At 42.2% G+C, this 57,671-nt stretch carries 40 protein-coding genes and 6 tRNA genes (1 of these 46 running past the window's edge); 20 read left to right on the forward strand and 26 right to left on the reverse strand.

Annotated elements, in window-relative coordinates:
- The 13 genes from nth to H5123_RS05360 form a co-directional block, all read right to left on the reverse strand.
- Positions 1-510: endonuclease III (nth, locus tag H5123_RS05300; RefSeq protein ID WP_182697257.1), on the reverse strand; the 510-nt coding region annotated here is incomplete at its 3' end.
- A gap of 59 nt (positions 511-569) precedes the next feature.
- A complete protein-coding gene (locus H5123_RS05305) occupies positions 570-1,265 on the reverse strand; it encodes an electron transport complex subunit E (RefSeq protein ID WP_182697258.1) in 696 nt (231 codons plus the stop codon).
- Positions 1,258-1,881, reverse strand: coding sequence for an electron transport complex subunit RsxG (gene rsxG, locus H5123_RS05310; RefSeq protein WP_182697431.1), 624 nt, complete (start codon positions 1,879-1,881; stop codon positions 1,258-1,260). The genes H5123_RS05305 and rsxG overlap by 8 nt, the downstream gene beginning before the upstream one ends.
- Positions 1,882-1,907: 26 nt before the next feature.
- On the reverse strand, positions 1,908-2,960 hold the full coding sequence (gene rsxD / locus H5123_RS05315) for an electron transport complex subunit RsxD (RefSeq protein ID WP_182697259.1): 1,053 nt from the start codon (positions 2,958-2,960) through the stop codon (positions 1,908-1,910).
- A 5-nt stretch (positions 2,961-2,965) separates the two neighbouring features.
- Positions 2,966-5,491, reverse strand: a complete 2,526-nt coding sequence (gene rsxC / locus H5123_RS05320) for an electron transport complex subunit RsxC (RefSeq protein WP_182697260.1) — start codon at positions 5,489-5,491, stop codon at positions 2,966-2,968.
- Positions 5,485-6,063 (reverse strand): electron transport complex subunit RsxB, encoded by a 579-nt coding sequence (gene rsxB, locus H5123_RS05325; protein ID WP_124015021.1) that lies wholly within the window; start codon positions 6,061-6,063, stop codon positions 5,485-5,487. The genes rsxC and rsxB overlap by 7 nt, the downstream gene beginning before the upstream one ends.
- Positions 6,064-6,065: 2 nt before the next feature.
- Positions 6,066-6,644, reverse strand: coding sequence for an electron transport complex subunit RsxA (gene rsxA, locus H5123_RS05330; RefSeq protein WP_124014721.1), 579 nt, complete (start codon positions 6,642-6,644; stop codon positions 6,066-6,068).
- 140 nt (positions 6,645-6,784) lie between these two features.
- A complete protein-coding gene (locus H5123_RS05335) occupies positions 6,785-8,683 on the reverse strand; it encodes an EAL domain-containing protein (protein ID WP_182697261.1) in 1,899 nt (632 codons plus the stop codon).
- A gap of 325 nt (positions 8,684-9,008) precedes the next feature.
- A tRNA-Asn gene (locus H5123_RS05340) sits at positions 9,009-9,084 on the reverse strand.
- Between the two features lie 29 nt (positions 9,085-9,113).
- A tRNA-Asn gene (locus H5123_RS05345) sits at positions 9,114-9,189 on the reverse strand.
- Positions 9,190-9,218: 29 nt separating this feature from the next.
- Positions 9,219-9,294: transfer RNA gene (locus H5123_RS05350), tRNA-Asn, on the reverse strand.
- Between the two features lie 23 nt (positions 9,295-9,317).
- Positions 9,318-9,393, reverse strand: a tRNA-Asn gene (locus H5123_RS05355).
- Positions 9,394-9,426: 33 nt separating this feature from the next.
- Positions 9,427-9,502 (reverse strand) — tRNA-Asn (locus H5123_RS05360).
- Between the two features lie 1,307 nt (positions 9,503-10,809).
- Between H5123_RS05360 and uvrB the strand changes: the two genes are divergently transcribed.
- Complete coding sequence (uvrB, locus tag H5123_RS05365) at positions 10,810-12,831, forward strand: excinuclease ABC subunit UvrB (protein ID WP_124014723.1); 2,022 nt, start codon at positions 10,810-10,812, stop codon at positions 12,829-12,831.
- A gap of 147 nt (positions 12,832-12,978) precedes the next feature.
- On the opposite strand, the gene asnS is transcribed toward uvrB, so the two are convergent.
- Positions 12,979-14,379 carry an asparagine--tRNA ligase gene (gene asnS / locus H5123_RS05370; protein ID WP_124014724.1) on the reverse strand — a complete coding sequence of 467 codons (1,401 nt, stop codon included), beginning with the start codon at positions 14,377-14,379 and terminating at the stop codon, positions 12,979-12,981.
- 181 nt (positions 14,380-14,560) lie between these two features.
- On the opposite strand from asnS, the gene H5123_RS05375 reads away from it, so the two are divergent.
- Positions 14,561-14,896: a hypothetical protein gene (locus H5123_RS05375; RefSeq protein ID WP_124014725.1), complete on the forward strand. Its 336-nt coding sequence runs from the start codon at positions 14,561-14,563 to the stop codon at positions 14,894-14,896.
- Positions 14,897-14,989: 93 nt separating this feature from the next.
- Here H5123_RS05375 and H5123_RS05380 read toward each other — a convergent pair whose 3' ends face one another.
- Complete coding sequence (locus tag H5123_RS05380) at positions 14,990-15,565, reverse strand: CoA pyrophosphatase (protein WP_182697262.1); 576 nt, start codon at positions 15,563-15,565, stop codon at positions 14,990-14,992.
- Between the two features lie 594 nt (positions 15,566-16,159).
- On the opposite strand from H5123_RS05380, the gene malQ reads away from it, so the two are divergent.
- The 6 genes from malQ (at position 16,160) to H5123_RS05410 (ending at position 28,422) form a co-directional block, all read left to right on the forward strand.
- Positions 16,160-18,382 carry a 4-alpha-glucanotransferase gene (malQ, locus tag H5123_RS05385; RefSeq protein ID WP_182697263.1) on the forward strand — a complete coding sequence of 741 codons (2,223 nt, stop codon included), beginning with the start codon at positions 16,160-16,162 and terminating at the stop codon, positions 18,380-18,382.
- Positions 18,383-18,392: 10 nt separating this feature from the next.
- Positions 18,393-20,618: a 1,4-alpha-glucan branching protein GlgB gene (gene glgB, locus H5123_RS05390; protein ID WP_182697432.1), complete on the forward strand. Its 2,226-nt coding sequence runs from the start codon at positions 18,393-18,395 to the stop codon at positions 20,616-20,618.
- Positions 20,619-20,666: 48 nt separating this feature from the next.
- Entirely contained in the window at positions 20,667-22,766 is a 2,100-nt protein-coding gene (gene glgX / locus H5123_RS05395) for a glycogen debranching protein GlgX (RefSeq protein ID WP_182697264.1), read from the forward strand.
- Entirely contained in the window at positions 22,766-25,324 is a 2,559-nt protein-coding gene (locus H5123_RS05400) for a glycogen/starch/alpha-glucan phosphorylase (protein ID WP_182697265.1), read from the forward strand. The genes glgX and H5123_RS05400 overlap by 1 nt, the downstream gene beginning before the upstream one ends.
- A gap of 95 nt (positions 25,325-25,419) precedes the next feature.
- A complete protein-coding gene (glgC, locus tag H5123_RS05405) occupies positions 25,420-26,682 on the forward strand; it encodes a glucose-1-phosphate adenylyltransferase (protein ID WP_124014731.1) in 1,263 nt (420 codons plus the stop codon).
- 9 nt (positions 26,683-26,691) lie between these two features.
- A complete protein-coding gene (locus H5123_RS05410) occupies positions 26,692-28,422 on the forward strand; it encodes a glycogen synthase (RefSeq protein WP_182697266.1) in 1,731 nt (576 codons plus the stop codon).
- Between the two features lie 356 nt (positions 28,423-28,778).
- Here H5123_RS05410 and H5123_RS05415 read toward each other — a convergent pair whose 3' ends face one another.
- The 4 genes from H5123_RS05415 to pabB form a co-directional block, all read right to left on the reverse strand.
- Entirely contained in the window at positions 28,779-31,172 is a 2,394-nt protein-coding gene (locus tag H5123_RS05415) for a TonB-dependent siderophore receptor (protein WP_182697267.1), read from the reverse strand.
- A gap of 237 nt (positions 31,173-31,409) precedes the next feature.
- Positions 31,410-33,131, reverse strand: a complete 1,722-nt coding sequence (locus H5123_RS05420) for a phospho-sugar mutase (RefSeq protein ID WP_182697268.1) — start codon at positions 33,129-33,131, stop codon at positions 31,410-31,412.
- A 326-nt stretch (positions 33,132-33,457) separates the two neighbouring features.
- Positions 33,458-34,141 carry a glutathione S-transferase family protein gene (locus H5123_RS05425; RefSeq protein ID WP_182697269.1) on the reverse strand — a complete coding sequence of 228 codons (684 nt, stop codon included), beginning with the start codon at positions 34,139-34,141 and terminating at the stop codon, positions 33,458-33,460.
- 371 nt (positions 34,142-34,512) lie between these two features.
- Positions 34,513-35,934, reverse strand: coding sequence for an aminodeoxychorismate synthase component I (gene pabB / locus H5123_RS05430; protein ID WP_182697270.1), 1,422 nt, complete (start codon positions 35,932-35,934; stop codon positions 34,513-34,515).
- Between the two features lie 180 nt (positions 35,935-36,114).
- Between pabB and H5123_RS05435 the strand changes: the two genes are divergently transcribed.
- From H5123_RS05435 to H5123_RS05455, 5 genes are all read left to right on the forward strand, one after another.
- The gene (locus tag H5123_RS05435) at positions 36,115-37,650 is read left to right on the forward strand and encodes a fumarate hydratase (RefSeq protein WP_124015022.1); all 1,536 of its coding nucleotides are present in this window, start codon (positions 36,115-36,117) and stop codon (positions 37,648-37,650) included.
- A 207-nt stretch (positions 37,651-37,857) separates the two neighbouring features.
- Positions 37,858-39,909 carry a S9 family peptidase gene (locus H5123_RS05440; protein WP_182697271.1) on the forward strand — a complete coding sequence of 684 codons (2,052 nt, stop codon included), beginning with the start codon at positions 37,858-37,860 and terminating at the stop codon, positions 39,907-39,909.
- 634 nt (positions 39,910-40,543) lie between these two features.
- On the forward strand, positions 40,544-41,176 hold the full coding sequence (locus tag H5123_RS05445; RefSeq protein ID WP_124014738.1) for a YchE family NAAT transporter: 633 nt from the start codon (positions 40,544-40,546) through the stop codon (positions 41,174-41,176).
- A 230-nt stretch (positions 41,177-41,406) separates the two neighbouring features.
- Positions 41,407-41,496 (forward strand) — tRNA-Ser (locus H5123_RS05450).
- 198 nt (positions 41,497-41,694) lie between these two features.
- The gene (locus H5123_RS05455) at positions 41,695-43,014 is read left to right on the forward strand and encodes a DEAD/DEAH box helicase (protein ID WP_182697272.1); all 1,320 of its coding nucleotides are present in this window, start codon (positions 41,695-41,697) and stop codon (positions 43,012-43,014) included.
- Between the two features lie 135 nt (positions 43,015-43,149).
- Here H5123_RS05455 and H5123_RS05460 read toward each other — a convergent pair whose 3' ends face one another.
- Positions 43,150-43,410, reverse strand: a complete 261-nt coding sequence (locus H5123_RS05460; protein ID WP_182697273.1) for a hypothetical protein — start codon at positions 43,408-43,410, stop codon at positions 43,150-43,152.
- Positions 43,411-43,807: 397 nt separating this feature from the next.
- On the opposite strand from H5123_RS05460, the gene H5123_RS05465 reads away from it, so the two are divergent.
- The 5 genes from H5123_RS05465 to H5123_RS05485 all read left to right on the forward strand — a co-directional run bounded on the left by H5123_RS05465 (position 43,808) and on the right by H5123_RS05485 (position 48,288).
- Positions 43,808-45,601 (forward strand): DUF885 domain-containing protein, encoded by a 1,794-nt coding sequence (locus tag H5123_RS05465; protein WP_182697274.1) that lies wholly within the window; start codon positions 43,808-43,810, stop codon positions 45,599-45,601.
- 154 nt (positions 45,602-45,755) lie between these two features.
- The gene (locus H5123_RS05470; protein ID WP_182697275.1) at positions 45,756-46,418 is read left to right on the forward strand and encodes a response regulator transcription factor; all 663 of its coding nucleotides are present in this window, start codon (positions 45,756-45,758) and stop codon (positions 46,416-46,418) included.
- Between the two features lie 96 nt (positions 46,419-46,514).
- Positions 46,515-47,639 carry a M14-type cytosolic carboxypeptidase gene (locus tag H5123_RS05475; protein ID WP_124014742.1) on the forward strand — a complete coding sequence of 375 codons (1,125 nt, stop codon included), beginning with the start codon at positions 46,515-46,517 and terminating at the stop codon, positions 47,637-47,639.
- A 53-nt stretch (positions 47,640-47,692) separates the two neighbouring features.
- Positions 47,693-48,010 (forward strand): zinc ribbon domain-containing protein, encoded by a 318-nt coding sequence (locus H5123_RS05480; protein ID WP_124014743.1) that lies wholly within the window; start codon positions 47,693-47,695, stop codon positions 48,008-48,010.
- A complete protein-coding gene (locus H5123_RS05485; RefSeq protein ID WP_124014744.1) occupies positions 48,007-48,288 on the forward strand; it encodes a YeaC family protein in 282 nt (93 codons plus the stop codon). The genes H5123_RS05480 and H5123_RS05485 overlap by 4 nt, the downstream gene beginning before the upstream one ends.
- A gap of 97 nt (positions 48,289-48,385) precedes the next feature.
- Here H5123_RS05485 and ansA read toward each other — a convergent pair whose 3' ends face one another.
- Positions 48,386-49,399: an asparaginase gene (ansA, locus tag H5123_RS05490; protein ID WP_182697276.1), complete on the reverse strand. Its 1,014-nt coding sequence runs from the start codon at positions 49,397-49,399 to the stop codon at positions 48,386-48,388.
- A 132-nt stretch (positions 49,400-49,531) separates the two neighbouring features.
- The gene (gene sppA / locus H5123_RS05495) at positions 49,532-51,376 is read right to left on the reverse strand and encodes a signal peptide peptidase SppA (RefSeq protein ID WP_182697277.1); all 1,845 of its coding nucleotides are present in this window, start codon (positions 51,374-51,376) and stop codon (positions 49,532-49,534) included.
- 163 nt (positions 51,377-51,539) lie between these two features.
- On the opposite strand from sppA, the gene H5123_RS05500 reads away from it, so the two are divergent.
- On the forward strand, positions 51,540-53,555 hold the full coding sequence (locus H5123_RS05500) for an FAD-dependent oxidoreductase (protein ID WP_182697278.1): 2,016 nt from the start codon (positions 51,540-51,542) through the stop codon (positions 53,553-53,555).
- A 142-nt stretch (positions 53,556-53,697) separates the two neighbouring features.
- Here H5123_RS05500 and yghU read toward each other — a convergent pair whose 3' ends face one another.
- Positions 53,698-54,555 carry a glutathione-dependent disulfide-bond oxidoreductase gene (gene yghU, locus H5123_RS05505; RefSeq protein ID WP_182697279.1) on the reverse strand — a complete coding sequence of 286 codons (858 nt, stop codon included), beginning with the start codon at positions 54,553-54,555 and terminating at the stop codon, positions 53,698-53,700.
- A gap of 152 nt (positions 54,556-54,707) precedes the next feature.
- Entirely contained in the window at positions 54,708-55,382 is a 675-nt protein-coding gene (locus H5123_RS05510; RefSeq protein WP_220487558.1) for a haloacid dehalogenase type II, read from the reverse strand.
- Between the two features lie 290 nt (positions 55,383-55,672).
- Here H5123_RS05510 and H5123_RS05515 point away from each other — a divergent pair, with 290 nt between their 5' ends.
- A complete protein-coding gene (locus H5123_RS05515; RefSeq protein WP_124014750.1) occupies positions 55,673-55,963 on the forward strand; it encodes a hypothetical protein in 291 nt (96 codons plus the stop codon).
- 429 nt (positions 55,964-56,392) lie between these two features.
- On the opposite strand, the gene H5123_RS05520 is transcribed toward H5123_RS05515, so the two are convergent.
- Positions 56,393-56,716 carry a hypothetical protein gene (locus H5123_RS05520; protein ID WP_182697280.1) on the reverse strand — a complete coding sequence of 108 codons (324 nt, stop codon included), beginning with the start codon at positions 56,714-56,716 and terminating at the stop codon, positions 56,393-56,395.
- 396 nt (positions 56,717-57,112) lie between these two features.
- A protein-coding gene (locus H5123_RS05525; RefSeq protein ID WP_124014752.1) for a PA4780 family RIO1-like protein kinase crosses the window boundary here: on the reverse strand, positions 57,113-57,671 show its 3' portion. Its footprint extends 305 nt past the window's final position; the window shows 559 of its 864 coding nt (coding positions 306-864); the start codon falls outside the window, past its right edge; the stop codon is at positions 57,113-57,115.

Raw genomic sequence — 57,671 nt, forward strand, 5'->3', positions numbered from 1 at the left:
CTCATTCGGCACCACTTTAAGCATATTCAGTTCAACTTGATCGACATTTTTGCCTGGGGCAAATTTAGTCCGGTTTGCTAACCTAAAAATATGCGTGTCAACGGCAATGGTTGGCCAACCAAAAGCGGTATTGAGTACTACATTGGCCGTTTTTCGTCCCACTCCAGGTAAAGCTTCTAATGCTTCTCGATTTTCGGGTACTTCACCAGCATGTAAATCAATCAGCATTTTACAGGCGTTAATCACATTAATGGCTTTGTTATTGTATAAGCCAATGGTTTTAATATATTGCTTGAGCCCGTCAACGCCTAAGTCGTAGATTGCTTGAGGCGTATTGGCAATTGGAAACAATTTATCAGTGGCTTTATTGACACTGACGTCAGTTGCTTGTGCTGATAATGTGACCGCAACTAAGAGCTCAAATGGACTGGAAAAATTAAGTTCGGTCTCAGGTTTAGGGTTATTGTCCCTTAATCGGCAGAGAATTTGATGGCGTTTATCTTTATTCATAATAATCGGTCAATTTATCGTTAAGTTAACGGCCGCTGTCGGTTAACAGCGGTTGAGTATTAGTTGACTTTAGTGATCCGAGCCCGCGTAACACCAACTACTTCAGCTTTAGGTTGCATGGCTTTTACTCGGCTGTCGATGACATTTTTAAGGGCGATTAGTAATCCCATGCCAATGAATGCTCCTGGCGGTAACATGGCCAATAAAAATGGCGTGTCTACCTGCCATACATGAATGGTCAAGATACTGGCCCAATCACCTAATAATAGATCTGCACCGTCAAAAAGAGTCCCTTGACCAATGAGTTCACGGCTTGCACCTAACACTACCAATACTGCGGTAAATCCCAAGCCCATCATCAATCCATCGAACGTCGAGTGGGCTAATGAATTACGCGATGCAAATGCTTCAGCGCGACCTATGATGACGCAGTTAGTGACGATCAAGGGTAAGAAAATACCTAATGATAAATATAAATTATAGGCATAAGCGTTAATCAGTAATTGCACACAAGTCACCAGTGCAGCAATGATCATCACAAATACCGGGATTCGAATTTCTTTAGGAACAAAATCGCGCACTAAAGAGACTAAAATATTTGATCCAACTAATACCAACAAAGTGGCCACACCTAAACCTAACGCGTTAGTAATGGTGGCAGTAACGGCAAGTAGTGGACATAGGCCTAAGAGTTGCACTAACCCTGGATTGTTTTTCCATAGCCCTTGAGCGGCTATTTCACGATAATTACTCATGGCTGGCCTCACAGGCATAATGACTTTGGTACAGTGTTTGACGATGTTGTTCAATAAACGTCATCGCTTTAGTAATGGCTTTAACATAAGCGCGCGGAGTAATGGTTGCACCGGTAAATTGATCAAACTGGCCACCGTCTTTTTTTACTTTCCACATGCTGGTGTTGTCTTTAAATAATTTGCCACTGAAATGGGTCACCCAATCAGATTTACGAAGATCGATTTTATCACCTAACCCAGGAGTCTCTTGATGGGAAAGGGTTCGCACACCTAATATTTCCCCTTGGTTATCAACGCCGATAATCAGTTTTATCTCGCCATTATAGCCATCTGGTGCAATTGCTTCTATTGCGATAGCGACAGGTTGATCACCCTGATAAGCAAGATATGCCGGTAAATCGGCTTCTGTGCCTAATAGTTCTGGCGAGTTAACCAAAATACATTGCTCACTGAGTACATTATCGTGTAACTGGGGCGGAATGATTTGGTTGAGAATCAAGGTTAATTGTTTTTGCTGTTGCAATGAAATCGTGTCGCTGGTTAACGCATGCACTAAGGCTACAAGACCTGTGCAACACAAGGCAAATAGGCCCAGTAAAAGACCATTTTTAATCATCGGGTTAGTGGTTAAAATAGACATAATTAATTTCCTGCTCGATGACCATAACTGCGAGGGCGAACATAATAATCGATAAATGGTGCGCACATATTCGCTAGTAACACTGCAAATGCGACAGCATCAGGATAGCCGCCAAACGTTCTTATTAAGTAAATAAGTAAGCCTATCATGGCGCCAAATATTAGACGACCACGAGTACTCGTTGCCGCAGTCACAGGGTCCGTGGCAATAAAAAATGCCGCCAGCATGGTTCCCCCAGAAAATAAATGCATCGTAGGGCTCACGAAGGTATCAGGGCTGATTAAAAAGCCAATACTGGCACAAACAAATAAGCTCAAAAGAATTGATCCGCTTATGTGCCAGCGGATCACCTTGAGCTTCAGCATGACTATGCCGCCAATGAGATAGGCGAGATTGACCCAAAACCAACCTTCGCCAACAGTGCCAGAAAAGATAGTCTTAGTCATACTTTCTGTTGTAGTCAGGCCCATCGACAGGTCGGTTTTTAGGGTATCTAGTGGCGTGGCCATCGTTGTGCCATCAATCGCAAGATGGAAATAGTCTGCAGCGTAGCCAGTGTTTAATTGAAAGATACTGTTGAACGTATGCAACATATCGGCGCTGTTGAGGGCTAATGTTTGCGGGGCAACCCATGATGTCATTTGCACTGGAAATGAGATCAACAGCAGTACGTATGCAGCCATAGCAGGGTTAAAGACATTATTGCCCAATCCACCATAGAGCTGCTTGACAATCACAATCGCAAATAATGTCCCGATAACGATCATCCACCAGGGTGCTAAAGGCGGAATTGCAACCGCCAGTAAGCTTGCCGTCACCAATGCGCTATTATCCGCTAAGATTGCCGTTATATTTTTGTGACGTAACTTTATTACTGCAGCTTCAGCGAGATAAGCTACTGTGATGGCGAGTAATAATTGAACTAAGGTACCATAGCCAAAATAATAGCTTTGTACAGCAATCCCGGGGATCAAGCATAGCGCAACGCGCTTCATCACTGTATTGGTTTGCGATGTTGAACTGACATGTGGTGATGAGGCAATTTTAAATGCCATAGTGGTTATTCCTCTTGCTTAGCACTGTTAGCGAGTTTCTTGGCTTTCGCTTTGGCGACAGCGGCGGCAATTTTGGCTTTTTTGTCATCAATAGGAGCTTCGCTATTGGTCATATCAACATCACTAGCGGTCTTAATCGCCTGATTGACGACGGTAGATGATACGGCTGACTCATCTGTTTGCGTCAACTCATTAGCTAATGCTGCTTTTTTAGCTTTTGCTTTAGCCACTGCGGCAGCGATTTTAGCTTTTTTGTCATCGACAGGAGCGGCGTTAATACTGCTATCTGTTGCACTGGGGCTATTTATCGCCTCAGCCGCAACAGCACTATCAGGCTCAGCTGGGTTATCGGTTGCAGCCGATTCATTCGCTAACGCGGCTTTTTTGGCTTTTGCTTTAGCCACCGCAGCAGCGATTTTAGCTTTTTTGTCATCAACATGAGCGACGTTAATACTGCTATCTGTTGCACTCGGGGTATTTATCGCCTCAGCCGTAACAGCACTATCAGACTCAGCAGGGTTATCGGTTGCAGCCGATTCATTAGCTAACGCTGTTTTTTTGGCTTTTGCTTTAGCCACCGCAGCAGCGATTTTAGCTTTTTTGTCATCGACAGGAGCGGCGTTAATACTGCTATTTGTTGCACTCGGGTTATTTATCGCCTCAGCCGCAACAGCACTATCAGGCTCAGCTGGGTTATCGGTTGCAGCCGATTCATTAGCTAACGCGGCTTTTTTGGCTTTTGCTCGAGCTACCGCAGCGGCAATTTTTGCTTTCTTGTCGTCGATATTATCAGCGGAATGATCAGCAGTTGCCTCTGTGACATCAGCTTGCTTATCAGCTAAAGACTGAGCTGCAATAGCGGCTTTTTTAGCTTTAGCCCGCTCAATTGCTGCACTAACCGCGGTTTTCTTCGCGTCCGGACTGTCCACAGCTACACTTGGTGCATCGGTAATGTTTGTGTGTGTTGTGACTGAGTCCTTTGTCGCATCTGCTGTTTGAGCCTTTTTAGCAGCAATACGTGCCATTGCAGCGGCAACGGCATCTTTGTCGCTCGATTTCATATTCGCTTGGCGTTTAGCCGCCGCTTGCTTAGATTTTTCTTCTCGAGCCGTTTTTTCATCTTCAAGTCGTTGCAGGCGCACTTCAAAACGTTGTTTTGCTCTTTCAGCTTGTAGTTTTTCTTCTGCAGTATTTTTCAGCGCAGATTTAGCCACGCGATAGTATTCTACTAATGGAATATCACTTGGGCATACGTAACTGCAACAACCACATTCTATGCAGTCTTTTAAGTTAAAGCTGGCAGCCTTATCGTATTCTTCGGCCTTTGCATGCCAAAATAATTGCTGAGGTAGCAATAATGCCGGGCAGGCAACTGCACACTCACCACATCGAATACAGGCTTTCTCATCGGCGTCTGGGGCGATTTCAGCTTGGCTGGGGGTCAGTAAGCAGTTAGTACCTTTTAATATTGGCACATCGAGATCTGCTAGTGCGTATCCCATCATTGGGCCACCCACAATGACTTTTTGGCCATTATCTGGGGCAAAGTTGACTTGATTTAGAGCATCGGCCACCGTTGTTCCTATGCGAAGCCAATAGTTTCCTGGTTTTCCGACGCGTTCCCCAGTGAAAGTGACAACGCGTTCAATAAGTGGCTTACCTTGTAAAACGGCTTCTTGAATCGCATAGGCGGTACCGACGTTATGCATCACAATACCAAGTTGGGCTGGAATGGCTCCACTGGGTACTTCTTTACCGGTAATAATTTGAATCAGTTGTTTTTCACCGCCAGAAGGATATTTGGTCGGAATAACCGTGACGCGAATAATATCATTAGGCAATGTACTGCGAGTAATTGCCGCTTGCATTGCTTTTGCTGCTTCAGGTTTATTATCTTCAATAGCGATAACAATGCGCTGAGGATTGAGTAAGTGATGAATAATGTTGATCCCAGTTAAGATCTCATCACTGTAATCGCGCATTAATCTGTCATCGGCGCTGATGTAGGGTTCACACTCGACACCATTAATAATCACTAAATCTATTTCACTGGCAGGGTTAAGTTTTACGTGGCTGGGAAACGCTGCGCCGCCCATACCCGCAATACCCGCTTGTTTAATTTTGTCTAAAATAGCCGGCCTTGACAGTTGTTCAAGCTGGTTTGGTATTAATTCACACCAAGTATCTTGACCATCAGCTTCGATGATGCAGCTTAACACTGGCAATGTAGAAGCATGGTTACTGTTATGTTGCTCTATGGCGACAACCACACCAGAGGTAGGCGCGTGAACAGGCAAATAAGTAAAGCCTGCTCCTTCAGTGAGAGCTTGACCTTTGAGTACGTGGTCACCCACCTTGACACTCATGGTCGCAAGTTGGCCGACGAGGGGAACCGGTACGACAAATCGCGATGGCAAGGGTAACGATGATATTACGCTTTGATTGGATAATGTTTTCAGTTCAGGTGGATGGATCCCGCCAGGAGAGCGCCACAAATGACCTTTATCTAATTGCTCTAATAACGTTAACACCGTTTATCCTCTTGCTGTTGATCGATTACGCTTATTGGAATTGCGCGTAATTTCCAATCCCAATTTTGTATAGTGGTTTCAACGGGGATCATGTCAATACAATCGACGGGACAAGGTTCAACGCATAAATCGCAGCCAGTACAATCTTTGGCAATCACGGTATGCATTAATTTTCCAGCCCCTAAAATAGCGTCGACTGGGCATGCTTGAATACATTTAGTACAGCCAATACATTCATCTTCGCGGATATAAGCCACTTTCTTCACATTGGCTTGGGCTGCTTCACCTAATGGTTCCGGTTCTACGCCCATGAGTTCGGCAATCTTTTCCATGGTAGCAGTACCACCAGGAGGGCATTTATTGATTTTATCGCCATTGGCAATGGCTTCGGCGTAGGGCCGGCAACCCGGATAACCACATTGTCCACACTGAGTCTGTGGCAGCAGGGTGTCAACTTGATCAACAATAGGATTGCCTTCGACTTTAAATTTCTTCGATGCAAAGCCTAAAATGACTCCAAATGCTAACGCTAAAACGGTCAATATCGCTACAGCAATGAATATACTCGACAACATTAGTTAACCAGCCCCGCAAACCCCATAAAGGCTAATGACATTAAACCTGCAGTGATCATCGCAATCGCACCACCTTGAAAAGGTAAGGGCACGTCTGCAGCAGCCAAGCGCTCACGCATGGCTGAAAATAAAATTAACACTAGAGAAAAACCAACAGCAGCACCAAAACCATAAATAGCCGATTCAATAAAGTTATGGTCTTCATTAACGTTAAGCAATGCCACGCCTAATACCGCGCAATTGGTGGTAATAAGCGGTAGATAAATTCCCAAAGCACGATGTAAAGACGCGCTGGTTTTTTGCACCACCATTTCAGTGAATTGTACGACAACAGCAATCACTAAAATAAAGCTCATGGTGCGTAAATAGCTTAAGTCAAAAGGTTGCAGTAAAAATTCGTTGGTTAAATAACTCAGAATAGAAGCGAGGGTCAACACAAACGTGGTGGCCATTGACATGCCGATCGCCGACGCTAATTTGCTCGACACCCCCATAAAAGGGCATAGACCTAAGAATTTTACCAGAACGAAGTTATTTACCAGCACTGTGCCGATCAACAGGAGAAGATACTCTGTCATTGCTACAATTTTTTTGACCAATAGATACGAGTATTATCTTAGGTTTGGCGCCGATAAACAACGGATAAAAAATAAGGTTAAACATAAAATGTTTAACCTTAGAATAAAAGCGATATATTTACCGTATATTAACGTTGTTTTTACTGTTTATTTAACAATAACTCAGGTTTAGCAATATAATAACCTTGCATACCATCTACTAACAGTTTTTCTAACGTCAGCTTTTCGTCTTGTTTTTCAACCCCAGTAGCGATAACGCGGATACTGATGCGTTTAGCGATATCGACAATCATCCGGACAAAGAACTTATTATTATTGTCCTGTTCGATATTGTCACTGTAACTACTGTCTAACTTGATAAAATCAGGACGAACCTCTCGGAAAAATTTAAATGATGTAAAGCCTAAACCAAAGCGCTCGATAGCCACTTTTGCTCCAGCTTTGTGTATCTCGTTTACAAAATTATGGCTAGATTCTAAATTGGTTTGCATGCCTGATTCATTCAGTTCAAACACCAATCGAGCCGCTGTGCCTCGATTTTTAGTTAATATGTCTTTAAGCCACATGGTAAAACCGTCTTGATGTGCTGAAGAAGCACTGATATTAACTCCCATGTGGCCTGAAATGCTTGGGTTCTCACTCAACACCTTAATGGTTTGTGTCACGATCATTTTATCTAATTCAACACTCATCCCATATCGTTCAGCCATTGCAATAACAGTGGTCGTGGGTAAATGTTTACCTTCGACATTATAAAAGCGTGCTAATAATTCACGGTAAACTTCAGTCGCATTATTACAAGGTTGGATAGGTTGTTGATAAAACTTAATACTTCTTCGATTAATTAAGTCATCTATAGTGATTTTCCAATGTTCCGTGCTTATTTGCTCACTACCCGATAGTTTCTCTAATTGATAGTAACGATTGGGCCCCATTGTTTGCGCCACGCTGACGGCCGTATCGGCTAATGCCATCAATGCCAATGGCTCGTTACCTTGCTGATAGGGCACCATACCAGCATGTGCAATGGAATCACTTTTAGTTGTTTGGGCATATTCATCTAAGTGGCGTTTAAGGTGTTCTAAAAATCGTTCGCCTTCTTTAAGTGAAATGTTGTCAATAAAAATAGCAAAATCACCACTTGAGATTCTAAAGCACTCACTCATTCCAAGATTAGCTAGCGATTTTCGAATACAGGTTGCCAATTTTGCTAAATAATCATCTCCAGCAGCACGTCCATGCAACTGATTGATGCTTGCCAGTTCAGCAGCCTTAACGACTATGAGTACACCATACTGTTGTTTATCCGTTTTACTAATTGCTTCAATATGTTGTGTAAAACGTTGTCGAGTTGAAAATCCACTGACGGGATCTTGATATGCGGCTTTAGTTAACTGTTCATTCTCTTTTCTGACACGATCTAAGTTGAGCTTTAATTGGCTGCGACAAATTTCCAGTGTATTACCCAGAGGTCTTAAAACACCTGGAAAGCGCGATTTCTCAATGGCGAGGAACGATAAATCAGGAATATGAGAGATGTATTCGGCAGCATATTTGATTCTTCGGCGGTGTAGTTGCATCAGCAATGCAAATAACAACATCAATGACACATAAGCGATAATCAATAAGGTTGCAGTTTGTTGTAAATCATCAAAACTGGCTGATAATACGCTCGCGGTATCTAATCTAACTTGTAAGCGACCGTCAGGAAAATTTTGTACATGACCTAATTCAATATTGAAGATTTCACTGGCGAAATCTCCCGCTGGACGAAGTAAGCTGCCATGAGTAAAATTGTTATTATTATCTGTTTTATCAATATATTGGAAAAATTGAAACGAAAATTTTTCAGACATAAGCTGGTATAGTGCTTCGCCACTCCCTTGCCACTGATCAATAGTTTGCACGTATTGCTGATAATTAACCCGTGCAATTTCACCTTGTTGTTGAACTTCATTATTTTCCACCGTAAAAATTCGGAAAATTAATAAACCGAAAACGATAAAAAGAACAAGCTGAAAGGATTTCGATAAGCCCATAAAACATCTATTCCTTGAGTATGTTTGGTTAAACTTGCTCGATCTGGCACAAACCTTGTGCTGCAGTGGTTCGAATGTCGTTTTTTAACCAAAAGTAAAATGCGCTATATAGTTTGTATAATAACCAATAATATCATAGCAGAAATGAGATTAAATAATGATTAATCTAAGGTTATATTTCCGATAGAAAATTTAACGATTGTAATCACAAAAATTTTAACATAAATGACCAATGATAAAGGATCATCAATGACAAATAAGATATTGAATTACATGGGAGGTTCGTAGGAGGGGAGCTTTAGCTGTGCGATGAAGTTAATAATAATGGCTCCCCAGACTGGACTCGAACCAGTGACATACGGATTAACAGTCCGCCGTTCTACCAACTGAACTACTGGGGAATTATTATTACTTATTTTAATCTTTGAAATGGCTCCCCAAACTGGACTTGAACCAGTGACATACGGATTAACAGTCCGCCGTTCTACCAACTGAACTATTGGGGAAGCGTATTATTTCAAATATGTTATCTCGATGGCTCCCCAAACTGGACTTGAACCAGTGACATACGGATTAACAGTCCGCCGTTCTACCAACTGAACTATTGGGGAATCGTTTCGATAACAGTAAATATTGGCTCCCCAAACTGGACTCGAACCAGTGACATACGGATTAACAGTCCGCCGTTCTACCAACTGAACTATTGGGGAATTATATTTACATCTCAACTTACTTTTACTAAATGGCTCCCCAGACTGGACTCGAACCAGTGACATACGGATTAACAGTCCGCCGTTCTACCAACTGAACTACTGGGGAAGCGTTTTTAGCAATGTATTGCTGAGAACGGAGCGCATAGTAAAACGCTCTGGTAACTGAGTCAACTCGAGTTATAAAAAAAAACGCATTTATGTGACTAATTGGTTACCAAACACACATCGTGAACGACTTTTGCTCGTTTGTGGTGATATTTTGACAATGAAAACAAAATTAATCACTTACTCATAAAATGGATTGTCGAACACTAACGATGCTGTTTATGTCAATTTCTTTGGGGAGTAGGTAGTTTGTGGTTGAAATTTGTTCGACTGACTTGATTTGTCTCTTTGTAAAAGAATGTGGCACAAGTTTTAGCGACAAAGTCTCTCAATAAGCATATATCGAGCAATAAATTGTTCGTTGATACATTAGACTACTTAGCTAATCTCTTGAGATCACGTTTGTGGTCACTTTTACTGTAGCACCGCTCACTCATGACGCTTAACTCCATCTGATGATTTCCATCTTGATGCCTCATCATATTAAAGTGATTATTCAAGTGCTGATATTTCGGCTAAGAGCTAGCTCAGTTTAACTAATGTATTTAAGAGAATGAACATTAACATTAATGAAATGGGTATCGAAAGTAGATGACTCAGAGATGGGATCGTAAGCTTGATCGATATTCAATCGATTGCTAAAGTAATTGTAGATTATCGAATTTAGCTATTCTTGACCCAATAGGTGAACTATTGTCGCTATCTTTCGTATTAATCTGCAAATGTAATTAAATTTCATCACAAATTTCTTACGCTTTTATGAAACTCACTTGGTCGCTACCCCGCAGCAGTATTGAACTTTATTGACTTATCCACTAAATCTGTGGATAAACTTGTGGACTTCTTATGTAAATGAGCGGCAACCCCTTATTGCGCTTGAGTCGGACTTAAATTGGTACAATTATTTAGCGATAAGTTAAGTTGTATTTAATCAACTAGATACAAAAATCAATAACTTTCTTTTGTCACTGTTCTCTCAGTTGCAAAATTGTAATCTCTTTGGACAGTAGATTGTGTATTAAATTATGATTTAAGTTAGTTTTTCGGCGTATTACAGTGATTTAATCATGACCTTATCCATTTGTTTATAACTTTCACTTTAGGATCTTTATTTTGTCACATTACAGTGCTAAGTCGCTGATATTGATCTGAATAAAACATGCCCCAATTAATGGCTATAATGCGCTTTTAGGATTCATTTTGGCATAGCTTTAAATGATAAGAGAAGCTGTGCAATGATATTTTATATCGCCATTTGCTTGTTTTTGGGTATATCATAAACAGTTAATTAAAATAGGAAGCCGTGTTGTGTCAGAGTCCGTTTTTTCCCTAGAGTCCAAATTTGAACCCGCCGGCGATCAACCTACAGCGATAAAAAAATTAGTTGATGGTTTAGAATCCGGTGTGGCTAGCCAAACGCTACTCGGCGTTACTGGATCGGGTAAAACATACACAATCGCCAATGTCATTAAGCAAATGGGGCGGCCAACTATTATCATGGCGCCTAACAAAACCCTTGCAGCTCAGCTCTATGGTGAGATGAAAGAGTTTTTTCCACATAATGCGGTTGAATATTTTGTATCCTACTACGATTACTATCAACCTGAAGCCTATGTTCCTGCGTCTAATACCTTTATAGAAAAAGATGCATCTGTGAATGCTCACATAGAGCAAATGCGTCTATCGGCCACTAAAGCGCTTTTAGAGCGTAAAGATGTGGTGCTCATCGCCTCGGTATCAGCTATATACGGTTTAGGTGATCCCGACTCTTATATGAAGATGCTATTACATTTGCGCCAAGGTGATTTTATGGGGCAACGGGACATCCTCATCCGACTCAGTGAATTGCAATACAAACGCAATGATATTGAATTACAACGCGGCACATATCGAGTTCGTGGTGAAGTGATTGATATTTTTCCGGCAGAATCTGAACGTGAAGCGATTCGAATTGAATTGTTTGACGATGAAATAGAACGTTTAAGCGAATTTGATCCTTTGACTGGACAGATTAACAAGCGAATCGCACGCACCACTATTTATCCTAAAACCCACTATGTTACCCCGCGAGAAAAAATTCTTGCCGCCACGGAAGAGATAAAGGAAGAGCTACGAGAACGCCGTCAGTATTTACTTGATAACAATAAATTGATTGAAGCTCAGCGGATCACTGAACGGGTTCAATATGACATTGAAATGATGGTCGAGCTGGGTTACTGCTCTGGAATTGAAAATTACTCGCGATATTTATCCGGTCGATCATCTGGAGATGGTCCACCAACTTTACTTGATTACCTTCCTGCAGATGGTTTACTGATCATTGATGAATCACATGTCACAGTGCCGCAAATCGGCGCTATGTACAAAGGTGACCGAAGCCGAAAAATGAACTTAGTAGAGTATGGCTTTCGATTACCATCTGCATTGGATAATCGGCCATTAATGTTCGAAGAGTTTGAGCGATTAATGCCGCAAACTATTTTTGTTTCGGCGACACCTAGTTTATATGAACTTGAAAAAAGTACCGGAGAGATAGCAGAGCAGGTGGTAAGGCCTACGGGATTGCTCGACCCTGTTTTAGAAGTGCGTCCTGTGGGTATCCAAGTTGACGATTTATTGTCTGAGATCCACAAACGTGTGGCGGTGAATGAAAGGGTGCTGGTTACCACATTGACCAAACGGATGTCAGAAGATCTGAGTGAATACCTTGATGAACATGGCATAAAAGTGCGCTATCTGCATTCTGACATTGATACCGTTGAGCGGGTTGAGATTATCCGAGATTTACGTTTAGGGCGTTTTGACGTACTGATTGGGATTAACTTATTACGTGAGGGCTTAGATTTACCAGAAGTATCATTAGTCTGTATTTTAGATGCCGATAAAGAGGGTTTTTTACGTTCCGAACGCTCACTTATCCAAACCATTGGTCGTGCGGCCCGTAATGTTAACGGCAAAGTTATTTTATATGCAGATCGCATAACCAACTCAATGGCTAAAGCCATGGGGGAAACGGAGCGTCGACGCGAAAAACAACACCTACACAATGTGGCCAATGGGATTGTGCCGCGAGGTGTGGTGAAAAGTATTACAGATGTGATGGATGTTGGTGATAGCAACTTCAGTAAAGGTACACGTAAAAATCATTCTAAATTTGCTGAAGTCGCAGAAGAGCGCGCTAAATACACCAGTATTGCTGATTTGAGTCATCAAATTGATAAACTTGAAAAACAAATGCATGAGCATGCTAAAAATTTAGAGTTTGAGCAAGCCGCTGCTGTGCGTGACGACGTTAAACATTTACGAGATCTGATTATTGTTAATAGCTAACAAGTTCAAAATATAATCCCTGTCTGCTGCCAGACGGGGAAGGATCTCATGTGATCACAAACAACTGCATCGGTAAATTATTCTAAAACTGCTCATAAAAAAACGCGCCAATTGGCGCGTTTCTGTTGTTGCATATTATTGAGCTAATTAGAAACTGGCTGAGCGTGGGGCACGTGGGAACGGGATAACATCACGAATGTTGTTAACGCCAGTAACATACGATACCAAACGTTCAAAACCTAGACCAAAGCCTGCATGAGGTACTGTGCCATAGCGACGTAAGTCGCGATACCACCAGTAATCTTCTTGGCTTAAATCCATTTCAGCTAAACGCTTATCAAGCACGTCTAAACGCTCTTCACGTTGCGCACCACCGATGATCTCACCAATGCCTGGTGCTAACACGTCCATAGCGGCAACTGTCTTGCCGTCATCATTTAAGCGCATGTAGAAAGCTTTAATGTCTTTCGGGTAGTTTTTTACTACCACAGGTGCTTTAAAGTGTTCTTCAGCTAGGTAGCGTTCGTGCTCAGACTGTAGATCGATACCCCATTCGACTGCGAATTCAAACTTCTTACCGCAGTTTTTAAGGATTTCAACCGCATCAGTGTAATCCACTTGGGCGAAATCACTGCTCACAAAGGCTTGTAAACGTTCAATAACGGTTTTATCAATACGCTCATTAAAGAAGGTTAAGTCATCCATACGCTCTTCAAGTACCGCACTGAAAGCGAACTTAAGCATTTTTTCCGCTAACTCAGCCGCATCGTCTAATGTAGCAAACGCCACTTCAGGCTCAACCATCCAGAATTCTGCAAGATGGCGAGTTGTGTTGGAGTTTTCAGCACGGAAAGTCGGGCCAAAGGTATACACTTTAGACAATGCACAAGCATAGGTTTCTGCGTTCAACTGACCCGATACGGTTAAGAATGCTTCTTTACCGAAAAAATCTTTATCGTAATCAACTTTACCTGCGTCAGTACGTGGAAGATTTTCCATGTCTAACGTCGACACGCGGAACATTTCACCTGCGCCTTCACAATCAGAAGCGGTAATAAGCGGGGTAGATACCCAGATAAAACCTTCTTGGTGATAGAAACGATGGATTGCTTGCGATAAACAGTTACGAACTCGAGCTACAGCACCAATAATATTGGTACGTGGGCGTAAATGGGCGAGTTCACGAAGATGCTCAATAGAATGACGTTTAGCCGACATTGGATAAGTATCTGGATCATCAACAAATCCAGTCACTACGATTTCAGATACTTGTAATTCAAATGCTTGGCCGGCACCTGGAGAGGCTACCACTTCACCTGTCATCACAACAGAGCAGCCTGCAGTCAATTTCAATACATCGTCATTGTAATTGGCTAGGCTATTTGGCACGACACCTTGAATAGGGTCGAAACATGAACCGTCATAAACGGCCAAGAAAGAGATACCCGCTTTTGAATCACGACGAGTTCTTACCCAGCCACGTATAGTGACATGTGAACCAACGGCGTGTTCAGCTTTAAATACAGAAGCGACAGATGCAATGCTCATTGTTGCTTTATTCTCCAACGTATAGAATATAAATATAAAATTTGGGTTTATCTTACCTTGCTGGTGGCTTTTCTCAAGCTGAAAACGCTATTCTATAAAGATTATTGTGATACTTTTGAGTAAGTCGATTAAATATTTGGCGAATTAGCCTCGTATTCTCTCGTTAACCAAGGAAAAGGCCATGTCTCGTTTAGGTATTATACAAGTGGTGTTGACTATTTTGTCATTATTAGGCTGGAGCTTAGCCATTTATGCATTGATTATCTTTGGCGAAGCCAGACCCGATAGAGCCGTAGGGTACTTTTTGAGTAAGGGCGCCACGGTCCGCTTGAACTGGGATCCACAGTTAACCATTAAATTAGAATACCTAATTTGGTGGTGTGCCGGTGTTAGTTTTCTCAACCTGCTGGTAAATTTTTATGCTAAGGCCACTACGCGCATAGGGTTTTGGGTTAATATTCCGTTGTTGTTTTTGGTGTCAGTGTCTGCGGGTTTGTACATTCGTTACGTGGTGTAGATGTGTAGATTAATGCTCATGCAGAAGCCAATAAAAGTGGTTACCGTTTGGGTGTTGAATTGGATTTTTATTTAAATCGCTAATGTTATAGGCTTAATTGACATCGATATGACGACACAATAAGTCGATAATGGCGGCGGTAACCCCCCAAATAAACTTGTCTTCAAAAGGCATAAAGTGAACTTGATACCTTGCCCCATGACGGTAATGAAACATGTTATGGCGGTTGCTGCGCTCAATAAAAAAATTGAGTGGTACCAAAAAGCAATCTTCAACCTCACCAGGATCTAGCACCAATTCAAAAGGCTGCTTTACCATCGCCACCACAGGGGTAATTTCAAAACCAGTAAAGGTTTTGTGCGCAGGAAAAATCCCTAGAATATCGACATTTTCAGGCTGTAATCCTATTTCTTCGTGCGCTTCGCGCAGTGCCGTATGAATAATATCCCTATCATTTGGCTCAACTTTACCGCCAGGAAAGCTGATTTGACCAGGATGGTGACGTAAATGCATAGGACGCCGAGTTAACATAATATGCAGTTGCTGATCGACTTCCATTACTGCAATTAACACCGCGGCTTGACGACCAAGAAATGATTTGGGCGCAGAGGTGATGGTTGAGCGCAGCCGATGTAAGTTATAGCGTAAAGTGAATTCGTGTTTATTCATTGGTAACGTCTGGATCCTATTTATTATATCTGGCTGTTTTAGTCGTAAATAGTCACAATCATTCGATGGTATCTACCAAAGCTTAACCAGCATAACGGAGCCATTTAATGGTGGCATTTTACCACAATGCTCGATATGAGTGGGCTTAGATATCTTATAGAAAAACAACACCTGTTATAAATTTAATAGCATACAATACCCCGTCTATAGTAAATCAATATTTCGTTCCTATTTTATTAATCTTTCATCAATAGCAGGCAAATGCTATAGGTGGCTAATCAGTGGTCTACTGATGATCATTAATTCATCTGGAAGTCTCTTCTATTTAGCTGCGCTATTTTATGGCAATAGCAAAGCAAACTTTATGATGTTATGCACTTTTTTTGTATCTTCTGCACTATTTCTGTGCGATAACTAATCGCAGATTAGCGTCACAAGTAACAATATTTGTTAAATTGAATTTAATTAACCATCTGATTTATAAGTAATATGTTTTGTCATTTTACTGCCATTAATCTGTAGTCAATTTGTTATGATTAACTGGCATGGTAACTGCTGTATTTTCAGTAGTTAATTCACGCGAGGAGGACAAATATGGAGCTAGAAAAGTTACTGTATTTGCAAGGCGTAGGGGCAGAGTTTATCGATTGTTTCGGTAATCTTGTTCATATACCCGCTAAGGACAGGCAGGGTATTTTAACCACAATGTTGTTACCATCTTCAGGTCATCAACATGCTTTTAGCGGTCATAGCGAAGCGTTATGTCATCTCAATGAGTCTTATCATCAACCATTATCAGAGTCACAGGTTGCAGCTAAGATCAGCCAGCTCGATATCCAACCTTGGTTAAAGTCACTGCATAACTTTCAATGGTGTTTAATTGATAAGCCTCATGTTGATATTTACTTACCAGAGCGTGACTCAGGTGCTTTTAGCATCAAGATCCACAATGAAAATACACAATCTATCTCGATCTCTGCACAGGTCAATGACTGTATTGTTGTCGGTGAATACCATATTAACGGTCAGCGTTATTGTCAGTATCGCTTATTTTTCGTTCATCCCAGCCTGCAGTTAGGATACTACTCATTGAGTTTATCCTTTATCAATGATCCTGCTCATCCTGATGTGTTGCATGGGCAATTAATGGTCTCTCCATCTATGGCCTATCAAGGTCGTTTAGCACAAACAGATAAACAGTTTTGGGGACTGAATGCGCAGCTTTATGCATTACGTAATGATGCGCAATGGGGCATAGGCGATTTTGGCAATTTAGCCGAACTGATTGATTACGCGGCTCATGCTGGTGCTGATTTTATTCTGCTTAATCCACTTCATGCTTTAGACATCAGCCAGCCAGATAATCCCAGTCCATATAGCCCAACGGATCGTCGTCGTTTAAATCCCTTATACATACAAATTGAAGCCGTTGGTGAATATAACGCCCTTGATGGGGAGTTATTATCACAAAAATGGCAACAAAAAAGACAGATCCTCAATCAAGCTCATTTGATTAACTATGATGAAGTTCAGCTGTTAAAATATGCTGCATTTGAAAAACTGTATCAAATATTTTGCTTGGACCATGTTAAGTATGAAACCCCCAGATTTAAAGAGTATTTGGCATTCATAGAACAAGATAACGTTGCATTAATGCAATTTGTCACCATGGAATTGAAATTGGCATCTAAAAATTTCACTCATGATGCTGGGTTTTATTTATATCTACAGTTCATTGCCAATGAGCAATTACAAGCTTGTCAGCTTAATGCGAAGCAGTGCGGCATGAGTATTGGACTGATCCGTGATTTAGCTGTTGGTGCCATTAGCCACGGGGCGGAGGTGAGTGCAAATGTTGATTTTTTTTGCGATAACGCCAGTATCGGCGCGCCGCCAGATCCGTTTGCCGAGCAAGGCCAAAATTGGGGCTTAACTCCATTTGATCCGGTCAAATTAAAACAACATGACTTTAGCCACTTTATCCAACTGGTTCGCAGTAATATGCAAAGTTGCGGAGCCTTGAGGATCGACCATGTCATGGGGTTGCTGCGTCTATGGTGGTGGCCGTTACAGGACGATTTAGGCAATGGCAGCTATGTCTATTACCCGCTTGAAACCTTACTAGCTATTGTGTGTTTAGAAAGCCAACGGGCGCGTTGTGTCGTTATTGGTGAGGACTTAGGCATAGTTCCGCCAGAAATAGTGGCTTGTTTGCGTGACGCGGGTATTTTTTCGAACGAATTATTCTATTTCTGTAAAGATTATCACGGCTTCAAGTCTCCACAAGAACACAAGCGCCAGAGCTTGATGATGCTAGCTAATCATGATGTTCCTACATTATTTGCCTGGTGGTCTGGCGACGATTTACGTCTACGACGTCAGCTTAATTTGATCGAAACCGATGATAAATTACAGCAGCTTTTAGCGCAGCGTCAGCAAGAAAAAATACAATTAGTCGATTTACTTATCCGCGAACATGGGTTTGAGTTACCACTGCCCACATCTTCAGTGGATGAATTAGAGTTTGACAGTGTGTTACTGGCTTGGATAAGTGTTGCCGCCAAAGGCAATGCACAATTGTTTAGTGTGCAATTAAGTGACTTAGTCGCTGATAAGCATGGGGTTAATATTCCTGGTACTTGGAAAGAGTTCCCTAACTGGCAGCGCAGGTTACCTTTGTCTATTAAGCAAATGTCCCAAAGTCCTAAAGTACAACAACGTCTTGAAGCGATAGCTTGTGCACGACAACCTCGCAGCAACGCCCGAAGCAGCGTTAGTGCTGTAAACATTCCCTCATCCGATACACTCGGCCATTAATGGATCACTGATTATGACTGTAGCGACCCCGTATTTTCAGCAAGATAGTGAAATAGCCTTATTAAATGGTGAGTACACTGACGTGTTTTCATTACTTGGTATGCACAGTAGTAGTGATAATAAAGGATTAATTGTTCGTTGCTTACTTCCCGGTGCACTGAGTATCGATGTGTTAAACGCAAAAGATCTCCGTAAAGTGGCCAGTCTTGAACAGGTTAATCAACAAGGTTTGTTTGCCGGTAAAATGGGCCGCAGAGTGAAACCTTTTGGTTACTTATTGCGAGTGCAATACCCACTGTGTGAACAGCTCATCAATGATCCTTATCAGTTTGATAGTTTACTCAATCCTGATGATGTGTATTTATTCGGTGAAGGTAGTCAGTTACAAACTTATCATTTTCAAGGGGCTAACTGGCGCGAGCATCATGATGTTAAAGGTGTGCATTTTTGTGTGTGGGCGCCAAATGCCAAGCAAGTGGCTGTGGTGGGCGATTTTAACTTATGGGACAAAAAACGCCATGTGTTGCGCCACCATCCTGCGAGTGGGTTGTGGGATATTTTTATTGCAGATGTTGAACCTGATCAACACTATAAGTTCGCTATTTGCGATGTTCATGGCAATGAGATTATTAAATCTGATCCCTATGCCGTTGCCATGCAACCGTCGCCGCACAATGCGTCAAAAATCCCTAATCTTGATCACTATGACTGGCAAGATGGCGAATGGTTAACTGAACGAGCTAGCCGTGAGCCTCATGCTCAACCTATGTCTATTTATGAAGTGCAATTAGCCTCATGGCGTCGTAGTGGTGATGACGGTCAAGATTACACCGATTATTCACAGCTCATTGCCGAACTGGTGCCGTATGTCAAAGAAATGGGCTTTACCCATTTGCAATTGATGCCGATCAGTGAGTATCCATTTGACGGTTCTTGGGGTTATCAACCTGTCGGGTTATTTGCGCCTACCTATCGCTTTGGCGACGCTAATGGTCTTAAAGCCTTTATCGATGAATGTCATTTGCAAGGTATTGCAGTATTGCTTGATTGGGTACCCGCACACTTTCCTCGAGATCCACACGGGCTGGTGAGATTTGATGGTAGCTGCTTATATGAACATGAAGATCCGCGCCGAGGTGAGCACCCTGATTGGGATACGCTAATTTATAATTATGGTCGCGCGGAAGTCCGCAGTTTCTTATACAGCAACGCCTATTACTGGCTAAACGAATTCCATTTTGATGGTTTACGCCTTGATGCTGTGTCGTCGATGTTATATCTCGATTACAGCCGCATAGCCGACCAATGGATCCCCAATGAACTGGGTGGCCGAGAAAACCTTCAAGCTATCAGCTTTCTACAAGAGCTTAATGCGCGCATGTACCAATGTTTTCCTGGCATTAATATGATCGCTGAGGAATCAACTGCGTGGCCAGGCGTGACTCAAGCGACCAGTAATAACGGCTTAGGTTTTGGTTTTAAATGGAACATGGGCTGGATGAACGACACACTGCGTTACATCAGCAGCGATCCTTTGTTCAGACGTTATCACCATGGTGAGCTGACATTTAGCTTAGTGTATGCCTTTACCGAACAATTTATTTTGTCGCTTAGTCATGATGAAGTGGTCCACGGCAAGGGGTCGTTATTACATAAAATCCCCGGCGACGATTGGCAGAAATTTGCTACGTTACGCGCTTATTACGGTTTCATGTGGGCACATCCGGGCAAAAAGTTATTGTTTATGGGCAATGAGTTTGCCCAGCGCAATGAGTGGAACCATAACCAGAGCCTTGACTGGCATTTATTAAACTATACGCCGCATCAAGGCGTGCAAGATTGGGTACGCGATCTCAATCAGTGTTATCAGCAATATCCTGCGTTATATCAACGCGATCACAACAGTGATGGTTTTCAATGGCTCGACTGCAATAATGCCGACGATAACATTTTAGTATTTTGTCGTTTTGGTATTGATAAACAACAACCTGTGGTGATTGTGGTCAACATGTCGCCACAGGTTTTTCACCACTTTAGAATTGGGGTGCCAACCGACCAGTCCTATAACGAAATACTTAACAGTGACCACCGTCATTATGGCGGCAGTCATGTTGTCAATGATGCAACGTATGAAATACAAGCAACAGAATGGCAAGGCATGCCTTACAGTTTAGTGATTACAGTGCCACCACTGGCATGCAGTATTTGGGCACCGGAACCGCATGAGTTGCCATAATAGTGCAACATGTTAAAACAGCAGGGTTTGACTTCAAAAGGGCATGTTATGGGTATAAGCAGCGGTTATCCTTATCCACTGGGGGCGACGGTTGATAATAGCGGAGTGAATTTTTCGTTATTTTCAGCACATGCCACCAAAGTGGTGTTGTGTATCTTTGATGCCACGGGGGAAATTGAGGTTGCTCAGTACATTATGACTGAGAAAACAAGGCAAATTTGGCACTGTCATCTAGCCAATGCTCAAGCTGGGCTTTTGTATGGTTACCGCGTTTTTGGGCCCTATCAACCGCAGCTTGGCCATCGTTTTAATCACCATAAATTGCTCCTCGACCCATATGCAAAAAAGCTGGTAGGAGAGCTAAAATACCATCCGGCGGTCTATGGTTATGACATTAATGCCCTTGATGAAGATTTGTCATTTGATACTCAAGACAGCGCGCCTTATTTACCCAAAGCACAAGTGATCGATTATGAGTTTGTTAAAGACATTCCAATCGTACCGCTCAATATTAGTCTGGCTCGAAGCATTATCTATGAGACCCATGTAAAGGGGTTTACTCAACAACATCCGCAGGTCGATGCAACAAAAAAAGGCACCTTTGCGGGCCTAGCGAGCAAGCCGATAGTCGATTACTTACAAAATGTTGGTATTACCAGCGTAGAGTTATTGCCCGTTCATGGCTTTTTCGATGAGCCTTTTTTGATTGAAAAAGGCCTCAATAACTATTGGGGCTATAACAGTATTGCCTTTATGGCGCCTCATTCTGCTTATTTATCTGATGAGGGTGATATTGCTGAGTTTAGGCAAATGGTCTCAACACTTCACGCAGCAGGGATTGAAGTGATCCTCGATGTGGTATTTAACCATACCGCCGAAGGAAACCATTTAGGGCCGACGTACAGTTTTCGCGGTATCGATAATGCCAGTTATTACCGTTTATTGCCTAATGATAAGCGCTTTAATATTAACGATACTGGTTGTGGTAACACCTTTAATCTTAATCATCCGCAAGTATTAATGTTAGTCATGGACTCTTTGCGTTATTGGGTCGAAATTATGGGCGTCGATGGGTTTAGATTTGATCTCGCCAGTTGTCTTGGCCGTGAGGCTTATGGTTTTGATCCCGGAAGTGGATTCTTCGATGCTATTACCCAAGACCCAGTATTGTGCAAGGTTAAGCTCATTGCCGAGCCTTGGGATATTGGCCCCGGTGGTTATCAGCTCGGTAATTATCCCGTGGCATTCAGTGAATGGAATGATCGCTACCGTGATGCAATGCGCCGTTTTTGGCGTGGGGATAGTGGTTTATTACCTGAATTTGCCAAGCGATTTCATGGCTCGAGTGATTTCTTTGAACATAACGGCCGAGGCCCAGCGGCGAGTATTAATTTTATCACCAGTCACGATGGCTTTAGTCTACATGATTTGGTGAGCTACAACGATCGCCATAACTTGGCTAACGGTGAGGATAACCGTGATGGTCATCAAGAAAACTGCAGTTATAACTATGGTATTGAAGGCGAATCTGCCGATGAAGCGATTAATGCCATTCGATCGCGACAAAAACGCAATTTACTAACCTGTTTATTGTTGTCTCAGGGCGTGCCCATGTTGTTGGCGGGTGATGAATCAAGTCAAACACAACAAGGCAATAATAACGCCTATTGCCAAGATAATCCTATCGGCTGGTTTGACTGGGAGCAAATAGATTGGTCGTTAGTGAATTTTACTGCGCAGTTGATAAGCTTGCGCAAACGTTTTCCTATGCTGTGTCACCAAGCTTTTATTCATAAACCAGAAGCCTTATTTGATAACGGTTTAGCTTGGTTTAACCGCCAAGGTGAGGTGATGAATAAATCAAATTGGTGTGAACATCATACCCGTACCTTAAGCGTGATTTTAACCGGTAATCTAGCGGATGCCGACATTGGTGCGGTGGCGGAAAGTACCGAAGCGTTATTATTGATGATTAATGTCGATGAGTTGCCCCACCAATTTACTCTGCCGCAATTACCCCATTTTCGCCATTGGCATTGCTTACTGCATACCCAAGAAAGTGAACCTGAAGTCGATGCTAATAAGCAAGTGAATGTAATCAGTCGTAGTTTAATGCTATTTCATACCGAATTTACTAGGAGTCATTGATGACCACAGCAAAAGATAACGCCAGTGTAAAAAAAACCACTGTGCGTGCCAGTCGCAGTAAAGCTAGCACTAAGGCGACGAGTAAAGAAAATGTCGTGGCGGCCTCGCAAGCTGACAAGGTGGTTAGTGCTCATCATGATCCTTGTGAACCCTGTGACAGTTTATCGGCATCACTTGCCCGACATATCCGCTACGGGCTATGTCGTGACGAACATGAACAACATGAGCTTTTCAATGCCGTGGCGCAAAGCGTTAAAGAACAAATGCTCGATAACTGGCGTCAAACACGGATTAAAGACAATCAATATCAACAAAAACAGGTCGCGTACTTATCACTTGAATTTCTAATGGGCCGAGCCCTAGGTAATGCATTGTTGAGTTTAGACATTACTGCTGATGCCCAACAGGTGTTAACCGATTACGCCACCAGCTTAGAAGATATTGAGCAAGTTGAACAAGATGCTGGTCTTGGTAATGGTGGACTTGGGCGCTTAGCGGCATGCTTTTTAGACAGTTGTGCGAGTTTAGACTTATCGGTTACTGGTTATGGGATTCGTTACCAATATGGCATGTTTGCGCAAAAGATTGTCGATGGTTATCAAGTAGAGCGTCCCGATCGCTGGTTACGTCATGGTAACCCATGGGAAGTTCGCCTCTCTAACCGTATTGTTAGCGTGCCTTTTTTTGGTCATAGCGAAACTTATGTTGATAAGCATGGACATCGACATCATGTGTGGGTAGATACGCAAAACGTGTTAGCTGTCCCTTATGATATGCCAATCCCAGGATTTAAGAATGGTCGTATCAATACACTGCGTTTATGGAAAGCCGAAGCGAATGACGAATTTGATTTAGCCGAGTTTAACGAGGGCGATTATGCTGAAGCCGTTGCCACTAAAAATTTGGCTGAACAAATCACCATGGTGTTATACCCAAATGATTCGAGTGTGAATGGCAAAGAATTACGACTACGCCAGCAATACTTTTTATCATCAGCCAGTTTGCAAGATTTGCTGGCCCGTTACGTTAGTCAATTTGGTGAAGACTTCAGCCAGTTTAGTGAACATAACGTGTTACAGCTTAATGATACTCACCCCAGCATTGCCGTACCTGAGTTAATGCGACTGTTACTGGATAAATACAGTTTGAGTTGGGATGCCGCATGGGCGATTACCAGTCAATCTATGGCCTATACCAATCATACTTTACTGCCCGAAGCGTTAGAGCGCTGGTCGGTACCTATGATGAAAAACATGTTGCCACGCATTGTCGAAATTATCTTCGAAATTAATGCTCGTTATTTAGAACAAGTGGCTCATCATTGGCCGGGGGATATTCAAAAGTTAGCCAGTATGTCGATTGTCGAAGAAGGCCCCGAGCAACATATTAGGATGGCATATTTAGCCATTGTTGCCAGTTTTTCAGTTAACGGTGTGGCGGGCTTGCATACTCAGTTACTTAAACAAGGGCTGTTTAATGACTTTTATCAATTGTGGCCCGATAAATTTAATAATAAAACCAACGGTGTTACTCCAAGGCGTTGGCTTGCGTATTGTAATCCTAAGTTATCGGCACTTATTTGCCGTCGTTTAGGTGACGAATGGATCAATGATTTATCTCGTCTTACCGCACTCAATGCTTTTAGCAGTGACAAGCAGTTCGTTAAAGAATGGGCGCAAATTAAGTTTGAAAATAAACAAGCGCTAAGCACATTTGTGAAGCAGCAATGCGATGTTGAGTTTGACCCACTAATGATGTTTGATGTGCAAGTGAAGCGTATTCATGAATATAAACGTCAGCTCCTGAATATCCTCCATGTGATTCATTTATATCGCCGTATTTTAAGTGGCGATACGCAGAATATGGTGCCACGCTGTGTACTCATAGGAGGCAAAGCCGCACCAGGTTACGCCATGGCCAAGCAAATTATTAAACTGGCTAATAATGTCGCTCATATGGTCAATTCCGATCCTTTGGTCACGCCATTTTTACGCATGGCATTTTTGCCCAACTATAACGTCAGTGCCATGGAAAAAATATGTCCGGGTACCGATTTATCTGAGCAAATATCTACAGCAGGTAAAGAGGCGTCGGGCACAGGAAACATGAAATTCATGATGAATGGAGCCTTAACGATTGGTACTTTAGATGGCGCCAATATTGAGATGCTGGAAGAGGTGGGTGATGATAATTTCTTCTTATTTGGTCTAGATGCTAACCAAGTCGCTCAAGCGCGGATAAATTATCAACCGCAACACATTGTTGAGCATTCAACAGCCCTTAATGGGGTCATGAGTATGCTAAAAAGTGGCCATTTTAATTTGGTCGAACCGGGTATTTTTAACGACATTATCGCTTCAATAATTGATCCTAATGATCAGTGGATGACCGCTGCTGATTTTGACAGTTATTGTTTAGCACAAGAGCAGGTCGCTAAGACGTATCTTGATCAAGATAGCTGGCAAAAAATAAGTATTCGAAATACTGCCGCCAGTGGGCGTTTTTCAAGCGACAACACCATAGCGGGCTACCGCGATGAAATATGGATGAAAAAGTAATACAAGGAAAGTGCAGCGACGCTGTAATTAACGTAAATCGTAGATTAATGTTTGTTTATTGGTGGCTACGTTGAATAGCCAAATGGAGTCTGCTTATGAGTAATGTTCGTTATATTAGTAATTTAACTCGTGATACCTATGCGTTGATATTAGCGGGTGGTCGAGGTTCTCGGTTGTATGAATTAACCGACTGGCGTGCGAAACCTGCGCTTTATTTTGGTGGTAAGTATCGCATTATCGACTTTCCGTTATCAAACTGTATTAACTCAGGAATACGAAGAGTGGGAGTGGTGACGCAATATAAGTCACATTCTTTAATTCGACATGTTACTCGTGGCTGGGGTCATTTCAAAAAGGAACTAGGGGAATCGGTTGAGATTTTACCTGCGTCACAGCAAACATCTGGTAACTGGTATCAAGGTACTGCCGATGCGGTATTTCAAAATATTGACATTATTCGGCATGAAATCCCTAAGTATGTGATGATCTTATCTGGCGATCATATTTATCGCATGGATTATGCTGGTTTGCTCGCAGCTCATGCTGAATCGGGTGCCGATATGACAGTGTGTTGTTTAGAAACCCCAATTGCAGAAGCGGCAGGTGCATTTGGGGTGATGGAAGTTGATAGTGATAATCGGGTCATTGGTTTTGAAGAAAAGCCCGCAGAGCCTAAGCCAACCCCAACTGATCCAGAAAAGTGTTTAGCCTCAATGGGCAACTATGTTTTTAATACTAAATTTTTGTTCGAACAATTAAGAAAAGATGCCAATAACGAAAGCTCAGATCGTGATTTTGGCAAAGATATTATTCCGGCAATTATCAAAACACATAATGTGTTCGCGTTTCCTTTTACAACTTCAGTGTCTGATGAGCCAGCCTATTGGCGCGATGTGGGTACCTTAGATTCATTTTTCCAAGCGAATATGGAGTTATTGTCGCCAACACCAGCATTAAATTTATACGATGCTAAGTGGCCAATTTGGACATATCAGGAACAGCTGCCACCGGCTAAGTTTGTGTTTGATGATGATAATCGCCGCGGTATGGCAGTTGATTCGATCGTTTCCGGCGGTTGTATTATCTCTGGTGCCAAAGTGAAACGAAGCGTGCTATTTGACGAAGTGCGTGTGTGTTCTTATTCCTCAGTCAAAGATTCGGTATTATTACCCGATGTGGTGGTACTGAAGAATTGTAAAATAAAAAATGCCATTTTAGATCGGGGTTGTATTATTCCTGAAGGCATGTCGATTGGTTATAATCAAGAACATGACAAGGCGAGGGGTTTTAGGGTGTCAGAAAAAGGCATTACCTTGGTAACCCGCAAAATGTTAGGTTTAGCGGTTGGCTTTGAATAAGGATCTTAGATGACTCCTGCGAGTGTAAAACGAGTCCTGCTGGTGGCAGCAGAAAATGATGCACTGCATGGCGCTAAAGTTGGGGGCATGGCGGATGTCATCCGTGATTTGCCGCCAGCATTGGCACAATGCGGCGTAATAGCCGATGTGGCCATGCCAAATTATGGCTTCTTAGCGCAACATTATCATGCCGCACACATGGCTGATGTTGAAGTTGATTTTGCCGGCCAGCGCCATACTGTAGCGGTTTATCGCTTGCCAAGACCACAACATAAAGATGCCATCCTTAATGTGGCTGAAGATCAATGGGATGACGCGGTAGCTCAAATCTATCTATTTGATCATCCGCTATTTAATCACCAAGGCCAAGTGTATTGCAGTGGTTCGGCAGACAGACCGTTTGCCGAAGATGCAACCAAGTTTGCACTGTTTTCTCTTAGTGTGGCCACGTGCTTGGTGAATAAATTATTACCACAGTTTGAGGTGTTGCATTTACATGACTGGCACAGTGCAATGGTTGCCATGCTGCGTGGATGCGTAGATGATTTTTCTGCGCTGAGAGTATTACCTTGTGTGTTTACCATTCACAATTTGGCCTTACAAGGGATCCGGCCTTTTATTGGCGATGATTCATCGTTTGCCCATTGGTTTCCGCAATATGTGGGTAAATTAAACCTTATTGCCGATACCAGTATATTTGACCCTCGTTACAGCAATTGTGTTAATCCGATGCGCATGGGCATTGTACTCAGTGACAAAGTGCATTTAGTGTCGCCCAGTTATGCGCAAGAGGTGTTAATGCCATCTGACTATCACAAAGGCTTTTTTGGTGGCGAAGGGTTAGAGGCCGATTTAGTGGTTAAGTCTTTACAAGGTGATGTGGTTGGGATCATTAATGGCTGCGTTTATGATGATGTTAGCCATAAATCTAATCAAGCCCAGCTTACTAAGCAGAGCGAGTATTGGGCGTTATTACTTCAAGCTGAGAATGCCGTCATTAAGTGGCAAACTAAAACAAGCCAGCTGAGTGTATTAGACTCAATTGCGTTAACACGGATCAGTCAATCTAAGCAGACTATATTAGCCGACTATCATCACTTAACCGCCTTAAAAAGCAGTGTGTCAGATGATGAGCAACGATTTTTACTGACCTCAGTTGGGCGTTTAACAGAACAAAAAGTGCTGATTCTGTTGCAGCCTTTTAACCCAACTCACGCCACTAAAATTCATTCCTCGGCGAAAACAGTGTTAGAGGCTATTCTCGAATCACTCAAGAAACATCAACCTAATGGCGTGTTTATGTTACTTGGTAGTGGTGATGTGAATATTGCTAATGCATTACAAGCTACCGCAGCACGTTATGATAACTTTGTGTTTTTACATGGTTATGACGAAGCTTTATCTGAGCAACTTTATCGCTTGGGCAGCTTGTTTTTAATGCCCAGTTCATTTGAGCCTTGTGGGATCAGTCAAATGCTCGCGATGCGGGCAGGCCAACCATGCTTAGTTCATGGCGTGGGGGGGCTCAATGATACGATTGAAGATAATGTCAGTGGCTGGGTATTTAACGGTGCAACACTGGCGACACAAGGTGAAGCCTTGGTTGAGCGTTTTACTCAAGTGCTCGAGTTATTTGGCAGTGATACTTGGAAGCAAGTGAAACAAAATGCCGCTAAACAACGATTTACCTGGAATGAGGTTGCTAAACAGTATATTGAAAAGTTATATGTGAGCAGTTGAGCTATCCAGTCAGTGTCCAAGCGAATCATATTGGATAATGTGACTAGATAGCACTCAACCGGTTACTCAAATTATTAGCAAACGAGTAGCAGGCAGCTCTTGGCACTCTTTGTATTGATAGCCGTAAGTGCTCAATTAGCCAATAAAAAAGCCAATCAAATTGATTGGCTTTTTTGTCTTCCAATAACCACTTAAACTTGACCTGCTAAATAGCTGACGACTTTATATAGTGCACTTTATGTCGAAGCGTTGTGCTGAGCCATAGAACGATGTTGTCCGTTTGATGACTCATGAGTCTGCTGCTGATATCGTGCTATGACCAATAAAGATACCATCTTGTGTTACTAGTTTAGTGACTAATAGGTATAGCGAAGATCCAAGTAATAGTAACCACCATTAAACCCAAATGGAGTATTGGTGAGCGGGTATATAAAAATTCCGTTAAAGTTATTATCCTCAGGACGTTTCTCTGGATAAGTATCAAACAGGTTTTGTACCCCTAAGGTGACGGCGAGATTATCGGTTGCACGGTAACGAGTACTTAAATCTGTGGTCCATCTTGAGCCATATTCCACTTCACTTGATGAATAACCCACAGTGTAGTTTCCGAAATAACTGAAACGTAAGTTGGTAGTGAAGTCGTCATACTGATGCGTAAAGCCAATGTTAGCAGTATTTTTGGGATTGGCTTCAGTCATGCGAACAACTTCAATATTATCAAATAGCTCGTCTTCTAATCCATTGAGGATTGAAGGCAACGAAATGGACTCAATTTCAGTTTCTTTGTATGAGTAGGCTAGGTTGGCTTTTAAATCGCCAAATTCACCAAGGTCTATCCCTTGAGTGATAACTAAGTCTACACCTTGAGTTTTAGTATCAACCGCATTCATAAAGAAGCGAGCCGAGTCGGCATTAGTGCCCTCAAGGATAGCGGCAATCGCCGGTGAACTTTCTTTATCTATAGCGCCTGATAAAATGATTCTGTCATCGACATTAATTTCATAAGCATCTAATGTGACTGCAAAACCATTATTACCCGTGTAAACAATACCTGCACTATAAGAATGTGATTGTTCAGCTTTAAGATCTGGAATACCTAGCTCTGATCTGATCGGCGATAACTGATTAAAGGTGCCTGATTCTCTAGGAATAAACTCACCAGTGACTGGATCGGGATCAAAAAAGGTCGATACGTTAGTAAAATACAGTTGCTGCACACTGGGTGCACGGAACCCCGTGTCGGTGGTTAACCTAAGTGCCAGACTGTCCGTCAGCTCATAACGGCCAGATAGCTTCCAGCTGGTGTTGCTACCAAAGTCAGAATAATCTTCATAACGCACAGCTGCTGCCCAATAAAAATCTTCGGTGAGTTGGTTTTCAAGTTCAATATACAGTCCGAGGTTAGTGCGGTCTTCATCGACTTCAGACTCTTTGGTAAAACCACCAAAACCTTGGCTACCGCCAGATTTCCCTTGGTAATCGCCTTTGATATACGACTCTTCTTGGCCTGCATCAATTTGATAGCCACTTTGACGCCATGTCACGCCCATCGCGACTAATAAGTCTGAGTCATTAGCAAAATCATAGTAGCTTGAAGCATCAACATTAAGATTAAGTTCACTGGTAGACAGGGTTCCTGCATCAAAGCTTGTTGGGCTAATAGGGCCGAGCGAGGCATTGATACTGTTTTCTAAGGTATATTCAAAACTGTTGCTACCAAAACCAGCCGATGAGTCAACTTGCCATTTCCCTAACTCAAACTCATAACCGGTTACTAAAGAGTAATCGATAATTTCTGGGCTTATTTGTGGTAAAAATCCGTCTGGATAGACTTCAATCACGTTGCGAGAATCAAGTGCACGACGATAAAAAGCGCCTGAACTTGAGTTACGTTTGCTAATGCCACCAAAGGCATAAAGCTTACCCTTGGTATCTAACCCTTGTTCAGCATTCAAAAATAAGCCGTAGTTGTCATAGTCACTGTCGCCAACATGATGATTCTTACGATCGAATGTGGCTTCACGGGGATCAGGACTGCCGTCGGCTAATGTTGGATATTGCTGGCGAGTATCAAAGCCCGCTCTGTTGGTGGCGTTTTTCTGATGCGCCTCTAAAGAGACGTTCACAAAACCTTCGTCACTGAAGCTAAAGCCATGGTTTACGCCTAAACGAACTTGTTCACCATCACCTTCATAGGTTTGACCTACTTGAGTCGTAATGCTGCCGCCTTGGTCACTGTCTTTCAGCACAACGTTAATCACCCCAGCGATAGCGTCAGATCCATAAAGTGCAGAGGCACCGTCACGTAAAATTTCAATTCGCTTAATGGCTGTCATCGGAATAGCATTTAAATCAACGTTTGACGAACCTTTGCCTAAGGTTCCGGCCAAATGCACTAATGCCGAACCATGACGGCGTTTACCATTAACCAACACTAAAGTGTGATCCGGTGACATGCCGCGAAGGCTTGCTGGACGCACAGCGTCACTGCCGTCAGTAATTGATGAAAATGGGAAGCTATAACTTGGTGCTGCAAATTGTAATGCTTTGGCCGTTTCAGTAATCCCGGTGGCTTCAAGTTGTTCGGAGGTAATAATATCGACAGGTGTTGCACTGTCTGTAGCGGTACGAAGGGCGATACGCGAGCCAATGACCTGAATGCGCTCTAGGTTTTCACCTTCCTCTGCAGCGATGGCTACAGGAGCTGAAATACTGCCAATAACGGCCAAACAAACGAGACTTTTATACATTAGTAATCCTGCGATAACGTTATAGTAAACTTTGTAACATTATAGGACATTTTCGCTGATGCATAGGAGTACTAACTGCTGACTTAGTTAGTCTAATCAGTCATATGTCATGACACTCTGGTCTAGTTGAACACTTAGTGGCGTTCATTTATTAACCATTAAACCGCGCAAACAATAAATGCCTGCGATCAGTCACAGGCATTTATTGTAGATGATGTGATTGCTGTTAAGCGGCTCTTAGTTAGGTAAGCTTGCTTGGTGGGATGAGATAAAAGCTGCCATCGCTTGTTCAGCGCGCTCTTGTGCCGATGCCCAAGTATCGGTATTGGTCATGGTTTCGACTATTTCGTAATAGCACTTAATTTTAGGTTCAGTGCCAGAGGGACGAACTATCACGCGTGCGCCATTTGCTAAAGCATAAATTAATACATCACTGCTGGGCAGATCAATGCTGTGTTTGCTGCCATCGGCGCAAGTACGCTGCAGGCTTTTTAAATCATCGCTAGACACCACAGCGAACTCACCAATGGTAAGTGGTGGGTTTTCACGTAAAAACTCACCAATATTGGGGGTGTCAGGCTTAAGCGCAATACTGACTTGGGCATTAAGATGAAACCCGTGTTGGCGATAAATCTGTTCTAATCTGTCCCAGATGGTTTGGCCATTGGCGGCAAGCTCTGCAGTGAGTTGCGCAAAGGCAACAATGGCCGATAAGCCATCTTTATCCCACACTAAGTTACCTATGGTATAACCGAGTGCTTCTTCATACGCGAATAAAAATTGGTTATCTTGTTGATGCTGACTAATACCGACGTTCATCAGCCATTTAAAACCTGTTAGCGTGGTGTAGCTTTGGGCACCGAACTCAGAGGCGATTTTAGACAATAGGCTTGATGACACTATGGTTGTGCCGTTGAGTTGTTGATTTTTAGGGGCGTGGCTGAGTAAGTAATGACCCAATAAAACCCCGACTTGATCGCCAGTTAGCATTTTATATTCACCATCTGCTGTGCGTACTGCAACAGCAAAGCGGTCTGCATCAGGATCATTGGCGCAAGCCAGAGTCGCTTTATGCTTTTTTGCCTCAGCAATCACTAAGTCCATGGCGCCTTTTTCTTCCGGGTTGGGGAAGTTAACTGTCGGAAAGTCACCATCAGGTTCACGTTGCGCGGCTACCGAATACACCTGAGTAAATCCAGCATCTTTTAACACAGTTTCAGCCATGTCGGCGCCCACACCATGCATTGCGGTATACGCTAAACTGACTTTATCTTGGCCATTGCGATATTGCAGCTCTTTGGCATCAAATATTCCCTGGCGATAGGCTTGGTAAAAATCGTCTTGCAACCAATTCAGCTTTTGTTGTGCAATGGCAACATCTAAGGCTAGAAACGGGATAGCTTGAGTGGCTGCACTAGTGATTTGGGCAGCAATTCCGCTGTCGTGGGGTGGAATAATCTGTGCGCCATTTTCCCAATAGACTTTATAGCCATTGTATTGTGGTGGGTTATGGCTGGCTGTTACCACAATACCTGCGGCAGCGTTAAGATGTTTTACCCCAAAAGCGACTAAAGGCGTGGCGGCAACTTTGTGAGTCAAGTACACGTTAATGCCCATGGCGGTTAGTACACTCGCCGCATCGTGGGCAAAATCATAAGAATCGTGGCGGCCATCGTAACCAATTACCACACCTCGCTCGGCAGCATTGTTAATCTGCTCGAGTAAGTAAGCACCCAAACCGGCAGTGGTTTGGCGAATCACTAAACGGTTCATCGCCATTGGCCCAACACCAACTTCACCTCGAAGCCCTGCAGTGCCAAAGGCTAAACGGCCTGCAAAGCGAGCGGCAAGTTCAGTTTCATTGTTTGAATCAATGAGTGCTTGCAGTTGCGCACGAGTTTTTGGGTCGGGGTCTTTGTTGAGCCAATGGTTTATTTGATGTTGAAGATGGGTATTCATGAATCACCTCATTGATAATCATTTTCAATAACAGTAGGAAAATCGCGCCACGAGAACAAGTGAATTCGTTACCAAATCAATAAAAATAACAATTTGTATTCATGATTTCTACGCTTAGTCTACATGCTTGAACGTAATCATTAGTCTATAAACAAACAGTTGCCGCTAAATATGAAACCTCTAAAGCAAGTATTACAACCTCTAAAGTGAATATACCAATCCATCGCGTTAAGCGTGCATTACAAGCAAGAGCATTGTCGCCTAGACAAGATACAAAAAAGGCTTGTGAGGGTTATCAACAAGCCTTTTTGTGACAGGATCAAAACCTATTTTGTTTCAGCAGCATAATTTTGTGGGAAAAAAGCACGTTTTGCGGCTTCATCAAATTCTGATTTAAATACAATATCTTTACCCATGTCTCTGGCTCGTGCAACGGCTGGACGATTGTTGATACTGTTAAACCAGCGTTGAACATTCGGGTAAGTAGCCAGTGCATCTTGACCTAATACATAGCCGATTTTATCAACCCAACCCCATGCAGCAATATCGACAATGCTCAATGCATCACCCACGATAAACTCACGGTTACTAAGATGTGCGTCAAGGACTTGGTAATGACGTTGAGTTTCACGTTGATAACGGTTTGTGGCGTAAGCTATTTTTTCAGGTGCATGATGGGTGAAATGTACACATTGACCAGAATAAGGTCCTAAACCAGTGGCGACAAACATTAACCAAGATAATAGCTCCCCTCGATTTTCAGGCACGCCAGTTAATTGACCTGTTTTGTCTGCAAGGTATAAAAGAATGGCACTTGAATCGAATACACGCACGCCATTATCTTCAATAGCGGGGGTTTTGCTGTTGGGGTTAATCGCTTTAAACTCCGCAGTATGTTGCTCACCTTTTAAGGTATCCACTGGCACAAGCTCAAACTCGAGAGCAGTTTCTTCAAGGAACAGCGCAATTTTCATTGGATTAGGGCCTGGATGGAAATAAAATTTAATCATGTGAACTCCTTCATAAGTAAGAAGTGTATTAAAACAGTTTTTGAACGAATGCTCAAATTAATTTGATCGATCGCTCAAAATTAATAGAAAGACGATAGGGTATTGTTATCATGTAATTAAATATACGGGAGAGAACTGTAAGTTGATTGCAGTGAAAGCTATGGCCTTTAAAGCCTGATTATCTTTTTAGGAGTTGTTTTAAGCAGTGTGTGACTGTTTTATCTAAAGTAGAGGCTATGACAGGGCGTTATTTCAGCTAGGTAATCAATAACGCGGCAGCACTAAAAACAATCCGATTGCTGACAAGTCAACAATCGCTATCATCTACTGTTGTAAGTCTTGGTATAACGAATGGTTATCGACACCTGTTTTTACTGATTCAGACTCGCCAACAAAGGCAATATTTTGCTGACTTTATCAAAACTTTCTTGGTACTCAGCGTCGGCATTTGAATCAGCGACAATGCCACCGCCAGCCCAACAGTAAATACGGTTATTTTCGGTGACTAAAGTGCGAATGGTAATACTGGTATCCATATTACCGTTTTGACTGATATAACCAATACTCCCACAATAGACATTTCGTCGTGATGGCTCTAACTCTTCAATGATTTCCATGGCGCGAATTTTTGGTGCGCCAGTAATTGAACCGCCAGGAAAGGCTGCTTGGAGTAAATCAAATGCATTTTTATCTTGTGCCAGTGTGGCACTTATGGTGCTGACCAAATGGTGCACAGCAGGGAAACTTTCAATTGCAAATAATGTCGGTACCTTAACCGAGCCGGGCGCCGCGACTTTGCTAATGTCATTGCGTAACAGATCAACAATCATCACATTTTCAGCACGATCTTTTTCGGATGCAAGTAATGCTGCTGCAGCTTGTTGATCCAAAAGCGGATCTTGATGGCGAGGTAACGTGCCTTTTATCGGTTTAGTTTCAATCTGCTGGTCGCTTAGTTTAATAAAGCGTTCTGGCGAAATAGACAGAATACAATGATGTTCAAGGCGTATAAACGCTGAAAAAGGGCCTTGATTCGCCGTGGATAATGCACAGTAAGCTTGCCATTCATTACCTTGATATTGCGCCTCAAATCGTTGGGTTAAATTGATTTGGTAACAATCACCGCTGAGTAAATACTCTTGAACACGTGCAAACTTATGTTGATATTGTTCAACGCTAATGTGGTTAACCCATGGTGTGGTTAATTGAAAAGCAGGCAAGCTGGATGTCTGTTTTAGATTATGCTCTATTTTTGATTGAATTAAATTCAACTCATACTCAAGTGCGCCGCAGCCGTCGAAATGGTATGCATACCATGACTTTTCTGCGTAATCATATATCAGGGCAAAATCATAAAATCCAATATTCATATCATTAAGATGAATATCTTTAACCGCTATTTTAGGCAGGTTTTCAATATCTCGACCCAAATCATAACCCAATGCCCCAAGTGCACCGACACTAAAAGGGTGCAGAGATCCTTGCGCACAGGGATAAAGACGAGCATGCAGTTGCGCTAATGTTTCAAATGGACTGGCTTGCTGATTGATGTCGATATTAAGCGCGATTATTTTTGGATGTTTAGGGTTAAATGAGCAAATTCCGTCATGGCTAGTTAAGGTCGCGATAGGATTAAACCCAATAATGTCGAAAGTGGCATCTTGGTGCGACGCATTGGCGGAGTCGAGTAATGTCGCCCATGGCTGGTGGCTAAAAAGTGAAAATAGCGCCTTAGTGTCTATTTTCCAATCCAGTTTTTGCATAAAAAGTGCGTTTTTTGCCCGCGCAGACATCGATAACCCTTATCTAAAATGTGATGTAGCCCAAAAAGGATGGAAAGAGTATCATATTGGCCTTAATAGTTAATATTAAATCGATTCTAATAAAAACGATAACCATGTTAGGCCGCAATGGCTGCTGGAGCGCCCCATATGTCGACGAATACCACATCTCACTCTACAACTGAATCTTCAATGTCTAGTCAAGCGGTTGTGATTAAACAAGCGGACTTTATTGAAAGTATCGCAGATTCTTTGCAATACATTTCCTATTACCATCCCAAAGACTTTGTTGATGCAATGAACAAGGCTTATGAGCGTGAACAAAGCGCTGCGGCTAAAGATGCCATTGCTCAAATCTTGATTAACTCGCGTATGTCTGCTGAAGGTAAACGTCCTTTATGTCAAGACACCGGAATTGTGACTACCTTTGTTAAAATTGGTATGTCGGTTCAGTGGGACAAAACCGATATGACCGTTCAAGAAATGGTCGATGAAGGTGTTCGTCGTGCTTACACTAATCCAGATAATCCTTTACGTGCATCAATTGTGTCAGATCCTGCTGGCGCACGTAAAAACACCAAAGACAATACTCCGTCTGTGGTGCATATTGATATGGTTGCGGGCAACCAAGTTGAAGTGATGATTGCCGCTAAAGGTGGTGGCTCAGAGAATAAATCTAAAATGGCTATGCTTAACCCGTCTGATGACATTGCTGCTTGGGTTGAAAAAACCTTACCCACAATGGGCGCGGGTTGGTGTCCACCGGGTATGTTAGGCATAGGTATAGGCGGCACAGCTGAAAAAGCGGCTGTACTGGCAAAAGAGTCATTAATGGAATCGATTGATATCCATGAATTAATGCAACGTGGTGCGGTTACAACTGAAGAGAAGCTGCGTTTAGACATTTTCGAACGAGCAAACAATTTAGGTATCGGTGCACAAGGTTTAGGCGGTTTAACCACAGTGCTGGATGTTAAAATTAAGTCTGTACCGACCCATGCCGCTTCAAAACCTGTGGTGATGATCCCTAACTGCGCCGCAACGCGTCATGTTCATTTCCATTTAGATGGCACAGGTCCTGTGGATTTAGTGCCACCATCGTTATCTGATTGGCCTGAGATCACTCGTGAAGCGGGTGAGAATACTCATCATGTTAATTTAGACACCATCACTCAAGCCGAAATTGAAACGTGGAAAAGTGGTGATACCTTACTACTCAACGGTAAAATGCTGACTGGCCGTGATGCTGCTCATAAACGCATTCAAACTTTACTTGAGTCTGGTGAAGGTTTACCTGAAGGCGTCGACTTTACGGGTAAATTTATTTATTACGTGGGCCCAGTTGATCCTGTCGGCAATGAAGTGGTTGGCCCAGCCGGTCCTACAACCGCCACTCGCATGGATAAGTTTACAGACATGATGTTAGACCAAACAGGCCTTATGGGCATGATTGGTAAGTCTGAACGCGGTCCTGAAACCGTTGCTTCGATTAAAAAGCACAAAGCGGTGTATCTAATGGCCGTTGGCGGCGCAGCATATCTAGTGTCTAAAGCGATCAAGAAGTCACGCGTGGTGGCATTTGAAGACTTAGGCATGGAAGCCATTTACGAGTTTGACGTACAAGATATGCCGGTAACGGTTGCGGTTGATACCAATGGTGTCAATGCACACGAAACCGGCCCGGCGATTTGGAAAATTAATATCGCGAACAGTAAAGCAACAAAGTAAGCGATAAACACGACTGTGCTTATGTTTAAGCCATATGTGTCAATGTGATCTAACGCTCGGGTTTACAGCTTTTTACAAAAGGCATGTTGCCTGAGCGTTTTGCTTTGGTTAGTCTGCAATACACATTTTATGATTACGCGTTAGTCGAGTTGTATCTAGCTCAACGCGCAGTCATGTTTTTATTTAAACAACTGAGACAAGATAACAATGAAAAAGTCTTCTGTATTATTTGCATTGGTAGCTGCTGGTTTGGCTACATCAGTTTATGCGGCAGAGCCTACCGCTTTTAACGTTCAACAATTAGTTAAGCTAAATAAGTTGCATTCGGCAGCCGTTTCAAATGATGGCAAAACCATGGTTTACGGCGTCAAAGTGGTTGATGATAAAGGCGAGGCTAACTCGGATCTTTACCTGCTCGATTTGAGCGATAAAAATGCTAAGCCAAAACAACTGACTTCTGCCGCCGGAACTGAGCATGATGTCAGTTTTTCGCCTGATGGAAAATCAATTTACTTTCTTGCTAGCCGCACTGGAAGCAGCCAATTATATCAACTGGCGCTAAATGGTGGTGAAGCGATAGCGGTTACTGATTTACCTTTAGACATTAATGGCTACAAATTGTCTAACGACGGCAAACAGCTTGTCATGACCCTGCGGGTATTTCCAGAGTGCAAAGACTTAGCCTGTTCAAAAGAGATGTTTACCGCAGAAGCTGAACGTAAAAGCACTGGACGGTTATATAAGCAGCTAATGGTCCGTCATTGGGATACATGGGAAGATCACGCGCGTAATCATTTATTTGTGGCTTCACTTGATGGTGAAAAAGTCACCACCGCGATTGATGTTACAGCCGGTCGCGATACTGAAACGCCGCCTAAGCCTTTTTCAGGCATGGAAGAAGTAACCTTCACCGCAGATGGCAAATTCGTTGTTTATAGTGCTAAAGCGCCTAGTAACGATCAAGCATGGACCACCAACTATGATTTATGGCAAGTGCCAGTTGCGGGCGGTGAAACGGTTAATTTAACCCCAGACAACAAAGCCTGGGACTCACAACCAACATACTCAGCCGACGGCCGTTATCTGGCTTATTTAGCCATGACTAAGCCTGGTTATGAAGCTGATCGCAACCGCATTATGTTACGTGACAATGTCACTGGCCAAGAAAAAGAAGTCGCTCCATTATGGGATCGTAGCCCAAGTTCGATCAATTTCAGTGCTGATGGCCGCACGTTATATGTGACGGCTCAAGATCTTGGTCAAGTGACACTGTTTGAGGTCAATACCCAATTTGGCGATGTGCGTCCGATTTATAATCAAGGTAGTAACAGCTTAATTGCGGTCGCCAATAATAAATTGTTCTTCCAAAAATCGACATTAGTTGAACCAGGTGATGTATACAGTGTGACTTTAGAAGGTGAGCGATTGACTCAGCTGACTGATGTCAACAAAGACAAATTAGCCAATATTACCTTTGGGGAATTTGAACAGTTCAACTTTAAAGGTTGGAACGATGAAACCGTTCATGGCTACTGGATTAAACCAGTTAACTATGAAGAAGGTAAAAAATACCCGATTGCTTACCTCGTTCACGGCGGCCCACAAGGCTCATTTGGCAACAGTTTTAGCAGCCGCTGGAATGCGCAGCTATGGGCTGGTGCTGGATACGGTGTGGTGATGGTCGACTTCCATGGTTCTACCGGATATGGCCAAGCGTTTACTGACTCAATAGGTAAAGATTGGGGCGGTAAACCACTTGAAGATCTTAAAAAGGGTATGGCTGCCGTGACGACTCAGCAACCTTGGTTAGATGCGAGCAATGCATGTGCCCTCGGTGGTTCTTACGGTGGTTATATGATGAACTGGTTCCAAGGCAAGTGGAACGATGGTTTCAAGTGCTTAGTTGATCATGCCGGTTTGTTTGATATGCGCTCTATGTATTATGTCACTGAAGAGTTATGGTTCCCTGAATATGAATTTGGTGGTCCATACGATCAAAACAAAGAGCTATATGAAAAGTTTAACCCAGCTAATTATGTTGAAAACTGGAAAACTCCGATGCTGGTTATTCACGGTGAAAAAGACTACCGCGTACCTTATGGGCAAGGCTTAGCCGCATTTACCTTGATGCAACGTAAAGGTATTCCATCTGAGCTACTGGTATTCCCGGATGAGAACCATTGGATCTTAAATCAAGATAATCTACAGCTATGGTACAAGAATGTGCTTGGCTGGATGGATCGTTGGACGGCTAAATAGGTTTTATACCTTATCTGCAATTTTAGACTTAGTCCTGTGTTGATATCAGCGACCTAGTCATTACACAGATGAGTATTAACGGTCAAATAAAAGAGATGTTGCCACTGGCAACATCTCTTTTTTGTTGTACGCTATTTTATGGCCTAATATCAGCGGTTATTGCAGGATTAACATGAAAGCATGAGTGGCCGGTTAATCTTGGTGTTGCGAGTGAATATTATCGCCTCAATAGCAAGGGATTTTATCGACGACAAACGAGTGCCTAAACATGAATCTTTTTCAGTTATCTAATTTGGCTCAATGTTAGTATTTTTCATCTTTGGTCAATATGCATACCAGTGGCGGGTTAGTATTTTTAGTACAGACAAGGTGATTCGCCAAAGCGGTTAGTAGATTAAAGCATCAGTTAGTGGCTAATGTGTGCAATATCGTGAAATAAAATTACTTAGCGCCTCATTTTTCGTGGATTATAATTAAACGGTTAAAGAGGTTAAATAGATGTTCCATTAGTTTTTGTATTGTAAAATGGCCTATCAAATATAAAAAATTTCATTTGGGAAATGTCTGGGTTTCAGCTACATTAGCGCCCTCAGAATCGAGCTTTAAATCAGGTAATATTAAGAGGGTGCAGTCAGTGGATTTTATGCTTTATATCAAGTTCTTTTTAGGACTGTTAGCCATCATTAACCCAGTAGGGTTATTGCCTGTATTTGTGAGCTTAACCAGCCATCAAACTGAAGTTGAGCGCCGCCATACCAACCGAGTGGCTAACTTTGCTGTTGTGGTGATTTTATTAGTCACTATGATAGCCGGTCAGCATATTCTGAGTATGTTCAGTATTTCATTGTCTGCATTTCGTATTGCTGGTGGTAGCTTGATATGTATTATTGCGATGTCGATGCTGCAAGGTAAGATCAGTGAAGTAAAACGTAACCAAGAAGAAGATCGTGAGTCTTCTGGGATGGAATCTGTTGCTGTGGTGCCATTAGCGTTACCTTTGATGGCAGGTCCTGGCGCCATTAGCTCGGTGATTGTGTTTGCCGCAGAGCATAATAAGATGATTAACTTTGTTGGCATGTTCTTAACTATTGTGACCATAGGTCTTGTCAGCTGGGCTTTATTCCGTATGGCGCCAGTATTGTTTAAGTTACTCGGAAAAACCGGCATTAACGTTATTACCCGTTTAATGGGACTATTAATGTTGTCATTAGGCATTGAAGTCATTGCCGCAGGAGCTAAAGGCCTTTTCCCCACATTAATCGGTTAGTTCACTGATAAGTTGCTGAGCATTTGTGCAAACGCTTGATAGTCGGGTTTTTTAGCTTGACCCGCTATCGGCATTTGCGTAAAGTACGCCTCGATTAGCAATACTGCGACTAAGCTTGATGCAGTTTTGTATGTGAGAACTAATATATAGCCTCAATGTAATCAGATATTAAAGATTGGCTTTTTATCATATGACTTTGCTGTTATTGATAAAAATTCAGTCAAAAAATTGGTGAGCTGGCTGAGTGGCTGAAGGCGCACGCCTGGAAAGTGTGTTTAGGTTTATCCCTAACGAGAGTTCGAATCTCTCGCTCACCGCCATATTATGAAAAAAGACGTCTTCGGACGTCTTTTTTCATTTGTATTTTTAAATAAAACCACGACATTTGGGTGATGCTAGTTCTCTCCCTTGTCTACCATGCTATTTTATCGCATGCCTTATCGTTACTTGGTGTTAGCGCTTGTTATGCGCAGCCTCTATAATGCTTTATTCTTATTCTACTACTGAGACCCACTTTCATGCCTTTTTCGACACTTGGATTACGCGACACGATTGTCAATGCCCTACATGAAGTGGGATACAGTCAACCAACACCAATCCAACAACAAACTATTCCGGTTATTTTACGGGGTAAAAACCTGATTGCGGCCGCGCAAACCGGTACCGGTAAAACCGCCAGTTTTGTGTTGCCAATATTGGAGCGCTTAGCCGACAGTGAAATGCAGCGTAAAAAGCGTATTAGGGCATTAATTTTAACCCCAACACGTGAACTGGCTGTGCAAATACAAGCCAATATTGTGCATTATGCTAAGTTCTTACCGTTAACATCATTTGCTATTTACGGTGGTGTTGATGAAAAACCACAAAAACAAGCATTAATCGAGGGTGTCGATATTCTGGTTGCAACCCCAGGACGTTTACTCGACTTATATACTCAACGTGCCGTGCACTTTGATGAAGTTGAAGTCTTGGTTCTGGATGAAGCAGACAGAATGCTCGACATGGGCTTTATTGAAGACATTAATAAAGTGATTGATAAGTTACCTTCTGAGCGCCAAAGTTTATTGTTCTCAGCCACTTTATCAAACCAAGTTCGTGCGTTAGCTAAAACGGCCATTAAGCGCCCAGTAGAAATTTCAGTGATTGCTGATCGCGATTCCGCACCAAAAATCGAACAGTGGTTAACCACGGTAGATAAAGATAAAAAATCTGCTTTATTAAGTCATTTAATTAAAACAGAAGAGTGGAACCAAGCGCTGATATTTATCGAAACCAAACAAGGTGCGGCCAAGTTGGTCAGTCAGCTTGAAAAACGTGACATTAGCGCTGAATGCATCCACGGTGGCAGAAGTCAGCCAGTGCGTGAGCAAATTCTAGCTGATTTTAAATCAGGTAATATTAAATACTTAGTGGCAACCGGCATTGCGGCCCGCGGTATAGATATTGATGATTTATCTCGTGTTATCAATTACGATTTACCTTTTCCTGCCGATGATTACATTCATCGTATTGGCCGAACGGGTCGCGCGGGAGCTGCTGGTGTGGCAATTTCTTTTGTGTCAAATGATGACTTTAAAAATCTGTGTATGATTGAAAGTCGTTTAGGGCATTTAATTGAACGCAAAGTCATCGAAGGTTTTGAACCAAAAAAACCGATCCCAATTTCGGTATTGAATTTTATGCCTAAGAGTCGTCAACATAAATCAACCCCCGATACTGACAGACCAACGCTTAGTTTAGGTAAGTCGAAAACGGCTCCAGCTGATTTTAGAAAAACCAAAACCACCAAAGCAGCGACAAGCACTAAAGGCGGTAAAGTGAATCCATGGAATATCTAGCCTAGACTGAGTCAAAGGTTAATTCGTCTCTGATTAAAGCGGAATGTTTATTCCGCTTTTTTGTGTCGATGCTTTTTGTGTCGATAAAAAAGAGGCTAGGGGAGTCTGGCGACAGCACAAACCGAATGGCTATGGTTAACACTGCAAACTGCTTTTGCTGTCTAGGGTAAAGTTTGCCATCAAAACAGCCATGGGGCCTGGTAATATTGCCTTGATATGGCTAACCTCCAACGCTTTTGTTAAACCAATTAAGCTAGTCCAACTCATTAAGCTATAAGCGCCAATAAAATCTTTCAATTGCTTTGGGGTTTGTATGCTACTTTGTGCACCAAGTCCGCTGACTGTGGCATTGATAACGTCATTATTGTTGTTCCAGATAATATCGATGAGCATCATAGGTAATCTCATCTTAATAAGCTGCAACCTGAATACTCATAGCTTTAAGCATTAGTGGCCTTTGTGCCATTAAGATCTAGGTAATGGGGATAGTGGTCATGTTGAAGGTCTGTCATTGGCGATGGGCACGGCTGCACAAATGTAACCAAATACCTTGTAGTCGGCCGTTATAGCATCGATAGCGTAAGATTTTATGTCACAAAAGATGTCTGCTTGCTGCAAATAAGTCACGAACATGATTAACTATTAATAATGCTAGCAAGATAATTTTCTCCAACTTGATCACATTAATTAAGCAAGTTATTACTCATAAAAATAGCACCCAAAAAGCGCTAAATGTAACATAATAAGATAAGTCATTTTGCACAAACAATAATAACAATTTAAGGGATAACAAATGAAAAAAGGTCTACTTCCTTTGGCGGTTTCTTTCGCTTTAGCCGCATTAGCGGGCTGTAGTGATAACTCGATGCAACAAAGTGATCCACAAAATAGCGTTAATGCGCAGGCTAGTACATCAGCAGAAAAATTAAATTTTAACCAATATTCACAACGGTTTATCGATGAGCTGTGGCAATTGTCACCGACTTGGGCCTTGTATAGTGGTAAGCATGTTAATGATGGCTATTTGGATATCCCAAATCAAGCTAGCCGTGATAAAACATTGGCTTTTGTTAAGCAACAGCAAATGGCTATGGCTGAGTTTGATCCGCAATCCTTGTCAGCTAATGAGCTAATCGATTATAAACTGTTGAGTAATTTAGTTGATTCAATGCAGTGGGAAATTACTCGGTTTAAAGGTTGGCAGTGGGACCCGTCAAATTACAATGTTGCCGGTGGATTTGCGCAAATTATTAATGAGGACTTTGCACCATTAGATGAACGCCTCACCTCAGTGATTGCTCGTCTTGAAAATGTACCTGCTTATTACGAAGCGGCACGAAATAACATTAGCGACCCAACTCTTGAGCACACTCAACTTGCGATTATGCAAAACCAAGGTGCTTTTTCGGTATTGTCTGATGCATTAGTACAGCAAGTTGCTGATTCTGGCTTAAGTACAGATCAAAAGGCCTTATTCACTCAGCGCTTTGATGCCGCAACAGCAGCCATTAAACAGCATATTGAGTGGTTAACTGCACTTGAAAGCAAATTGACTGAAAAGGGCGCCCGAGATTTTCGTATCGGTGAAACATTGTATGAAGAAAAGTTCGCCTTTGATATTCAGTCTGGTATGACCGCAAAACAGTTGTACAACAAAGCGGTAGCAGATAAAAATCAAGTTCAGCAAGAAATGGCTAAGCTAACCGATACTCTTTGGTCAAAGTATATTGATACGCCAAAACCTGCCGATGAAAGACAAGCGATCCGTCAGCTCATCGATGTGTTATCTAGCAAACATGTTAAACGGGAAAATTTTGTTGCTGAAGTACGCAAACAAATTCCTGAGCTGATTCAATTTGTGAATGACAAACAATTAGTAACACTTGATCCTAATAAGCCATTGGTTGTTCGTGAAACCCCTGAGTATATGCGTGGTTTTGCTGGCGCATCAATCAGTGCCCCGGGGCCTTATGATCAAGGTGGTAACACTTATTATAATGTGACGCCACTTGATAATATGAGTGCCGAGTCTGCTGAAAGTTACTTACGTGAATACAACCATTGGATCTTACAAGTACTTAATATCCATGAAGCGATCCCTGGGCATTACACCCAATTGGTGTATTCAAATCAGTCGCCTAGTTTAGTCAAAAGTCTATTTGGTAACGGTGCCATGATAGAAGGTTGGGCTGTCTATGCTGAACGCATGATGTTAGAAGAAGGCTATGGTAATTTTGAGCCAGAGATGTGGTTGATGTATTACAAGTGGAACTTACGCGTTATTTGTAACACTATTTTAGATTACAGTATTCAAGTCAATGGTATGGGCGAAGAGCAGGTGATTGATTTACTTGAAAATGAAGCCTTTCAGCAACGTGCTGAAGCTGAAGGCAAATGGCGCCGAGCAACATTAAGTCAAGTACAGCTAACCAGTTATTATGCTGGTTATCGTGAGATCTATGATTTCCGTGAACAGCTAAAAGCCAATCAAGGCGATGATTTTGATTTAAAACAGTTCCATGAACAGTTTTTAAGTTACGGCAGTGCCCCGGTTAAATTTATCAAGCAGTTGATGCTAGAAAAATAGTTTAGCTTCTGCTGATTTGTGTGGCAAATATCTCAAGGCCTGAATTTTCAGGCCTTTTTTTGTTAATCAAACGGCGGCAACAAAGATTACATCTAGTTATACACAAATCAATATGATAATCTTAATGGTAATCGTTATCATTAAGTGATTTATCATGAACAATATTCTACTCATTGAACATAGCCTCTCCGATAAAAGCGACTTAGGTCAACAACTAAGTGAGCAGGGTTATAGTGTTCATCGCGTCAATAATGCCTTCGATGCATTGGTTTATATGGAAACCACTCAGCTCGAAGCGATATTATTAGACTACTCAGTGCCCAAAATGGATTCCTTTTGGTTACTCGTTACCAGAAAACCTTCAACAGCTATTATTGTGCTCGCAGACATTCGCTGCGAACTAGAGCGCATTAACGCTCTTGAGTTAGGTGCCGATGATTACCTAGCAAAACCAATCAATATACGTGAATTACAATTGCGTCTTAATGTGCTTCATCGGCGCCTCCAAGCACCAATGAATGATAATTTTAATCATGATATTAGCTTTGATGACACCAGTTATACGATTCGTTTTGCTGAAAAGTCCCTGGTGCTGACTCAAACAGAGTATCGCCTGTTTAAATATTTGTTTGATCACCAGGGTGAGGTGATCACTAAACAAGAATTACAACGCAGAGTATTACACAAAGAGTTGGGCCGATTTGACCGTAATTTAGATATGCACATCAGTAATACACGGCGTAAATTAGTTAAACGCAATTTGCCACGTGAGCTAATTAATACGGTTCGCGGTCAAGGGTACAGCTTTAACTTTTAAAGGTTCACAGCAATTGCCGCATTTGATAAGCTATGGCGCATAAAAAAGGCGATTACTCAGCCCAAAATAAGTGCAAGCACATTAAAGGATAATCTAATGCGGATTACAGCAAACTTCGACGGCGGCAACATTAACGTCATTAATATTGATAAACATGACGATATACAACTCGCCATTCGTCCCGACTTCGGCGGTGAGTTTTATCAGTGGTTTAACTTTCGTCTAGAAGGTGAAGTTGGCCAGACATATACCCTTAATATTATCAATGCAGGTGATGCCTCATACCCGAAAGGTTGGGAAGATTACCAAGCGGTTGCCAGTTATGATCGTCAAACTTGGTTCAGATTGCCAACCCAATATGTTGATGGCAAGTTAACCATTCACGCAGAGCTAGATTGTGAAGCGATTCAAATTGCCTATTTTGCTCCTTATAGCTACGAGCGTCATTTAGATTTAATCAGCGAAGTACAATTGCATCCAGCTGTCAGTCTCGAGCACCTTGGGTTAACCCTCGATGGTCGTGACATGAGTTTGCTTAAAATTGGTGATGCTAATCCTGATAAGAAAAATATCTGGATCACTGCGCGTCAACATCCTGGCGAGACCATGGCTGAATGGCTAGTCGAAGGCTTGTTAAATCAATTGCTTGATAGTGATTGCCCAACGTCTAAAGCTTTGTTAGACAAAGCCAATTTTTACATTGTGCCTAATATGAACCCAGATGGTAGCGCTCGTGGCCATTTACGGACTAATGCCGTTGGTACCAATCTTAACCGCGAATGGCAGACTCCGAGCTTAGAGAAAAGTCCTGAGGTGTATTATGTTGTCAATAAAATGCACCAAACAGGTGTTGATTTGTTTTACGATGTTCATGGCGATGAAGGTCTTCCTTATGTGTTCCTAGCGGGTTGTGAAGGTGTACCAAACTACAACGATAAAATGGCCGCATTACAACAACAATTCCTGAGTGCATTAACGATTGCCAGTGCTGATTTCCAAACAGAGTTTGGTTACGACAAGGATGAACCGGGGCAAGCTAATTTAACCGTAGGGTCTAACTGGGTAGCGAATACATTCAGTTGTTTATCAAACACGTTAGAGATGCCATTTAAAGACAATGCTAATTTAGCCGACCCATTTGTGGGCTGGTCTCCAGAACGTTGCGTATATTTAGGTGAAGCGTCTTTAGTCGCGATGTTAGCTGTTGTTGAACAGCTATAATTTCCACATAAACGCTAAATTTAATGTTAGATGATCAGCAGGTAGAGTAAATTATGGCCTTAGTTGCATGCCCTAAATGTCAAAAGCGTATTTCAAGTCTGGCTAAACAATGTCAACATTGTAAAACAGCCTTGGATGGTAATACTGAGTCTTTAAAAATTATCAGTCATATTGAGCGTTCTAATAGCTTAATGACCCAAAGCTTTATTTTTCTGACATTGTTTATCGCAGGGGTTGTCGTGTGGTTTTGGGGAGGAGAGCCTGCTCAGGGCACAACTTCTTATCTCGCGATTGCAAGTTTTGTTATTGGCTTTACGGGCTATCTTATTACCCGAGTCAGAATAGTGTTACATAAACGGAAATCAGTATGAACGATATCAATAAAGTCATTGATGAAATGCCTGAAGAAGTATACCTGCGCCTATTGTCTGCGTCTGAGTTAGGTAAGTGGGATGATGGTACAGTATTAACTCAGCCTCAGCGTGAATCGACTTTGCAAGTAGTGATGTTGTATCAAGCACGTAAGCTTCAGCAAACTGAACATTTTACTATTGGTGCGGGTGGGAATATTAATGAGTTGTCTAAATCAGAGCTGAAAAAACAGTTTAAAGGCGATCCTATCGCTGAGTTTAAAGAAGCTGATTTATAGACTCATTCAATAAACGAGTTATAGTCAACAAAAATGCGAGCTACAGAGCTCGCATTTTTGTTTTCAGATTTTGCTATTAGGCTGCAGACAAGGCAACTTAATCGACTGTTAGCTCACCAATAAGGTTTTCCTGCATGCGTTGTTTGATTTGCGCTGAGGTTAATCCGATTGAAAGCAAATAATGCAGTTTTGCTAATGCAGCTTCAATGGTCATGTCTGCACCGCTTATCACCCCTGCTTGGGCTAAAGCATTACCGGTAGCATAACCGCCCATATTGACTTTGCCCTGAAAACACTGGGTTAAATTGACCAATATGATGCCGCGTTCATCGGCTTGTTTGAGGGTATCAAGCAACTTTTTATCTTGTGGCGCATTGCCCACTCCAAAGGTTAATAAAATCAGTGCTTTTACCGGTTGTTGTAAAATGTTATTAAAAATGTCCGTAGAAATACCAGGGTAAAGCGTAACCACACCAACGGGTTGCGGACTAATGGTCACAACCTCTAAAGGCTCTCCTGTTGGCTTACTAATTTTACCTGCTTTGAGGTTAATTTTAATACCTGCTTCAAGCAACATAGGGAAGTTAGGCGATGCAAATGCATCAAAGCCATCAGCATGCGCTTTCGTGGAGCGATTACCACGAAACAGCTTGTTATTAAAAAATAAACACACTTCAGCAACAGGATAATTGGCGGCAATATACAGTGAATTGAGCAAGTTAGTTTGACCGTCTGAGCGCAATTGCGCCAATGGAATTTGGGAACCGGTGACGATGACAGGTTTAGACAAACCTTGGAGCATAAATGACAAAGCCGATGCGGTATAAGCCATGGTGTCAGTGCCATGCAAAATAACGAAACCGTCGTACTTTTCATAGTTTGCTTGAATATCGTTTGCTATCATTTGCCAATCGGTTGGCGCCATATTAGATGAGTCAATCAGTGGACTGTATTCATGAATCACGAATTCAGGCATTTCGTTATGATAAAACTCCGGCATAGACTGTACACAATCGGTTAAGAACCCAGACACAGGCACAAAACCATTGGCTGTTTTTTGCATTCCGATGGTACCGCCTGTATAGGCTACGTAAATCGATCGTTTTGGCATAAATATAGGACTCTTATTTAGCGATAATTGCAGATTGTGTAAATTATACGAGCTTATTTAACGATCCCCAATAAAAAAGCCTGCTAGGCAGGCTTTTTTTGAATAATCTTCATATTACGGTGATGCAATAGGTTAATAATTACAGTTTTCGCAATACAAATAAGCATGGTTAGGATCATCAAACATTGACAATGTTTCAAATGCACCAGCCCACTGACTGACAAACTTTTCAACTATGCTGGTCTGACGAACGCTGTCTGGTACATAAGCGGCCACAGCCCCCATGAATTGCTGCATAATTTGTTGTTCAGCGCTGAGTTCTTGTTCAATCACTTTCACATCAAATTTGTCCATTTTAGCTAAATCAGCCGCTTTGGCTAATGCAATATCCATGTCACCTAGCTCATCAACTAGACCTAAGGTTAATGCGCGTTTACCTGTCCAAACACGGCCTTGAGCAATTTCGTCAACTTGCTCAAGCGTCATATGACGCTCTGTAGCCACAAGAGAGATAAACTCATGATAACCACGTTCAATATGGCGTTGAATTACCGCTGCAACTTGAGGGCTTAGTTCCCGAACCGGCGACAATCCAGCCCATTCAGAGGTTGCCACGCCATCAGAGGTCACCCCAAAATGGCTCAGTGCTTGTTCAAATGTAGCAAACATACCAAAAATACCAATCGAACCGGTTAGGGTAGTTGGGGTTGCGACAATATAATCGGCACTGGCTGATATCCAATAGCCACCAGACGCCGCTAGGCTCCCCATGCTTACCACTATAGGTTTACCTGCCGCTTTTAGCGCTAATACTTCTTGACGAATTTGCTCTGAGGCAAATGCACTGCCGCCAGGGCTATCAACTCTCAGTACGACGGCTTTGACTTTGTCGTCAAAGCGAGCTTTCATCAGCAGTGCAGAGGTACTTTCGCCACCAATTTGTCCAGCAGGTTGTTTACCGTTAAGGATGGTACCTTTGGCAACGATAACCGCAACAGAGTCATGCTCAATAAATTGAGGCATTGGCGCCGTTAATTTGCGGTAGTCATTAAAACTAATTTGTTTAAAGTTTTTACCTTCTTTATCACTACCCACACGCTCAATCATGGCAACGCGAAATGCATCTGCAGAAACCAGCTCGTCGACCCATTTCATGTTTATGGCCATTTTAGCACTGTCACCTTCAGCTTTATCAAGCTGAGCCAAGTACTCATCAGTGGTTAACACTAATTGGTCGGGGGCAATTTGACGGTTACTGGCCACAATGGTTGAGTAGCTCTGCCAAATATCATTTAGTAATACCTTGCTGGCTTGTTTATCCGCATCAGACATATCATCACGGATAAAGGGTTCTACAGCAGATTTAAACGTACCAACTCTGAATACATGAGTCGTAATTTTCAACTTGTCCAATGCCGCTTTGTAATATAAACGGTAACGACTTAACCCATCAAGCGACACCATACCTTGGTTATTAAGGTATATTTTGTCCGCAAAGCTGGCTAAAAAGTATTGGTTTTGATCATAGCCATTGGCCATGGCTATCACAGATTTGTCAGCCGCTTTAAACTGATTTAATGCTTCACCTATGGCGGTCATTTTACTGATGCCAGCATCTTGAAGATTGGCCAAATCCAACACTATGCTATTGATACGTTTATCTTCAGTGGCGTTATTAATAGTATAAAGAATATCTGCTAATAACATTTCACCTTCGGGATCATTAGCTTGTCCCTGTTTTAATGCCATTTCAATCGGATCAACATAATGTTTTTGATCGACTATGCTGCCAGATAAGTTTAGTACTAAGGCTGTTTGATCTTCGATGACAATCTCATCTTCGCTATTGAGCAATACCACAGCGATGACGGCCAACAAACCAAAAAATATGATGTTGATAATTAACTTGCGGATACCGTTTACTGTATTCCATAACAGTAAAAACATCCTTTTTAAAAACGAGGGTTTAGCGGACATTTGCCACTCCTTTATCAGTCTAATGTAGTCATCCTAACTGAAAATCAATATAAATGTGAAATTCAATTGTAAAGGTTTTTAACAAGGGAGCGTTTAAATGATTGAGCAAAATTTACTGTCAGGGTATGCTGATTTAAATCACTTGTTTAAAAAGGATGTTTGAATGTCGTTTCCACAGTTATTAGAACCTTTAGATCTCGGCTTTACAAAGCTGAAAAACCGCGTGTTGATGGGCTCAATGCACACGGGTTTAGAAGAAGAAAAAGGCGGATTTGAGAAACTGGCAGCTTTTTATAAAGAGCGTGCTCAAGGTGGCGTAGGGTTAATTGTTACTGGCGGTATCGCACCTAATTTGCGCGGCCGTCTTGCGCCACATGCTTGTCAATTAAGCTTTTCTTGGCAAGTCGGTAAACATAAAATCGTCACCGATGCCGTGCATGAAGCGGGCGGTAAAATCTGTATGCAAATTTTGCATGCGGGCCGTTACAGTTATCATCCTTTTAGTTTAGCGCCGAGCAAAATTAAATCACCTATTACCCCTTTTACTCCTTCAGCGATGTCTGCACGCCAAGTGCGCTCAACCATTAAGGATTACGCAACCAGTGCCGCCTTGGCAAAAAAAGCCGGTTATGATGGTGTTGAAGTGATGGGCTCTGAAGGGTATCTAATCAATCAATTTATCAGTTCGCGTACCAATAAACGCAGTGATGAATGGGGCGGCAGTTATGAAAATCGGGTTAAATTCCCGATTGAAATCGTCAATGCTATTCGACACAAGGTCGGCAGTGATTTTATTATTGTGTTCCGCTTATCGATGCTCGACTTAGTCGACAATGGCTCAACGTGGGACGAAGTGGTACAGCTGGCCAAATCCCTTGAACAAGCGGGCGTGAGTATTATTAATACTGGCATAGGTTGGCATGAAGCGCGTGTTCCGACCATTTCGACCAGTGTGCCGCGTGGTGCATTCTCTTGGGTGACTGAAAAACTCAAACAAGAAGTCAAAATACCGTTAATCGCCACAAACCGAATTAATACCCCAGAAATTGGCGAGGCAATTATTGCCTCGGGTCAAGCTGACATGGTGTCAATGGCCCGACCATTTTTAGCTGATGCTGAGTTTGTGAATAAAGCTGCTGCCAATACCCCTGAATTGATTAATACTTGCATTGGTTGTAATCAGGCGTGTTTGGACCATACCTTTTCGATGAAACGAGCAACCTGTTTAGTTAATCCTCGCGCTTGTTATGAAACCGAAATTAATTTTCTACCTACCACCCATAAAAAGCGCATTGCTGTTATGGGGGCGGGCCCAGCAGGTATGGCTTTCTCTGTTTATGCTGCGTCTCGTGGTCATGAGGTCGTATTATTTGAAGCTAAGTCAGAGGTCGGTGGTCAGTTTAATTTGGCCCGTAAAATACCGGGTAAAGAAGAGTTTAACGAAACCATTCGATACTTTATGAATCAAATTAGACTGCATAAGGTTGAATTGCGTCTTAACACTAAATTAGATGCAGCGGTATTAGCTACTGAGAAATTCGATGAAGTGGTCATTGCTTCAGGTGTTGTCCCTCGCGCTTTAAAACTACCGGGTTTTGATAATCCTAAAGTGGTCGATTATCAACAAGTATTAACTGGCCAAGTTGAGATTGGTAAAACCGTAGCGCTAATTGGTGCTGGCGGTATCGGTTTTGACATGGCGCATTTCTTATGTGAATTAGAATCGAGCACCTTGCAACCCGATAAATGGTTAAAGCAGTGGGGCATTGATAAGACCTATCAACACGCTGGCGGATTAACTGAAGAAGCTGAACATGTCCCTGGCCGTGAAGTGTATTTATTGCAACGTAAAACCACCAAAATGGGTAAAGGCTTAGGTAAAACAACCGGTTGGATCCATCGTAGTGTGTTAAAACAGCATCAGGTTCACATGAAAACCGGTGTAAGCTACGAAAAGTTTGATGAGCAAGGGCTGCATATTAAAGTCGGCGAACAATCTGAAATTCTGGCTGTTGATAACGTGGTGTTGTGTGCAGGACAAATGTCTAATCTCAGTCTGGTTGATGAAATGAAGAGTAGTGGCTTGCCAGTGCACTTAATTGGCGGTGTAGATGTAGCTGCAGAATTAGACGCTAAACGGGCTATCCGTCAAGGCGCTGAGCTTGCAATGAGTATCTAATCATTGTGAAAAGCAAGTATTTACTTGATTGCATTGAGAGCACTTTCATAACGTGAATTAAATATAAAGCCTTCTGTGTTGCAGAAGGCTTTTTTAATACGCTGACGAGGTTAGCTCATCAGCTGTTATTTGTGGACTTAGATTAAGGCTTCAATGCTAATACGGCATCAATATCTGCTGCGCTGTGACGATTTGGTAACATTTCCCATGGTTCGCCCCATGAAGTGTTAACTATTTTGCCACGTTGAACAGCCGGGCGCGCTAATACTTCATTAGCCCAACGAGTTACATTTTTATAGCTGGCAACATCTAAAAACTCAGCGGCACTGTATAAATTACCTAAGACTAAGTTGCCATACCAAGGCCATATGGCGATGTCTGCAATGGTGTATTCTTCACCGGTTACAAAGGTGTTACTTGCCAGTTGTTTATCCAACACATCTAATTGGCGTTTCACTTCCATTGCAAAACGGTTAATCGGGTATTCCTGCTTTTCATCGGCATAAGCGTAAAAATGACCAAAACCCCCGCCAAGGAATGGGGCAGAGCCTTGGGCCCAGAACAGCCAGTTAAATGTTTGCGTTCTGGCTTTGCCATCTTTAGGCAGGAATTGGTCAAATTTCTCTGCTAGATGAACCAAAATTGAAGCTGATTCAAACACTGTCACATCTTCATCAGCAGATTTATCCAATAAAGCAGGAATTTTTGAGTTTGGATTGACTGCAACAAACCCTGACGAAAATTGATCTTTTTCTCCGATGTTAATCAGATAAGCATCGTATTCCGCTTCTTTAATACCTAATGCAAGTAACTCTTCTAACAAAATAGTCACTTTTTGCCCGTTGGGTGTACCAAGGGAATAGAGTTGTAAAGAATGCTTACCGACAGGCAGTTGTTTATCGAATCGGGCACCTGACTCAGGGCTATTAATGCTCGCCCACTTGTTAGCTCCATTGGTATTATTTTGCCAAACTTTAGGTGGAGTATATTGGTTAGTCATAAAATATCCTTGTATAACCCGCTAGCAGGTTATGTAAATTTATAATGCGCTTAGCACAATATTATGAGTGTAGCGTGTATCGCTATAATGTATTAGCATCAACGCGTATGAGTTATGCTTTTATTGTTTAAATGCAACATGTTAGTTATTTATTACCTGGCTTCTAACTGTTCACTTAATTCGATTAAATTGCTGACGGTTAAGTCTGGCTCAATGCCCCAGGGATCAAATACTTTTTTACTGTCGCGTTGGATCCAAGCTGTGTTAAGTCCAGCAGCTTTTGCACCAATCACATCCCAGGGATTGCTCGATACCATCCAACAATGAGTGGGATCAGTTTGAGTGCGGTTGATTAAATAATGGTAAACCGCAGGATTAGGTTTAAAGGTCTGTAGGTCGTCCACGCTGATGACATCATGTAATTGAGGTAACACGCCAGCATTATGCATTAAATTGCGCACGGCTAGTTCTGGACCATTTGAAAATGCGACTAGGGTATGGCCTTGATTGCGCAGTAATGCTAGGCCAACAATAACATCCTCAAAGGCCGATAGTTGACTAAATTTTGCCAGCAGTTGCTGTTGTGCACTTGCTGTGAGGGTAAGGTTGTAAACCGTCAAACAATATTGCAGTGCTTGTTGAGTACAAACTGCAAAATCTGCATATTGCTGCATTAATCCGCGACGGAACGCATACTCGACTTTTTTATCGTGCCACAGTTGCGCAAACTCTAGCGCTTTATCGCCAATCAGTTGTTGCAGATGTTGGCCCATCTCTAGCGGATCCACTAAGGTGCCATAAACATCAAATCCAATGACTTTATTCATGATTATTGCTCTGTGAGTGTATGGTCAATGCTGAAGCTCTGAGTAAGTAGCCAAGCTAGGTTGTTAATATCCACATCTATGCGGTGTTTATTTTGCTAATGATACCCAAGTTCCCTTGACTATAAACTAACTGTAACATTCGTTCAAATATGATTTTGAGCGTTCGTTAAAATTAATAAATAATCAAAGGTGTTTGTTATACTTATCAGAAATTGGGTTGAATGATAAGCTTTGATACTAAGTTAATTCATTGTATTATATTGATTAAAAATCATTAAAGGTGATCTGAAATGGAATGTCCTCGTTGTCAGGGTGTGTTTGCCCGCAAGGCACTTAAACAAGTACGCAAAGGTAAACATGGCGTTGAAACACAATGCCCTAAATGCGAACAATGGCTGATGTTTGAGCCTAAAATGATGATGACCAAAAATATTGGTTTATTGATTTTATTGGTATTCAGTGTGGCTAATTTCTTTATCGACAACAATGACTATCGTCTGGTGTGTTCTTTCTTAGGTTTTGCTGGTGCCTGTATTGCCTTTTATGGCGTGTTTAAAAGCAAGCTTGTTGCGGCAGAATAATTTATCCATTTTAGCTTGGTGATAGTTCGTGATGTTGAGGCTATGATATTCGACGCAGCAATGAGTACCTGAGACTGTGTGACCCAGTGTTTTAGCCATTTACCTACACATAGTCAACATTGATAAGCCAAAGGGCCGAGGCGATGTTTGTTCGGGATAAAATCATCACAAGCGTATAAAAACGTCGACAATATAGTGATATTATTTTCACTGGCCAATTGATCTCTAGGGCTGTACAGAGAACTGCGCAAAGCATAAGCCCGATAAAGCCAAGTTTGAATGGTGTTTGATTGGAAAGGGGGGAGTTAGGCGTTCTATTATGCTGATTGAGATGGCTAAATCTCAAGTGCTCTCGTTTCGTGTATTTAAAAAGAGAGGTGATGTTGATGACCTCTCTAAAGTGACATTGATTATTATTCCGAGCAGAGATTATTTAGACTTTCTCATCATTTCACGATGAGATTGAAACTCTTCAGCATCAATAAACTTATTGTGATCCAAATCGATACGTTCAAACATACCATCACGTGAGGCATTTTTTAACATGCGCCCTTCAGATTGATGCAACTCTTGCCGTGCTTTTTGAAATTGCACAAATTCCTCTTCAGATATCAATTTGTCTTGATTCTTATCAAAATCTGAAAATACCGGCATCTGAGACATTCTCATGGCTCCATTTTCATTTCCAATAGCAGTAACAGGCAAAGAAGTAGTAAGACAAACGAGTAATACTGATACAACATAGCTATTCATAATATTCTCCTTGTTAACTTTCAATCTTATTATACACCTAATTAACCATGATAAAAGTAAGGTTATGTAAGGCGCTTAAATTGATTATTTTGGCTGTGTGCCAAGGGTAAGGTTCTCTGCTGACTATGGCGGAAAAAGGATCTGATTTAACCATTAAGGACATTATTGTATTTGTTCGTAATAGGATTAGCTATGGTTGCACAAATCGGAAGAGTTTAGGCAGCTAGCGTTTATATTTACACAACTTGCTGCTTAATTAACAAGGGGGCGTACGTGATTCTGCGTTTTCATTAGGGCTAAAGAATAGGGAGACATTAACCAGACTATATCTTCTATAAAAGCTCTGATAATTTGTCCGTACGTCTCCCTAGGTATTCACATGAATGAACTATCGATTTAATACTCGTCGTTGTTCGCTTCACTCATGCGCTCGCGTCTTTCTTGAGCTTCTTCAAAAGCAGCGTTGATTTCTTCTAATACAGAATCGACATCAGCGGCTGTGGTGTCTTCTTCAAACAAACCGGTTAACTGTGTTTCGGGTGTTAATTCACCTTGTTCATACAAGGCCCACATTTCTTTAGCGTATTTTGTCGCGGCTAATTCTGGAGCAAATTGTGAATAATAGTCAGTCATATTATTCACATCACGAAATAACATTGCTTTGGCATTATTGTTGGCTGAGGCATCAACAGCTTGAGGCAAGTCAATGATCACTGGACCATCTTTGTCGACCAGCACGTTAAACTCAGACAAATCGCCATGCACAATACCCGCACATAGCATACGCACAACATAGCCCATCATAATGTAATGCTGGCTTTGTGCTTGCTCGACACTCATCTGTGTTACGTCGTTTAATCGCGGTGCAACATCACCATGAATATTGGTGATCAACTCCATTAGTAGCACACCATCAAAGCAGCCATAAGGCACAGGTACTCTAATTTTAGCCGCC

Origin of the sequence: Shewanella sp. SR43-4 (genome assembly GCF_014163845.1) — a bacterium.
In the GTDB taxonomy this organism is placed as follows: domain Bacteria; phylum Pseudomonadota; class Gammaproteobacteria; order Enterobacterales; family Shewanellaceae; genus Shewanella; species Shewanella vesiculosa.

What these genes read in the sequence shown, in the direction of transcription:
- H5123_RS05305 (WP_182697258.1), bottom strand. Translation starts at nt 1,265, where the DNA reads ATGAGTAATTATCGTGAAATAGCCGCTCAAGGGCTATGGAAAAACAAT.
- rsxG (WP_182697431.1), bottom strand. Translation starts at nt 1,881, where the DNA reads ATGATTAAAAATGGTCTTTTACTGGGCCTATTTGCCTTGTGTTGCACA.
- rsxD (WP_182697259.1), bottom strand. Translation starts at nt 2,960, where the DNA reads ATGGCATTTAAAATTGCCTCATCACCACATGTCAGTTCAACATCGCAA.
- rsxA (WP_124014721.1), bottom strand. Translation starts at nt 6,644, where the DNA reads ATGACAGAGTATCTTCTCCTGTTGATCGGCACAGTGCTGGTAAATAAC.
- H5123_RS05335 (WP_182697261.1), bottom strand. Translation starts at nt 8,683, where the DNA reads ATGGGCTTATCGAAATCCTTTCAGCTTGTTCTTTTTATCGTTTTCGGT.
- asnS (WP_124014724.1), bottom strand. Translation starts at nt 14,379, where the DNA reads ATGAGCATTGCATCTGTCGCTTCTGTATTTAAAGCTGAACACGCCGTT.
- H5123_RS05375 (WP_124014725.1), top strand. Translation starts at nt 14,561, where the DNA reads ATGTCTCGTTTAGGTATTATACAAGTGGTGTTGACTATTTTGTCATTA.
- H5123_RS05380 (WP_182697262.1), bottom strand. Translation starts at nt 15,565, where the DNA reads ATGAATAAACACGAATTCACTTTACGCTATAACTTACATCGGCTGCGC.
- malQ (WP_182697263.1), top strand. Translation starts at nt 16,160, where the DNA reads ATGGAGCTAGAAAAGTTACTGTATTTGCAAGGCGTAGGGGCAGAGTTT.
- glgX (WP_182697264.1), top strand. Translation starts at nt 20,667, where the DNA reads ATGGGTATAAGCAGCGGTTATCCTTATCCACTGGGGGCGACGGTTGAT.
- H5123_RS05400 (WP_182697265.1), top strand. Translation starts at nt 22,766, where the DNA reads ATGACCACAGCAAAAGATAACGCCAGTGTAAAAAAAACCACTGTGCGT.
- glgC (WP_124014731.1), top strand. Translation starts at nt 25,420, where the DNA reads ATGAGTAATGTTCGTTATATTAGTAATTTAACTCGTGATACCTATGCG.
- H5123_RS05410 (WP_182697266.1), top strand. Translation starts at nt 26,692, where the DNA reads ATGACTCCTGCGAGTGTAAAACGAGTCCTGCTGGTGGCAGCAGAAAAT.
- H5123_RS05415 (WP_182697267.1), bottom strand. Translation starts at nt 31,172, where the DNA reads ATGTATAAAAGTCTCGTTTGTTTGGCCGTTATTGGCAGTATTTCAGCT.
- H5123_RS05420 (WP_182697268.1), bottom strand. Translation starts at nt 33,131, where the DNA reads ATGAATACCCATCTTCAACATCAAATAAACCATTGGCTCAACAAAGAC.
- H5123_RS05425 (WP_182697269.1), bottom strand. Translation starts at nt 34,141, where the DNA reads ATGATTAAATTTTATTTCCATCCAGGCCCTAATCCAATGAAAATTGCG.
- pabB (WP_182697270.1), bottom strand. Translation starts at nt 35,934, where the DNA reads ATGTCTGCGCGGGCAAAAAACGCACTTTTTATGCAAAAACTGGATTGG.
- H5123_RS05435 (WP_124015022.1), top strand. Translation starts at nt 36,115, where the DNA reads ATGTCTAGTCAAGCGGTTGTGATTAAACAAGCGGACTTTATTGAAAGT.
- H5123_RS05440 (WP_182697271.1), top strand. Translation starts at nt 37,858, where the DNA reads ATGAAAAAGTCTTCTGTATTATTTGCATTGGTAGCTGCTGGTTTGGCT.
- H5123_RS05455 (WP_182697272.1), top strand. Translation starts at nt 41,695, where the DNA reads ATGCCTTTTTCGACACTTGGATTACGCGACACGATTGTCAATGCCCTA.
- H5123_RS05460 (WP_182697273.1), bottom strand. Translation starts at nt 43,410, where the DNA reads ATGATGCTCATCGATATTATCTGGAACAACAATAATGACGTTATCAAT.
- H5123_RS05465 (WP_182697274.1), top strand. Translation starts at nt 43,808, where the DNA reads ATGAAAAAAGGTCTACTTCCTTTGGCGGTTTCTTTCGCTTTAGCCGCA.
- H5123_RS05470 (WP_182697275.1), top strand. Translation starts at nt 45,756, where the DNA reads ATGAACAATATTCTACTCATTGAACATAGCCTCTCCGATAAAAGCGAC.
- H5123_RS05475 (WP_124014742.1), top strand. Translation starts at nt 46,515, where the DNA reads ATGCGGATTACAGCAAACTTCGACGGCGGCAACATTAACGTCATTAAT.
- H5123_RS05480 (WP_124014743.1), top strand. Translation starts at nt 47,693, where the DNA reads ATGGCCTTAGTTGCATGCCCTAAATGTCAAAAGCGTATTTCAAGTCTG.
- H5123_RS05485 (WP_124014744.1), top strand. Translation starts at nt 48,007, where the DNA reads ATGAACGATATCAATAAAGTCATTGATGAAATGCCTGAAGAAGTATAC.
- ansA (WP_182697276.1), bottom strand. Translation starts at nt 49,399, where the DNA reads ATGCCAAAACGATCGATTTACGTAGCCTATACAGGCGGTACCATCGGA.
- sppA (WP_182697277.1), bottom strand. Translation starts at nt 51,376, where the DNA reads ATGTCCGCTAAACCCTCGTTTTTAAAAAGGATGTTTTTACTGTTATGG.
- H5123_RS05500 (WP_182697278.1), top strand. Translation starts at nt 51,540, where the DNA reads ATGTCGTTTCCACAGTTATTAGAACCTTTAGATCTCGGCTTTACAAAG.
- yghU (WP_182697279.1), bottom strand. Translation starts at nt 54,555, where the DNA reads ATGACTAACCAATATACTCCACCTAAAGTTTGGCAAAATAATACCAAT.
- H5123_RS05510 (WP_220487558.1), bottom strand. Translation starts at nt 55,382, where the DNA reads ATGAATAAAGTCATTGGATTTGATGTTTATGGCACCTTAGTGGATCCG.
- H5123_RS05515 (WP_124014750.1), top strand. Translation starts at nt 55,673, where the DNA reads ATGGAATGTCCTCGTTGTCAGGGTGTGTTTGCCCGCAAGGCACTTAAA.
- H5123_RS05520 (WP_182697280.1), bottom strand. Translation starts at nt 56,716, where the DNA reads ATGAATAGCTATGTTGTATCAGTATTACTCGTTTGTCTTACTACTTCT.